The 46,499-nt window shown below is 27.7% G+C and carries 44 protein-coding genes, 1 riboswitch and 1 other annotated feature (1 of these 46 running past the window's edge); of the genes, 3 read left to right on the forward strand and 41 right to left on the reverse strand.

Annotated elements, in window-relative coordinates; genetic code table 11:
* The 3 genes from K5V21_RS12360 to K5V21_RS12370 form a co-directional block, all read right to left on the reverse strand.
* On the reverse strand, positions 1–128 hold the beginning of the coding sequence (locus K5V21_RS12360) for a sodium-dependent transporter (RefSeq protein ID WP_221861503.1). Its footprint begins 1,225 nt before the window's first position; only the first 128 of its 1,353 coding nucleotides appear in the window; it begins with the start codon at positions 126–128; its stop codon lies beyond the left edge, outside the window.
* Between the two features lie 570 nt (positions 129–698).
* On the reverse strand, positions 699–1,514 hold the full coding sequence (gene yidA / locus K5V21_RS12365) for a sugar-phosphatase (RefSeq protein ID WP_221861504.1): 816 nt from the start codon (positions 1,512–1,514) through the stop codon (positions 699–701).
* A 51-nt stretch (positions 1,515–1,565) separates the two neighbouring features.
* The gene (locus K5V21_RS12370; RefSeq protein WP_204593650.1) at positions 1,566–2,120 is read right to left on the reverse strand and encodes a TVP38/TMEM64 family protein; all 555 of its coding nucleotides are present in this window, start codon (positions 2,118–2,120) and stop codon (positions 1,566–1,568) included.
* Between the two features lie 154 nt (positions 2,121–2,274).
* On the opposite strand from K5V21_RS12370, the gene K5V21_RS12375 reads away from it, so the two are divergent.
* Both K5V21_RS12375 and ytaF read left to right on the forward strand, forming a co-directional pair.
* Positions 2,275–4,677: a hypothetical protein gene (locus tag K5V21_RS12375; RefSeq protein WP_221861505.1), complete on the forward strand. Its 2,403-nt coding sequence runs from the start codon at positions 2,275–2,277 to the stop codon at positions 4,675–4,677.
* 191 nt (positions 4,678–4,868) lie between these two features.
* Positions 4,869–5,489 carry a sporulation membrane protein YtaF gene (gene ytaF / locus K5V21_RS12380; protein WP_221861506.1) on the forward strand — a complete coding sequence of 207 codons (621 nt, stop codon included), beginning with the start codon at positions 4,869–4,871 and terminating at the stop codon, positions 5,487–5,489.
* A 42-nt stretch (positions 5,490–5,531) separates the two neighbouring features.
* On the opposite strand, the gene K5V21_RS12385 is transcribed toward ytaF, so the two are convergent.
* The 11 genes from K5V21_RS12385 to K5V21_RS12435 all read right to left on the reverse strand — a co-directional run bounded on the left by K5V21_RS12385 (position 5,532) and on the right by K5V21_RS12435 (position 16,555).
* Entirely contained in the window at positions 5,532–5,948 is a 417-nt protein-coding gene (locus tag K5V21_RS12385; RefSeq protein ID WP_221861507.1) for a DUF3785 family protein, read from the reverse strand.
* Between the two features lie 49 nt (positions 5,949–5,997).
* Positions 5,998–7,113, reverse strand: coding sequence for an iron-containing alcohol dehydrogenase family protein (locus K5V21_RS12390; protein ID WP_221861508.1), 1,116 nt, complete (start codon positions 7,111–7,113; stop codon positions 5,998–6,000).
* A gap of 208 nt (positions 7,114–7,321) precedes the next feature.
* A complete protein-coding gene (locus K5V21_RS12395) occupies positions 7,322–8,752 on the reverse strand; it encodes a DEAD/DEAH box helicase (protein ID WP_221861509.1) in 1,431 nt (476 codons plus the stop codon).
* A 114-nt stretch (positions 8,753–8,866) separates the two neighbouring features.
* Positions 8,867–9,469 carry an energy-coupled thiamine transporter ThiT gene (gene thiT, locus K5V21_RS12400; protein WP_221861510.1) on the reverse strand — a complete coding sequence of 201 codons (603 nt, stop codon included), beginning with the start codon at positions 9,467–9,469 and terminating at the stop codon, positions 8,867–8,869.
* A 2-nt stretch (positions 9,470–9,471) separates the two neighbouring features.
* On the reverse strand, positions 9,472–10,137 hold the full coding sequence (gene tenA / locus K5V21_RS12405) for a thiaminase II (RefSeq protein WP_221861511.1): 666 nt from the start codon (positions 10,135–10,137) through the stop codon (positions 9,472–9,474).
* A 145-nt stretch (positions 10,138–10,282) separates the two neighbouring features.
* A riboswitch (TPP riboswitch) is annotated at positions 10,283–10,392 on the reverse strand.
* A 54-nt stretch (positions 10,393–10,446) separates the two neighbouring features.
* The gene (gene hydF, locus K5V21_RS12410) at positions 10,447–11,634 is read right to left on the reverse strand and encodes a [FeFe] hydrogenase H-cluster maturation GTPase HydF (protein WP_221861512.1); all 1,188 of its coding nucleotides are present in this window, start codon (positions 11,632–11,634) and stop codon (positions 10,447–10,449) included.
* A 15-nt stretch (positions 11,635–11,649) separates the two neighbouring features.
* Positions 11,650–13,029, reverse strand: a complete 1,380-nt coding sequence (gene hydG / locus K5V21_RS12415; RefSeq protein ID WP_221861513.1) for a [FeFe] hydrogenase H-cluster radical SAM maturase HydG — start codon at positions 13,027–13,029, stop codon at positions 11,650–11,652.
* Positions 13,030–13,056: 27 nt separating this feature from the next.
* Positions 13,057–14,436: a [FeFe] hydrogenase H-cluster radical SAM maturase HydG gene (gene hydG / locus K5V21_RS12420; RefSeq protein ID WP_221861514.1), complete on the reverse strand. Its 1,380-nt coding sequence runs from the start codon at positions 14,434–14,436 to the stop codon at positions 13,057–13,059.
* Positions 14,437–14,463: 27 nt separating this feature from the next.
* Positions 14,464–15,522 (reverse strand): [FeFe] hydrogenase H-cluster radical SAM maturase HydE, encoded by a 1,059-nt coding sequence (hydE, locus tag K5V21_RS12425; protein ID WP_221861515.1) that lies wholly within the window; start codon positions 15,520–15,522, stop codon positions 14,464–14,466.
* A 17-nt stretch (positions 15,523–15,539) separates the two neighbouring features.
* Positions 15,540–15,788, reverse strand: coding sequence for a TM1266 family iron-only hydrogenase system putative regulator (locus K5V21_RS12430; RefSeq protein WP_221861516.1), 249 nt, complete (start codon positions 15,786–15,788; stop codon positions 15,540–15,542).
* A gap of 254 nt (positions 15,789–16,042) precedes the next feature.
* On the reverse strand, positions 16,043–16,555 hold the full coding sequence (locus K5V21_RS12435) for a hypothetical protein (RefSeq protein WP_221861517.1): 513 nt from the start codon (positions 16,553–16,555) through the stop codon (positions 16,043–16,045).
* Positions 16,556–16,772: 217 nt separating this feature from the next.
* On the opposite strand from K5V21_RS12435, the gene K5V21_RS12440 reads away from it, so the two are divergent.
* Entirely contained in the window at positions 16,773–17,675 is a 903-nt protein-coding gene (locus K5V21_RS12440) for a GGDEF domain-containing protein (RefSeq protein WP_221861518.1), read from the forward strand.
* Positions 17,676–18,001: 326 nt separating this feature from the next.
* Here the strand turns inward: K5V21_RS12440 and K5V21_RS12445 are convergent, their stop codons facing one another.
* The 27 genes from K5V21_RS12445 to K5V21_RS12575 form a co-directional block, all read right to left on the reverse strand.
* Positions 18,002–18,898, reverse strand: a complete 897-nt coding sequence (locus tag K5V21_RS12445; protein ID WP_221861519.1) for a DUF368 domain-containing protein — start codon at positions 18,896–18,898, stop codon at positions 18,002–18,004.
* A 163-nt stretch (positions 18,899–19,061) separates the two neighbouring features.
* Positions 19,062–20,066: an inorganic phosphate transporter gene (locus K5V21_RS12450; protein ID WP_221861520.1), complete on the reverse strand. Its 1,005-nt coding sequence runs from the start codon at positions 20,064–20,066 to the stop codon at positions 19,062–19,064.
* Positions 20,059–20,685, reverse strand: a complete 627-nt coding sequence (locus tag K5V21_RS12455; protein ID WP_204593627.1) for a DUF47 domain-containing protein — start codon at positions 20,683–20,685, stop codon at positions 20,059–20,061. Before K5V21_RS12455 ends, K5V21_RS12450 begins: the two co-directional genes overlap by 8 nt.
* Before the next feature lie 309 nt (positions 20,686–20,994).
* Positions 20,995–21,537 (reverse strand): NADH peroxidase, encoded by a 543-nt coding sequence (locus tag K5V21_RS12460; protein WP_204593626.1) that lies wholly within the window; start codon positions 21,535–21,537, stop codon positions 20,995–20,997.
* A gap of 214 nt (positions 21,538–21,751) precedes the next feature.
* Complete coding sequence (locus K5V21_RS12465; protein ID WP_204593625.1) at positions 21,752–23,254, reverse strand: DUF1846 domain-containing protein; 1,503 nt, start codon at positions 23,252–23,254, stop codon at positions 21,752–21,754.
* 163 nt (positions 23,255–23,417) lie between these two features.
* Complete coding sequence (locus K5V21_RS12470; protein WP_221861521.1) at positions 23,418–23,588, reverse strand: DUF3796 domain-containing protein; 171 nt, start codon at positions 23,586–23,588, stop codon at positions 23,418–23,420.
* A 73-nt stretch (positions 23,589–23,661) separates the two neighbouring features.
* Positions 23,662–24,339, reverse strand: a complete 678-nt coding sequence (locus tag K5V21_RS12475) for a response regulator (protein WP_221861522.1) — start codon at positions 24,337–24,339, stop codon at positions 23,662–23,664.
* 1 nt (position 24,340) lies between these two features.
* On the reverse strand, positions 24,341–25,879 hold the full coding sequence (locus tag K5V21_RS12480) for an ATP-binding protein (protein ID WP_221861523.1): 1,539 nt from the start codon (positions 25,877–25,879) through the stop codon (positions 24,341–24,343).
* A 125-nt stretch (positions 25,880–26,004) separates the two neighbouring features.
* The gene (locus K5V21_RS12485) at positions 26,005–27,003 is read right to left on the reverse strand and encodes a 2-hydroxyacid dehydrogenase (RefSeq protein WP_204593621.1); all 999 of its coding nucleotides are present in this window, start codon (positions 27,001–27,003) and stop codon (positions 26,005–26,007) included.
* A gap of 25 nt (positions 27,004–27,028) precedes the next feature.
* The gene (locus K5V21_RS12490) at positions 27,029–28,096 is read right to left on the reverse strand and encodes an AEC family transporter (RefSeq protein ID WP_207758137.1); all 1,068 of its coding nucleotides are present in this window, start codon (positions 28,094–28,096) and stop codon (positions 27,029–27,031) included.
* Between the two features lie 324 nt (positions 28,097–28,420).
* Complete coding sequence (locus K5V21_RS12495) at positions 28,421–29,134, reverse strand: hypothetical protein (protein ID WP_221861524.1); 714 nt, start codon at positions 29,132–29,134, stop codon at positions 28,421–28,423.
* A 116-nt stretch (positions 29,135–29,250) separates the two neighbouring features.
* Entirely contained in the window at positions 29,251–29,961 is a 711-nt protein-coding gene (locus K5V21_RS12500; protein WP_221861525.1) for a phosphatase, read from the reverse strand.
* Positions 29,962–30,231: 270 nt separating this feature from the next.
* Positions 30,232–31,602 (reverse strand): MATE family efflux transporter, encoded by a 1,371-nt coding sequence (locus tag K5V21_RS12505; RefSeq protein WP_221861526.1) that lies wholly within the window; start codon positions 31,600–31,602, stop codon positions 30,232–30,234.
* 168 nt (positions 31,603–31,770) lie between these two features.
* Entirely contained in the window at positions 31,771–32,940 is a 1,170-nt protein-coding gene (locus K5V21_RS12510) for a pyridoxal phosphate-dependent aminotransferase (RefSeq protein WP_221861527.1), read from the reverse strand.
* Entirely contained in the window at positions 32,937–33,419 is a 483-nt protein-coding gene (locus K5V21_RS12515) for an Lrp/AsnC family transcriptional regulator (RefSeq protein ID WP_204593616.1), read from the reverse strand. The genes K5V21_RS12510 and K5V21_RS12515 overlap by 4 nt, the downstream gene beginning before the upstream one ends.
* 66 nt (positions 33,420–33,485) lie before the next feature.
* Positions 33,486–33,750, reverse strand: a binding site (T-box leader).
* Positions 33,751–34,142: 392 nt separating this feature from the next.
* Positions 34,143–34,592, reverse strand: coding sequence for a hypothetical protein (locus K5V21_RS12520; protein ID WP_221861528.1), 450 nt, complete (start codon positions 34,590–34,592; stop codon positions 34,143–34,145).
* Positions 34,593–34,736: 144 nt separating this feature from the next.
* Complete coding sequence (locus K5V21_RS12525; RefSeq protein WP_221861529.1) at positions 34,737–36,152, reverse strand: aminotransferase class I/II-fold pyridoxal phosphate-dependent enzyme; 1,416 nt, start codon at positions 36,150–36,152, stop codon at positions 34,737–34,739.
* A 223-nt stretch (positions 36,153–36,375) separates the two neighbouring features.
* Positions 36,376–37,587, reverse strand: a complete 1,212-nt coding sequence (locus K5V21_RS12530; protein WP_221861530.1) for a M16 family metallopeptidase — start codon at positions 37,585–37,587, stop codon at positions 36,376–36,378.
* A gap of 28 nt (positions 37,588–37,615) precedes the next feature.
* On the reverse strand, positions 37,616–38,971 hold the full coding sequence (gene scfB, locus K5V21_RS12535) for a thioether cross-link-forming SCIFF peptide maturase (protein WP_221861531.1): 1,356 nt from the start codon (positions 38,969–38,971) through the stop codon (positions 37,616–37,618).
* Between the two features lie 68 nt (positions 38,972–39,039).
* Positions 39,040–39,177 (reverse strand): six-cysteine ranthipeptide SCIFF, encoded by a 138-nt coding sequence (gene scfA / locus K5V21_RS12540; protein WP_035279055.1) that lies wholly within the window; start codon positions 39,175–39,177, stop codon positions 39,040–39,042.
* 82 nt (positions 39,178–39,259) lie between these two features.
* Positions 39,260–40,303 (reverse strand): type 2 isopentenyl-diphosphate Delta-isomerase, encoded by a 1,044-nt coding sequence (gene fni, locus K5V21_RS12545; RefSeq protein WP_221861532.1) that lies wholly within the window; start codon positions 40,301–40,303, stop codon positions 39,260–39,262.
* On the reverse strand, positions 40,300–40,575 hold the full coding sequence (locus K5V21_RS12550) for an iron-sulfur cluster biosynthesis family protein (RefSeq protein ID WP_221861533.1): 276 nt from the start codon (positions 40,573–40,575) through the stop codon (positions 40,300–40,302). Before K5V21_RS12550 ends, fni begins: the two co-directional genes overlap by 4 nt.
* Positions 40,576–40,699: 124 nt before the next feature.
* Entirely contained in the window at positions 40,700–41,860 is a 1,161-nt protein-coding gene (locus K5V21_RS12555; RefSeq protein WP_221861534.1) for a DHHW family protein, read from the reverse strand.
* A 22-nt stretch (positions 41,861–41,882) separates the two neighbouring features.
* The gene (locus K5V21_RS12560; RefSeq protein WP_221861535.1) at positions 41,883–43,289 is read right to left on the reverse strand and encodes an MBOAT family O-acyltransferase; all 1,407 of its coding nucleotides are present in this window, start codon (positions 43,287–43,289) and stop codon (positions 41,883–41,885) included.
* Positions 43,290–43,304: 15 nt separating this feature from the next.
* Positions 43,305–43,787: a DUF4358 domain-containing protein gene (locus K5V21_RS12565; protein ID WP_221861536.1), complete on the reverse strand. Its 483-nt coding sequence runs from the start codon at positions 43,785–43,787 to the stop codon at positions 43,305–43,307.
* 13 nt (positions 43,788–43,800) lie between these two features.
* Positions 43,801–44,664, reverse strand: a complete 864-nt coding sequence (locus tag K5V21_RS12570; RefSeq protein ID WP_221861537.1) for a GDSL-type esterase/lipase family protein — start codon at positions 44,662–44,664, stop codon at positions 43,801–43,803.
* Between the two features lie 285 nt (positions 44,665–44,949).
* Positions 44,950–46,278 (reverse strand): FAD-dependent oxidoreductase, encoded by a 1,329-nt coding sequence (locus K5V21_RS12575; RefSeq protein ID WP_221861538.1) that lies wholly within the window; start codon positions 46,276–46,278, stop codon positions 44,950–44,952.
* Positions 46,279–46,499 lie beyond the last annotated feature (221 nt).

Consider the following 46,499-nt stretch of genomic DNA (forward strand, 5'->3'; position numbering starts at 1 on the left):
AATGTTGCTCCTCCATTTTCCCCTACAACATAAGGGAACATCCATATATTTCCTAAACCAACACATGAACTTAATGTAGCAAAAAAAACTGCTAATCCTGACGAGAATTTCTCTCTATTTTCTTCCACACTATCCTCTCCATTTTCACTAAATTTATCACTAGTAGATTATATACTTATCATTGTCATATTTTCAATCTTTTTATATTATATTTTAACTTTTGTTCATGTTATAGGAATATTTTAATAAATTTATAAGAAAAAGCAAGAAAAACTGCATACTATATTCTACAGTTTTTCCTTTAATATATTATTTTATTAATTTTATCTATTAATTTATTTTACTTACATCAAAGGGATTATTTTGATTGGATGAGAAGTTTAACAATTTGCCTCTCCTCTCCATTTTACAATTGGATATTTATCTCTATATTGTCTAAATAATTCTTTAAAATACTTTAGAGACTAGACATGAAGTATTTTATCCATCACTAAATATACTTTGTAATATAACTAAATTTAGTGATAAAGTTATTACAAAAAAAAGAATACTCTAACTGTTTTAAAAGGGATGGCTATTCATATTAACCCTTCAAATAAATATATTTATTTGTCAAAAAGAAAAAACGTAATCTACCCGTATCATACTAAATAAACAAGACTCCTAAACTTTAGGAGTCTTTTATTAAACGTATTAGATTATATTCTTTCTTTTACTATAAACTCTTCTATAACTTTAGCTACACCATCATTATTATTTGTATCAGTTATATAATTTGCAATTTCTTTTATCTTATCACAAGCATTACCCATTGCAACACCAAGTCCTGCATATTCAATCATTGAGAAATCATTCATTTCATCTCCAACTGCAATTACTTCTTCTTCCTTTATCCCTAAATGCTCAGCTAAAAGTTTAATTCCAATACCTTTACCTGATTCTTTATTTAAGAATTCTAAGAAAAATGGTGCACTCTTTGCAACAGTATACTTTTCATAAACTTCCTTAGGCAGCTTCTTTATTCCTTCATCTAAAACATCAGGCTCATCAATCATCATTACTTTTATTATTTCATCATCATCTTTTATATCTTTAAAGTCATCTATATGAAAGTCTATATTATTATGATGAGCTTCATATGAAGTATATTTATTTTCCTTAGGAGTTATAAGCCCCTTCTCTTTTGAGAAACCATGTATATTTAATCCCGCTTCATCTGCTAATCCCTTTAGGTATTTAAGATCACTACCTTTAATAGTTACATCGCAAACAACATCTCTACTCTTAGTTTTTTGTACTAAACATCCATTATAACTAAGAACATAATCATCTTCACCTAAAAGATCTAACTCTTCCAAATATTTTAATAATCCGTCTATTGGTCTACCTGAAGCTAGTACAACATAAACTCCAAGTTCTTTAGCTTTTCTTAAAGCTTCTTTAGTTTTTTCTGATACTTTTTTATCATCATTTAATAGAGTACCATCCATATCTAATGCTATTAACTTATACATATTTTTTGCTCTCTCCTAACTCTATATTGTAATTTAAACATTTTTATTATATCATACTTTACGTTTTCTAATAGTCTTATAAATAAAGTAAACTGCAACAATAGTAATAACAATTTCTATACCTTTAGCACCTTGCGAAATGACTTCATAACTAATAAGCACTTCTAATAAAATTGATGGTATCTTTCCAACTAATGTAGCTAAATTATATCTAAAATCATCTATATTAGATAGTGCCGCTGCAAGTGTTACGAATCCTGAAGGTATAAATGGAATTATTCTACCTTGAATTATTAAAAATGCTGCTCTATTTCCACTACTTTTTGCAATTTTTTTTAAAAGTTCATGCTTATCTGTAAAATTATTAAAACTCTTTTTAAATCCCTTTCTATATAACCTAAATGTAATCCAACCACCAATGACTTCTCCAAGTAGCGATATAAAAAAGCCCCATACAGGACCAAAAAATAATATATTTGCTCCTGTAACAAAGACAGAAGGTATTACCCCAGATATAGCTATAAGTATACTAATTACTATACTAATCAATATTGCTATTTCACTATAATTATTTAATAGGTTCAAAACTCCATCTACACTAAACATATAAAATCCCCTTCATTTTTATTTATTATAAGACAAATATTTAAGCATATCTACTATTAATTTATATTTTCTTTTGAATTCACATTAATATGTGCTAATTCATAGTATATAAAAGAATTTTATAATACCAATTAAATAACCAGGAGGTAATTGAATGTTTGCTATTAATCCAAACTCAATATCTAACATTAATCCCAAGAGCTTTGATATAGAATTAACTTCAAATTTCACAAATACAACTAAAGTATCTATTTCTTCAATAGAAGACCCTAATATGGAATTAAAGTTTTCAGTAGTTAAAAGCTCTCTTAATGATTCTGAAACAGTAAGAACTATACTCTTTGATGATTCTACTCTTCTAAAAGTTAATGAATCTTATACCGTTGTAATTTCAGATAATGGTATAGATTTATTTAATCAAACTATATTAGTTGAAGATTTTCCTGCTATTATAAATGCAGATGTAAGAACTTACGGTAATCGTATAATAGAAGTAGTATTTCCTTACCCAGTAAAAAATCTTGATAAAATAGAGCCAAGTGGAACTAAAAATTTAAATAACTTCTATGCAATATATTTTAATAGAGATGTTATAGGAGCAACTACCCAACCTAATGCTGGCGATTCAATTGACTGGAAAGGATACTTTACTATTGATGATGATGAAAAATTATTCACTGCAACAGTAAGCCCTGACCAAAAATCTATTGAAATACAATCAAATATAAAAAATCTTCCTATAGGCGATACTCACAGCTTAACTATAAACTATACTAGACTTCAAGGATCTAATATTACAGATAAGTCTTCTATATTAGTTGACTATTCTAAAGAAGAACGTGAAATACCTATAATGGAAAAACCATTCAGCTTAAGAAGTGATCAGTATCCTACAAAACCAGTTAATATTACACCTATTTCTTTAACTGAATTCATAGTAACTTTTGATAAAGAAGTTCTATTAAGAAAGGAAGATGTTATAGCTGCAGATGGTTCAAACATTGGATATGTAATGTGTAACGGAGTTTCTAAAGAAATAGATTCACGTGAAAGAGTTGGATCTGATAAAAAGAGCTTAAAATACACACTAAAATATACAACTCCACTTACAGCTGGTAATGTTGAACTTGTAGTAAGCCCTATAACTGACGCCTCAGGTTTTACAACAAAAATAGTTCCTTTAACTACAACTATTACTGCTGCTTCACCAACGCTTGATGCTGTATACCAAGATACTTCTAATCCTACTTCAACTACAACTAAAATAAACCTTAAGTATTCTTGGGATATGAATATTGCTTCAGCTAAAAATTTAAGCAACTATGTCCTAAATAGTAATACATCACCTACAGATCCTATTACAATAACTTCTATAACCAATTCAACTGATCCTACAAACGAATTTGTTATAGAAACAGCTAAACTACCTGCTGGAAATTATACTCTATGCGTTTCAAATGTAGCTGATATATTTGGAATTCCGATAGTTGATGTATGCAAAACATTTGATATAGTAGATTTAGCAGTTCCAACAGTTGAAAAAATATTAATGCCTGATCCTGATAAAGATGTGCTTTTAGTAATGTTTGATGGAGTAATGAACGTAAGTGATGAGCACGGAGCAAATTTAGCTACTAATTATAGATTAATTGAAACTCCAGGAACTACTGATCCAATTCCTCTAAGTGAATCTATTAAAGTTGATTCATTAAATTCAAACAAATGGATGAGGTTAAACCTATCTAGTAAATTTGATGCAACTGTAAATACAAGTGCAATTAATATAGGATATGCAAGACTTAGAGATATTATATATGTAACTAATCAATCAGGTAATATATTCCCTATAAGTAAAGAAAGTACTATTACAGCACTAGTTCCAGAACTTGATATTGCTGGAGGCTCCATGAGTATTTTATCAGATAGTTCACTAAAATTTACAGCTAGTACTTCTAATGAATTTATGTTTAATCCTTCAACACTTTCGGCTGCTGACTTTAAATTTACTAAAAACTCAAATGTTACAACTCCTATTAATGTTACTTTATCAGATGATTATAAAACTCTTACATTCACATTCCCAACTGGAACCTTTGAATCATCTATTACTACTTTAGATATGACAACAACAGATACAGTTACTACTACAGATATATTTGGAAAGAAAATAAAAGCTTCAGCTACTTGTAATACTATTACATCAAATATGTTATCAGCTAGACTCGTTAGAGCCTATAAGGAATCACAAACGACTGGAACACCTTTCGTTACACTTACTGTAGGACTATTATTTGATAATGAGATAAATAAAGATTCTGTTACACTTTCTGACTTTACAGTAAAAACAGCCAATGAAGAGGATAATAAATTTATGGTATTATCAAAGGCTGAACTTTCTACTAGTGACACTAAGACTATATTATTAACTGTAGAATCTAATACTTTAAATTTATCAAGTATACCACTTTCTGTTTCAACAACTAAAGAACAAGATCAACTTTTAACTAAAGATGCTAAAGGAAATCCTATTACTCCATTCAAAGCTGATATTCAATAGAAATAGCTGTACAATTATAAAAGATAACTATATTAAACTCAATATTTTATTATAGTTATTAAGCCTATAGGAGATACTTAACTCTTATAGGCTTAATTATTTTAAACTTTATCTATATAACTTTACTTCACTCACTTTTTGTCTGTATTTGTCATAAGATAGTATAACAAAGAGTTTTTTGAGGTGAATTTATGGAAGCTCTAATATTAGTTTTTTCTCTTGTAATAGATTCATTTGTTGCAAGTATTGCATATAGTGCAGATAAAATTAAGATTCCTAATCTTTATATAATTATTATAAATATAGTATCCTGTTTAATTTTAACTTTTTCTCTGACTCTAGGAAATTATCTAGAGAATATAATGCCTGCATATCTACCTAAATATATAAGTTTTGGAATATTTATAATCTTAGGTGTTTATAAATTATTCGAGGGATTCTTTAAAAAATACATGGGGAAATTCTCAAAAAGTAAAGAACCATTAACATTTAAATTATTCGACTTCAGCTTTGCACTTCAAGTGTATATAGATGAAACAAAAGCAGATTTTGATGAATCAAAAATTATATCATTAAAAGAATCTATTTATCTAGCTATTGCACTTTCTATAGATAGCTTAGCCGTTGGTTTTGGAGCTAGTTTTATTAATATAAATCCAATACTTATGATATTATTCTGTTTTATTTTTGGAATATGTTCGATAAAACTCGGTTCCTTTGTAGGTAAAAAGTTATTGCCTGAAAACTCCAATAAAAATCTATCATGGCTTTCAGGAATATGTTTATTATTAATTGCATTTTTAAAACTATAATCTCACTAAAAAAGAGGCTATCATATAAGATAACCTCATTTTTTATACTTCTAATTCTTCAATTTGAACTAAATACTTAGAACAATTTGTGCAAACAATAACTGTAACTATATAGCTATCATCTACTTTTCCTTCTAACTCTAATCTATTAAATGTTAGATTCTCATATTCTTTTGATATATCACTTATAACATACTTTCCATCCTTGGTATAAATGTAGAAGTAATATTCTAAATATTCACTTATACTTTTCTTTTCCTTAAAATTAGCATTACATTCTTCACATGGACTACTATAATATGCTTTATCAAAAGCTATCTCTTCACCTTCATTTAAAAGCTTTAATATTATATCTATGTCTATATCCTTTATAGGACTTTCTTCATCATTAATTATTTCTATAAGATTACTTTTATCTAAATCATATGTCTTATCTTCATATTTAAAACTGTATTTCATTTATATACCTCTTTTCTATTAGTATTTATAATATTATACCATATAATACTTACTGTATATTACCACTATTAACTAAACTCTTATAATAAATATTATATAACTCATCATAACTTATATCTTCTGGATGATTTTTAAGTTTCTCTTTATTATTCCATATCTCATCTGTATATTTTTTTGCTTCTTCTTCTGTAATTGATAAATTATTAGTCTGTGTTAATTTAATTATAGCTTTCTCTAAATCATTAAGTGATGAAAAACCTAATATATTAACTATATTATTAACCTTTTTCTTATTTTTAAAACTATTTAAATACTCATTATATAAACAACAATTTGCTACTCCATGTGGAACTCCCTTATGATATGTTAGAGCATATCCCATTCCATGTGGTATAGATGTACCATTTTTAGATATTATTGCACCTGCTAAAGTTGATGACATCATTAGATTATTTCTATCTTCTTTAGTTAAAGCCCCATTTAAAAGTCCATCTAATGCTTCTCCCCATATCTTTAAAGCCTCTTGTGATAACTTATCTGTATATTCTGTAGCATTTCTATTTAAATATCCCTCAACAATGTGCGAGAATGCATCCATAGCTGTATTTCTTGTCATAGGAATATTTAACTTCTCTGTATATCTTGAATCAATAAATGCCATCTTTGGATATATTGTTTGACCTAAATTTCTCTTAACTTTTCCTATATGATCTGTAACTATAGCATATTGCGTTACTTCACTACCAGTTCCTGCTGTAGTTGGAACTGCTACAACTGGAATTCCTTCAAGATTCTTTTGACTAAATATACTTTCCTTTGTTAACTTTGGATTATTAATCATTAATGATATAGCTTTAGCAGCATCTAAAGGAGATCCTCCTCCAATTCCAATTACAAAATCTGCTTTTATAGCTTTACCTAGTTTACTTCCAGCTTCAATTGTCTCAAGTGATGGATTTTCCTCAACCTTATCAAAAATATAATACTCTTTATCGCAACTATCAAGTGCTATTAATATATCACTTAAAGCTCCATTTAATTTAGCTGATTTTCCTCCCATTACTATTAAAGCTCTATTACCTATCTTATTAAACTTATCACAATTATTTTTTATTGTATTTTCTCCGAAAAATACTTGTGTTGGAACTTTTAAATTAAACCTCAAAATTACCCCTCCATATTAAAAGATCTTAACCTTATAATCTTTATTTTAGCACTTTTGTATAAAATACCCAATACTATATATTATTTTAATTGTACTATTAATATGATTAAATATAAAATATCCATAAATTGTATACTATTTAAATTAAGCAATTAATCTATAAAAAAACTGTAGAGCTTTTTAAACTCTACAGCACTAAATTTATTAATTATTTTTTAGCTATTTCAACTCTAAGTGTCTTTCCTTTAATAGTCTTTGTTCTTAAAGCATCTAACACTTTTCTTCCTTTATTATTTAATATTTCAACAGTTGATCCCATATCTTTTACATCAATTATTCCTATATCTTCTTTATCAATACCTTCAATACTCATTATAGTACCAACAATATCTATAACTCTAATTTTTTTCTTCTTACCACCGTTTAAATATATCTTTGTAATATTTTTTGTTATTTTTTTAGTACTCTTTTTTATAACAGGTTTGCTTCTTAATAAACTTTCTCTATCCTTTATATTAAAGCTATCTTCTACTTCATTATAATTATTTATCTTAAAACCTATATATTCTTCTATTCTATCTAGATATTTATTTTCATAAGGTGTTATAAACGTTATAGACTTACCTGAAGTTCCAGCTCTTCCTGTTCTACCTATTCTATGAACATAAGCTTCCTTTTCAACTGGGATATCTATATTAATTACATGAGTTATATTATCTACATCTATTCCTCTAGCTGCAATATCTGTGGCTATGAGTATTCTAAACTTTCCTTCTTTAAATTCATTCATTTTCTTTGTTCTATCTTTTTGAAGCATATCTCCATGAATTTTATCAACTGAATATCCTTTATCCTTAAAATACTTAAAGGCAGCCTCTACATTATCTTTAGTTCTACAAAACATTATTGCAGTTTCTGGCCCTTCTTTTAATAAGATTTCATTAGCTTTATTTAATTTATCTTTTCCCTCTACCTTTACTAATTCATGAGTTATTTTATCAGTTATTAAACTCTGTGCTTTTATTTTTATTTCTATAGGTCTATCCATGTGCTTATTACTTAACTCATTAATCTTTTCTGGCATAGTCGCTGAAAATAACATAGTAACTCTCTTTCTAGTTATCCTTCTACATACACCTTCTACTTGCCCTATAAATCCCATGTTAAACATTTCATCAGCTTCATCTATAACTAAATAATTAAATGCCTTTCCATTTAAATTACCATTATCTAGATGATCTAATATTCTACCTGGAGTCCCTACAACTACATGTACCTTTCCCTTTAAAGCTTTTTCTTGTTCTTTAAAAGATTCTTTTCCAACTAATGCTATAGCTTTAATTCTTTTATATCTTCCAATATTTATAATATCATCTTTAATCTGCATAGCAAGCTCTCTAGTTGGTGCAAGTATAAGTGCTTGTGGAGTATTTTCTTCCCAATCTATTTTTTCGCATAATGGTATACCAAAAGCAGCTGTTTTACCACTTCCTGTTTGAGCCTTAACTATTAAATCCTTATTTAAAAGTGCCTCTTTTATTACAAGGTCTTGAACCTCTGTTGGCTTTTTATATCCTAAATCACTTAATGAATTTATTATTTCTTTACTTAAATTAAACTTATCAAATTCGTTTTTCATATCTTTTCTCCATAACTTTTTATTTTACTTATTTACTATAACATAAAATTTTATTCATAAACAAAAAAAGTGGTCATCTGACCACTTTAATTTGAATTAAATAGCTTTTTTTCACTAACTTTGTTTAAGTGCTAATTTTTTTAATTTTATTAATGGAAGAAAGTTCATAAAGATAATACTAAGTATACCTTCAACTCCTGCACTACTTATATTATATATACATGAATATATCCAGATATTCATTCCACTCGGTGAATATTGACCAAAAAATACAACACCTGATACTATTGATACTAAAACACTTAATGATACAGCTATAAATGCACCTATATTTGTTCTAAGTCTAGTATTAGTTCCAAAAGCTCCAGCTAGCCCAAGCGCCATGTTTGAAAGTATGTAATCTAATAAGAACTGTACTGGATGTACTATAAAGACTCCATTTAATAGCTTAAGAAGCCCAAATACTAGTCCACCTGTAACTCCTGTAGTTGGTCCATAAAAGATTGATAGTAACATTATTGGAAGCATTGAAAATAATGTTATTCCTCCACCTTGAGGATAGCTTATAAAATGTATTAAATATAGTAAAAATCCTATTGCAGCATACATACCTATTGCAACTAATTTTTTTGTACTTAATGGATTCTTTTTTAAACTAATTCCATATAATATAAATATACAAACAGTGAAAAGAACTATTATTATATTAACTATCATATCTAATCTCTTTTCACTTTATATGCCATATCCCAAAATTTCATTTCATAAAGGCTTGACCTTATAAATATATCCTTTAACTTTTTCTTTTTATCATCGCTTAAATCTTGGCACATTCTGTTTGTATAATCTAACCATTCTTTTGTGAATTCATCATATCCATTATCAACATAAACTTCTATCCATGGCTTATAAAAATTATTTTCTAATTTGTTATTATACCTTTTATAAAGTTCATGCCCTATATAATTGTAGCTCCAAGTACAAGGAAGTACAGCTGCTATTATATCGTATATATCACCTGTTAAGGCTTGTCCTAGCATATAACTTGTATAACTTGAATTACTTAAATTTATTACGCTATTTTCTGCGTCCTTTGGACTTACTCCAAACTCTTCTAGATATTTTATATGTACAGCTGTTTCATCTTCCATAGTTCCTCTTATAGAATCATAAAAAAATTTCATCTCTTCCATAGTTTCAGCTTTTACAACTCCAACACAAAATACCTTTGCATATTCTTTAAGATATAGATAGTCTTGAATTAAGTAGTCTTTAAACTTCTCTTTATCTAAAGTACCCTCACCAAGCTCTTTTACAAATGGATGTTCTAAGTACCCCTTAAATATATCCTTTGTTTCTTCAAATAAATAATCTGTAAATTTCATTTTCTCACTCCTTTTAATAAAAAAAGAGCATTAACTTTCTAAAATGCTACCGCAGTTTTAGAAAATTAATACTCTTTATAATTTAATAAATTAAAAGGCTTTCTATGTGAAACACACAGAAAGCCATAAATTACAGTATATAAAAGTAACTATTTTCTTGCTTCCCTCCGTTGGCATTATCCATATCAGGTTAAAGGGTTAATAGTAATATCTAACTATCTCTCAGCTTTTTTTAAAGCACCCCTAGCTATTTAATTCTCTTTTATTATAAACTATTTCCTTTTAAATTTAAACTTATATTTTAAAAGTTTAAATTAAGTTATCTGTTGATCTATCTAATATACCAGTTAAAAATGCAAGTATAACACCATAATTAGTTATTGGTATCTGCTTATCATTGCAAGATTTTACTCTATTTAAAACAGTTTTTCTATTTATCATACAAGCACCACAATGAATGATTAAATCATACTTCTCTATATCCTCTGGGAAATCATGACCTACTCTAAATTCAAAATTAAGTTTTCCTCCAACATACTTTTCTAAAAGTTTTGGAATTTTAACTCTTCCTATATCTTCATGTGAAACATTATGTGTACAGCTTTCTGATATTAATATAGTATCATTAGGTCTTAAATTTCTAACCTTATTTACACCTTCAATAAAAGCATTTAAATCTCCCTTTTGTCTTGCAAAAAGTATTGAAAAACTTGTAAGTCTAATATTTTCTGGTAATATTTGACTAACCTTTTTAAAAGCTTGTGAGTCTGTTACTACTAAATCTACATTTTTTAAATCTTCTAAAGCTTCTTTAAGTTCTGTATCACGAACTACATAACTCTTAATTCCATTATCTAAGCAATCTCTTATTACTTGAACTTGTGGCAATATAAGTCTTCCTTTTGGAGCTTCTGAATCTATAGGAACTACTAAAACTACTTTCCCATTATAAGGCACTAAATCTCCAATTAAAGATTTTTCATCATCTTCTTTTTCTAATATTTTTATTAATTCCTCTTTAAGATCATCTATTCCTATATCTGTTACTGTGGATGTGCATATTACATTAGAATTTTTATCTTTTAATGTCTCAACAATTTCTTTATTTGCAACTTCTGACTTATTTGCAACAACAACAAATGGAATATTATATTTTAAGGCTTCTATCTTCCATCTATCAAAGGCTTCAAAATCAGGACTTGATGCATCAAGTACAAAAATTGCAACATCTGTCTTTTTAAGCACCTCCATTGTTTTTTCAATTCTAAGTTTCCCTAGTTCTGATTTATCTTCAAGTCCAGCTGTATCTATTAAAAGTACTGGTCCAACAGGTATAAGCTCCATAGCCTTTTGAACTGGATCTGTTGTAGTTCCCTCTACGTCAGATACTAGAGACATTTCTTGTCCTAATATCTTATTCATTAATGAGGACTTTCCACTGTTAGTGTTCCCAAAAATAGCAATATGTTTTCTGTTTGAGTTTGGTGTATTATTCATACAAATCATCTCCTATTATAGGAAAAGGTCTCTCTTTCCTTCTTTTAACTTTTTAATATTGTTTAAAACAATATTTTTTGTTTTTTCATTCTTTATTTCATTAGCTACTTTATTTGCATTCCTTAAGGCCTTTTCCTTAAATTCTTCATCACCATAATCTAATGCATATTCTACAAGAGTTGTTATAGCGTTAGGCTCACATACATTTTGTATTTCTCCTGACTTTGCAAGAGCCATAAATCTGTCACCTGTTCTCCCTTTTCTATAACATGCTGTACAATAACTTGGTATATAACCATCATCTAACAATTCCTTAATAACTTCAAGTGGTGTTCTCTCATCTGAAGTCTCAAATTGCTTATCATCATGGCCTTTTTCTTCTCTTTCCTTGTATCCTCCAACTCCTGTGCTTGATCCTGCTGAAACTTGAGATACTCCGTATCTTAATACTTCCTTTCTCATTTCTGCTGTTTCTCTTGTTGAAAGTATTATTCCCGTAAACGGTACTGCTATTCTAAGTACTGCAACTATTCTTTTAAACATTTCATCAGTTAAAAGATGTGGGAAGTTTTCCATTGTAACTCCATTTGCCTTTCTAAGTCTTGGCACTGAAATTGTATGGAATCCAACTCCAAACTTCTCTTCTAAATGAGCATTATGCATCATAAGTCCTAAAACTTCAAATTTAGGATCCGCAAGTCCAAATAAAGCACCACCACCAACATCATCTATTCCAGCTTCCATTGCTCTATCAAAAGCAGTTAAATGATATTCATAATCTCCTTTTAATGATTTTGGATGCATTCTTTCATATGTTGGCTTATGATAAGTTTCTTGGAATAAGATATATGTACCTATTCCAGCCTCATTTAACTTTTTATAGTTTTCTACTGTTGTTGCAGCAATATTTACATTTACTCTTCTTATTTCTCCGTTTTCATTTTGTGTATTATATATCGTTTTTAAACATTCTAATACATAATCAATTGGAGCATTTACTGGATCTTCTCCAAGTTCCAATGCTAATCTCTTATGTCCCATTTTTTCTAATATTCTAACTTCTTGTGCAACTTCTTCTTGAGTTAACTTTCTTCTAGCAAATTTATTGCATCTTTGATATCCACAGTAAACACAATTATTTACGCAATAATCACTTACATATAGAGGAGCAAACATTACTATTCTCTTACCATATATGCTTTCCTTTATTTCTCCAGCTAATTTATACATATCCAAAACAACATCATTATCGTCTGTTGATAAAAGTATAGCTATATCCTTGTAATCTAAATTTTCTTTTCTTTTTGCTTTTTCTATAACTTCTCTTGCTTCTTCTTTAGTTGGATTTTTTGTTTCTTCTAAAATTCTATTAATTAATTCGTGATCTATAAACATATTTACTCCTCCTATATGGTCACATCTTTATAAGAAAAGATCTCTCTCTCCATTTTTTAATCTTTTAATATTTTCTAAAGTTATCTCTTTAGTTTTTTCATTTTTTATTTCATTAGCTATTTTTTCTGCTGTATTTAACGCTTTTTCCTTAAAGTCTTCATCTCCATAGTCTAAAGCAAATTCTACAAGTGTAGATATAGCATTAGGTTCACACACATTTTGTATTTCTCCAGACTTTGCAAGAGACATAAATCTATCTCCTGTTCTTCCCTTTCTATAACATGCAGTACAATAGCTTGGTATATATCCATCTTCTAATAATTCTCTTATAACTTCTAAGGGTTTAACTTCATCAAAAAGTTTAAATTGTTCATCATGTTCTTGATTCATTTCTCTCTTTTTATATCCACCAACAACAGTACTTGATCCTGCTGATATTTGAGATACTCCATATTTAAGAGCTTCTCTTCTTATTTCTGCAGGTTCTCTTTCAGTAATCATCATTCCTGTAAATGGAACTGCGATTCTAATTACTGCAACTACTCTTTTAAACATTTCATCAGTTAGAAGATTTGGTAAATCCTCCATTGTAACTCCCTTTGCTTTTCTTATTCTTGGAACTGAAATAGTATGGAATCCAACTCCAAACTTTTCTTCTAAATGGGCATTATGCATCATAAGTCCTAAAACTTCAAATCTTGGATCTGCAAGTCCAAATAAAACTCCAGCTCCAACATCTTCAATTCCAGCTTCCATTGCTCTATCAAAAGCAGTTAAGTGGTACTCATAATCACTCTTTAATGATTTTGGATGCATTTTTTCATAGCTTGGCTTATGATAAGTTTCTTGGAATAATACATATGTTCCAATTTCTCTATCTTTAAGCTTTTTGAAGTTTTCAACTGATGTTGCAGCTATATTTACATTAATTCTTCTTATTTCTCCATTTGCATTTTGAGTTTTATACATTGTATCTAAACACTCTAAAACATATTCAATTGGAGCATTTACTGGATCTTCTCCAAGTTCTAATGTTAGTCTTTTATGACCCATCTTTTCTAACAGCTTAACTTCTTCAGCTATTTCTTCCTGAGTTAATTTTCTTCTTTCAAATGAGTTACATCTTTGATATCCGCAATAAACACAATTATTTACACAATAATCACTTACATAAAGTGGGGCAAATATAACTATTCTCTTACCATATATACTTTCTTTTATTTCTCCTGCAAGCTTAAAGATTTCTTTTTCAATTTCTTCATCTTTAGTTGCTAAAAGTATAGCTATATCCCTATAGTCTAAAGTTTCTCTTCTCTTTGCCTTCTCTATGACTTCTCTTGCTTCTTCTCTAGTTGGATTTTTTGTTTCTTCTAAAATACCGTTGATTAATTCGTGGTTTATAAACATTTTTACTCCTCCTAAATGATGCCCCTCTTAGTTGTTCTCCTTAAGCCACTTTACATTATCTCCTCTATTTACTTCCACTTCATATCCAAATCTTCTCATTCTTCCTTCTATGCACATTCTGCATTCTGCTGCTTCATCACCTGTACATATTTTACCATCATATAGAGCATATTTATCTCTAACTTCTGTTGGTGAAAGATTTGGCATAACAACATTTCCGCCTGCTTTTATTCCTTTTTCACGTCCTAATGGATCAACACTTCCTAAGGCTGTTGAGGCTGGAAGTAATACATCTGGAAGTAATAATCTAATTATAGCTAACATAACAACTGTCTTTTCTAAAGTTCCACCAGTTTCTTCTCCAAGTGGTGTATCCTTTTGTGGTATAAATGGTCCTATACCACACATTTCAGGCCTAAACTCTTTTACAAACAGTAAATCATTAACTAAATCTTCGTTTGTTTGTCCTGGAAGACCAACCATAAATCCAGCACCTGCTTGATAACCTATTTCTTTTAAATTTCTAAGACATTGCATTCTTTCTTCAAAAGATGCACCTGGATGAAGTTTATCATATAAATGTTTTGATGCTGTTTCATGTCTCAAAAGATATCTATCAGCACCTGCTTCATATAACTTCTTGTATGACTCATAGCTTCTTTCACCTAATGAAAGTGTTATTGCATTATTAGGATGTCTCTTTTTTATCTCCTTAATAATTTCAACCATTCTCTCATCAGTAAAATATGCATCCTCCCCACCTTGAAGTACATACGTTTTATATCCAAGCTTATCTCCAATATCAGCACATTGTATTATTTCATCGAAAGTTAATCTGTATCTATCAGCATTTTTGTTGCTCTTTCTTATTCCACAATACATACAGTCTCTTTTGCAATAATTAGTAAACTCTATAAGACCTCTCATATAGACTTTATTACCATAATTTTGCATTCTTATATCATTAGCTTTCTCTATTAAATACTCTTTGTCTTCATCTGTTATATTATCTAAAAGATATACAAGTTCTTCTCTGCTGGCATTGTGTTCTTTATATAACTTATTTATAATGTCTATTACTTTCATACATTTCCCTTTCTACTTTATATTTCTTTTTTAGCTATTGCCGTTTTAACTGTCACGCCTTTTATATTTCCAAGCTTTCCAGTTAAACTGTTAATTTCATTTAATTCTCCTGTCACTGTTAGAGAAATAACTGAAATTCCTTCTTCAAATGGTATTCCCATTCTACCCCTAATACTTCCTCTAAAGTTTGCTATAACAGTGTTAAACTCTTCTTGACGCTCCTTAGGAGTTTCAAGTATAGCACTAATTACCGCTATTTTTTTCATATTAAAAAACCTCCAAAAAAAAGGACTGATTTTCTTATAATAAAAAGAAAATCAGTCCAATATGTATCACTAGTAAAGATATTTTAACGCAAAAATACCTTTTTATTAATATACATTATTAAATTAATTTTCTTCCAGGTTAGATTACTCTTTTCTGTTAGATTATTTGTAAAGTAATTTAAAGGAACAAATATAAAAAGAACACTCTCTTAATATTTGAACACTAATATATTATAGTATAAATTTCCTAAAATTTATATACCTAACTTCATTAAAACACTATCTATTATTTGTTTTTTCTTTTCTGTTAAATATTTACCATAATAATTTTTATTTTCATCAATATTATCTATGTACATTAAGAAGAAATTATCAAATTCCCAATCATATCTCTCTTCTATTTCTTTTACTATATCTCTAAACTCTTCAATTGAATTGCTCTTTTTAAATTTTCTTATTTTACTTTCTAATAAAGTATTATATTCTTTTATCTTTGATACAATTCTTGCTATTACTTTTCTCTTATTTTTCAAGAAGTATTTTTCAAATTCAGTTTTAAGTTCAATAAGTTCTTTTACTGTATATCCTCTTCCCTCTATATATATAGTAGCTGAACCTTTATAGAACACACTCTTTATTATTCCTTCAATTAATTCTGATTCATTTTTAAATTCTTTTAAATAATCTATTCCACCAACTATTTCTATTGCTTTTTCTAATTGCTTAGCTGACTCTTCTATTTTTTTATCCTTTATTTCAATAACCATGTATTTCTCCTTTTCTCATATAAGTATATTAATATTATAGTAGCGTAGGAAAACATTGTCTATGATATAATAAAATATACTTTCTATTTGTTAATTAACAATTAACATTGTCGAATTTTTACTATATTATTCATATTTTGAAATATTTTATTGTTATTGGTTTTATTACTACTATATAATAAATACATATATTAAAATAATTTATACGAGGTTACATATGGATTTACTTAATGATATAAAAAACAGACTATGTATATTTAAAGATTTCTATGACACTATTAGATTAGTTGACCCAATTAATGATAAAGTTTTACACATGGATTCTAAAACAAATGTTAAGGAATACGAAGACCTTCCTTGTCACGCATTTTGGAATAAAAATATCAAATGTAAACATTGCATATCTTTAAAGGCTTACAATGAAAATAAAACTTTTGTTAAGATTGAACTAAAAGAAAATAAAATATTTTTAGTTACTGCAACTCCAATCATAAATAATGAGACTACATATGTTGTAGAATTAATAAAAGACGTATCAAAAAATAGTTTTCTTAAAGATAAATCAGATTGTATAACAATAGAAAATCTTCTTAGCTATTTATCTGAAACATTAAACAAAGATGAATTAACTAATATTTATAATAAAAGAGTTATTTATGAAAGACTTTCAAAATCTTTATCTTCAGATACTTCTACACTTCCACTTTCAATAATAATGCTTGATATAGACCATTTTAAAAATATAAATGATACTTATGGTCACTTAATAGGTGATAAAGTTTTAAAAGAATTTTCTTCTGTTGTTTCATCATGTCTTAGAAAAAAAGATGATTATTTTGGAAGGTTTGGTGGAGAGGAGTTTATGATAATTTTAGAAAACACTCCTTTAGATACTGCAAACCTTATTGCAGAAAGAATAAGAGAAAAAATAGAATCTAATCTATTTAGCTATAAAGACATTTCTATAAGATTAACTTGTAGTCTAGGTGGATATACTATTAATGATTTAAATATAGATATTGAAGATTTTATTCAATTAGCTGATGAAAATTTATATTTAGCTAAAAATAATGGACGTAACAACACAATATTTACATCAAATCCTGAAAAAGAGAATTAGAGCTGATTATATAAAATCAACTCTATCTTTCTTTTATCCTAAATTTATTCCTTTAGTAATATACCCTTACATAGAAATTATGTTTGAATTATTATTAGTTTTATACGTTTCATATGATAACACTATTAAAATCAACTATTCTTAGTTCTATTACTTTATAAATCTACTAGTCATTCATAAACTATCATTATAATTACTTTTGTTAAAATATAATTTTTCCTCAAAATATAAAAAAAGAGATTCATTAACTCTAATCTATTCATAGTACTGTTACACTGCAACTTCTAGAATTTAATAAATCTCTAAAATCTTCTATTAATAAAATATTATTTTATCTTTTTCTTTTCTAACTGAACTTTAAGTCTTTCAAGCCCAATAATTATTGCCCCACCTATTATAAAATACACTATACTAAATGTACTCATATCCATAGGTGCTTTTGGCACTTCAAGGGAAGTTGGACCCATAACTACTGCATATAGTGAACCTATCATTAATCCTAATATACAATATATTGTTTGTGATCTATAATTTGCTAGAGCATATTTTACTCCCTTTATAGTAACTGCTATACCAGTTAATACTCCAAGTCCAAAAATTATAACTATTGGTAAATAGTCAAAATTAAATTTAATTACTTGCTTTATAGCTCCAAGTATTGGTGCATAAAGACCAAATATTAAAAGTATAGTTGATCCTGATATTCCAGGAAGAACCATTGCAGATATTGCAATCATTGCAGAAATAAATATATAAACTACAAGACCTATAGTTAAATGGTCAGTTGATACAATAACGCCTTCTCCACCGGCTGATGCTGGATTAAGATATGAAATTCCTACAACAATGATTATTCCAAGTATTAAAAATAATATGTTCTTATACTTACCTATAATACTCTTTCTCTCTTCTTTAAATATTATAGGAATAGCTACTATAATAAATCCTATGAAAAGTGAACTTATTTCATAAATATGTTGTTCGAATATTGATGTTATAAATAATACAGATAGTACAAACCCAAATATCCATCCTATTCCAAGTTTAATTAAAAATTTTATTGCATCTATTCTTTCTTCTTTCTTTCCGACTACTACATTATTCAAAGAATTTATAAACTTATCATAAAATCCAAGGATAAATGCAATTGTTCCTCCAGATACTCCAGGAACACTATCAGCTAATGCCATACAAAAACCTCTTATGAAATTAATAATGTACATTCAATCTCTCCTCTTATTTAAGTTATTATGCTAAATAATAGTATATTTATGTTAGCACTAGAATATATTTTACATTTTTTCCTTTTAAAAATCTAGCTTTTCTTATTCTTCTTTATAAAAAATTAAGGAGATAAACTAAACTCAAAATTTATCTCCTTAAAAATTACCCTATAAATAATCTTAAAATTTCTACTGTTATGCCTGCAATTATTGCACTTAATGGAACTGTTAAAATCCAAGCCCATATAATATTCTTTGCAACTCCCCATTTAACAGACTTAACATTTTTTGATGCTCCAACTCCCATTATAGTTGTTGTAATAACTTGAGTTGTACTTACTGGTGCATCAAATATAGTTGCTCCAAGAATTGAAGTAGCTGCTCCCATTTGAGCTGCAAATCCACTTACGGGAGTAAGTTTTGCCATACCACTTCCCATTGTCTTTATTATTTTCTTACCACCAATTGATGTTCCAAGAGCCATTGCAAGTGCACATGCTCCTATTACCCAAGTTGGAACTTCAAATGTGCTTATAAGTCCACCACTTAAAAGTGCCATTGTAATTATACCCATTGACTTTTGAGCGTCATTCCCCCCATGGTTTAATGCCATAAATGCTGATGCTACTATTTGTAGCTTTTGGAATAATCTATTTACGAATCTTGGCTTTAAAGGTTTAAGTATCCAGTTTAATGCTACCATTATTATGTAACCTAAAACAAAGCCAATAGCAGGACCCAGTACTAACCATACTATTACATGATCAAATACATTTGCCCACTGAACTACACTAAAAGTTTTATTATAAGCTATACCTCCGCCTATTAATGAACCTATAAGTGCATGAGATGAACTACTAGGTATACCAAAATACCAAGTTAATAAGTTCCATATTATACACGCAACTAGTACTCCAATTAATACCCATTGTGGCATAAACTGATGACTTACTATGTCATCTCCAACAGTTTTAGCAACCGCTGTACCCATGAAGGCTCCTAAAAAATTAAATACAGCACAAAGAAGTATTGCTGTCTTTGGTTTTAATGCTCTTGTTGTAATTGTTGTTGCAACTGCTGTTGCAGTATCATGAAATCCATTTATAAAATCAAATGCTAATGATAAAACAACTATTACAATAGTAATTATAACAGCTGTACTAGGCATTCTTCATTACAACTCCTTCAACAATAGTTGCAATAGTTTCGCAATCATCTAATGTATTTTCTAATAACGAGAAGATTTCTCTCCACTTTATTATTTCTAAAACATCATCTCCACTTTTAAATAAATTTGTAATAGTTTCTCTATAGTATTTATCACCATTATGTTCAATTAAATTAATTTCTTTTATCTTTTCTACTATTCTATTATTTTTCTTCCCTATCTTCTTAAGCTCTTCCATTAAGTTTACAACTTCTTCTGTAGCATGAACTATCATATCACACATTTTAACAGCTTCTTCTCTAACTTCTTTTATATCATATATAATAAGTCTACTACCTGCTGAATCAATTGAATCTAAAATATTATCCATCTTCTTGATTAATCTATATACATCTTCTCTATCTAGAGGTGTTATAAATGCCTCTTCTAATTGAAGTATGCTATCATGAACTATTTTATCTCCTTTATGTTCAAGCTTTCCTATAGCTTTAGAATTTTCCTCCTTGTTTTGTAATTCAACAAATCCTTTCTTTAGTAATTTACCTGCTTCATGAATATTCTTTGCTTCTTCAACAAACAATACAAAAAATTTATCTTCTCTTGGATTTAAATTGAACATTTTTGTCACTCCTTATTAACAGCTAACGGTATTAATACCGTTCCTATCTTAGTATAATCGTTAGCTTTTTTTATTTAAATGCTTTATCTATTTTGTTTACTTATTATTTTATTATTTAACTTAAATTTAATATTATGAGTTATTTGTTTAAATTTTATAACGTTTACACAGTTTTTATATTAGATATGCCGAATTAAAAAAATAAAAAAGATACGTAAAATTGTTAATTTTACGTATCTTAAATGTATAATTAGGAAGATAATATTTAATATTTCACTTAAGAAATTTAAAATCAAATTTTAGGATTTATTAAGCAAAGTATCTGTCTAATAATCCTTTAAATGCTCTACCATGTCTAGCTTCATCTTTACACATTTCATGTACTGTATCATGGATCGCATCTAGGTTTAATTGTTTAGCTAAAGTTGCTAAATCTTTCTTTCCTTGGCAAGCTCCAAATTCTGCATCTACTCTTTTTTGTAAGTTTGTTTTTGTACAAGCATCAACAACTTCTCCTAAAAGTTCTGCAAATTTTGCAGCATGTTCTGCTTCTTCAAAAGCTATTCTTTGGTAAGCTTCTGCTACTTCTGGGAATCCTTCTCTATCTGCTTGTCTTGACATTGCAAGGTACATTCCAACTTCTGTACACTCTCCCATGAAGTTTGCTTGTAATCCTTCTACAACTCTTGGATCTACGTCTTTTCCAGCTCCAATTCTGTGTTCATCAGCCCAAGCCATTTCTCCTACTTGTTCCTTGAATTTATCAGCTCCAACTCCACATACTGGGCACTTTTCTGGTGCAGTTTCTCCTTCATGAATATATCCACATACTAAACATACAAATTTTTTCATATCTAATCTCTCCTCTATTCTCTTTATTTAATTCACACACTTTTTTTACTTTTATTATAGGTTTTTATAGGTGTTTTATTTGTTTTATTTTCTATAGTCATTATTATATAATAATTATTATCCATTGTAAACACCTTTTTTAAATTTTTTATTTCATAAGAAAAGAGAGGGTATAAACCCTCTCAAAAAAACTTTCTCTATAAATTTATTTTTATTAGTAGTATAAATTTTCTGTTGGATATTCTGCATCGCAAGTTATATCAACTCCAAGCTTCCTAAATGCTTGCTCATCATTATTACTAATTATTGTAGTTGAATGAGCTTGTGATCCTTTAAGCATAGGAAGCTTTTCAACAGCAACTTGAGCCATTGGATTAGTAGCAGCACAAATACTTAATGCCATAAGAACTTCTTCACAAGTAAGTGCTGGTCTTTTAGAAGCTAAAGTTTCCTTTTTTAATCTTATTATAGGATTTAATATAACTGGAGAAATTAAATGAATATCATCTGAAATATTTGCAAAATGCTTTATTGCATTTATAATAACGGCTGCTGTTCCATCCATTAATTCTGAAGTCTTACCAGTAAGTATTGTTCCATCTTCTAATTCAATTGCAACTGATGGACATATATCATTAGTATCTTGAAGTTTTCTAAGTCTTTCAGAATTTTCTCTAGCCTTTATAACAACTTTTCTATCTGATTCTTTTAAGTTTAGCTCGCTCATTATTAATGATACTCTTTGGAATGTTTCTTTATCAACATATCCCTTTTTGTATTCACAAGCCGTTTTAAAGTATCTTCTTATAATTTCTTGTCTTGAAGCTTCTTTAACAACTTCATCATCTATAATACCAAATCCAACTCTATTAACACCCATATCAGTTGGTGATTTATAAACAGATTCTTCTCCTGTTATCTTTTCAATTATTCTTTTAAGAACTGGAAAACTTTCAATATCTCTATTATAGTTTACTGCAACTTTATTGTAGGCATCAAAATGGAATGAATCTATCATATTAACATCCTTTAAATCTGCTGTAGCAGCTTCATATGCAATATTAAGAGGGTGCTTTAATGGTACATTCCATACTGGGAATGTTTCAAACTTTGAGTACCCAGCTACTCTTCCATTTTTATTTTCATGATAAAGTTGGCTTAAGCATGTTGCAAGCTTTCCACTTCCTGGACCTGGTGCAGTAACTACAACTATTGGTTTAGTTGTTTCTATATATGGGTTCTTTCCATATCCTTCATCACTTACTATTGTATCAACATCAGTTGGATATCCTTTAGTTGCTCTATGCTTATAAACTTTAATTCCTCTTCTTTCAAGTTTATTTATAAATATATTTGTAGCAGGTTGATCATCATATCTTGTTATAACAACACTGTTAACATCTAAATCATATGCTCTAAGCTCATCTATTAATCTTAAAACATCAGCATCATATGTTATACCAAAGTCGCCTCTTATTTTATTTCTTTCAATATCCCCTGAATATACACAAATTATTATCTCTGCATTTGCTCTTAATTTATGTAATAATTTAATTTTAGCATTTTCATCAAAACCAGGTAATACCCTCTTAGCATGTAGATCTTGAAGTAACTTTCCACCAAATTCTAAATATAACTTATCGTAATTATTTACTCTTTCTAATATGTACTTAGATTGTTCTTCTAAATATTTTTTGTGATCAAATCCTACTTTCATAATATCTCCTTTATATACTTTATTCTTTAATTTTTTATAACAACCATTATTATTGCACAAATTAATTCTAATGTAAATTTGTATAATACTTAAAATATTCGTTAAATTAATATAAATTAAAAAAAGAAGTAAAATAACTTCATTTTACTTCTTTTTTTATTTATTACTTTGCTTTACATTTATTATATATAGGACTATTTTCATAAAAATAAGTAAACCATAAAATATTAACAAAGAATATGTAATATAATGGTTCTCCTGCTGTAAATCCTTTTAATCCTATAAGTGATAGTAGTCCTAAAAGACCTATATATTTGTGTTTATTATACTCCATAGAACTCCCTCCAAAATTGTATTCTTCTTTTATTATATACAAATTTAGGATATTTTTCTATGAATTATTAATTTTACTTAAATGTATATTTATATTCTGGTCTTCCGATATTTCCATAATCTATTGTAACTATAGCTTTATCTATACTTTCTAAATAATCTATATACTTTTTAATAGTTACATTACTTACACCTGTCTCTTTAGATATTTGTCTTATAGTCCAATATTCTTTTTTATTATTTTCTATAACCTCATATATCTTATTTAGTGTGGTCTTATTTATTCCTTTTGGTAGATCTCTATATTCATTATTTGATATATTATCATCACTATATAACTTATCAACTGCTGTTTGATCTAATTTAGATGTACCTATCAGAAGGCTTCTTTTCTTGTTATATTTCTCTATAGCTTTTTTGAATCTGTCAAATTCAAATGGCTTTATAAGATAATCAATAACTCCATATGCAAAAGCTGTCTTAATTTCTTCTGTATTATCTGCTGCTGTCATCATTATAACTTCGGTTATAATTCCACGCTCCCTTATATGCTTTAATATCTGTATACCATTTTCCTTTGGTAAATATATATCCATTAATATTAATGCTACATCATTTTTTTCTAATAACTTGATAAGATCTTCTTTATTCGAAACAGTTCCCACTACCTGAAAGTCCTCAATCATTTCAACATATTTTTTGTTTATAAGTGCTACCATTGGATCATCTTCAACAATAACAACATTTCTCATTTTATCCCATCCTTTGTATTACAACTTTAAATTTTTTATGTTTTCTATATTCTTTTATCTCTATACTTCCTTCGTACAGGTCTACTCTACCTTTAACAGTAGATAGTCCTATACCACGTCCTTCCCCTTTAGAACTTACCCCGTTTTCAAATAATTTATCTTTAATTGATTTATTTATTTTCTTTCCATTATCACTTACTTCTATTTCTATCTCTTTATCATTTTCATCTATAAATACTTTAACAAAGCTTTCATCTTCATCCTCAACACATGCATCAAATGCATTTTCTATAAGGTTTCCAAGAATAGTTATTAAATCTATAGATGTTATATTTCCATGATTTTCTTTCATATAAGAGCTTTCATCTATTATAAACTCTATATTTCTCTCTTTTGCAATTAATTTCTTGCTAAGTAACATAGCACTTATTAAATTATCATTTATATTTGCTACATTAGTTGAATTTTCTAATACTTCTTTCTGACAATCATAAATATATTTTTTAGCTTCTTCATACTCCTCTACATTTATTAATCCAAGTATTACGTGCAATTTATTTTTAAATTCATGAACATTTGCCCTAACACTCTTTAACAGTCCATCTATACCTGTTATTTCTCTTGCAAGTCTATTAATATTCTCACCTTTTAATAGAGTAATTACAGCTCCTAAGTATTTTCCTTGTTCTTTTATAAAGCTGAGATTAATAAATACCTTTTCTCCAGATAAATTAATTTCCTTCATTCGTACACTTTCATGCTTCTTTATGTATTTATCTAATTTATCTATAAGTTCATCAATGTTTAAATTATCAAATATCTTAAGGCAATTATCATTTATTTCTAAAATTTTGTTATTATTATCTATGGCAATAACACCTTCATCTATAGAGTCTAATATTATTTTCTTTTCATTATATAATCTTGCAATTTCATCTGGTTCCATTCCAAGCATTTCTTTCTTTATTTTTCTAGCAAAACTTTCTGAAAGAAATATTGTGATTGTAATTATTATTATAAAAAGTAATAGTGCTCCACCAATAACTTTATTAGTAAGGGTTTGAACATCTTTTAAATACTTACCAACCATAACAAATCCAACTTGATGTCCATTATAATAAACAGGCTCAAAATATCTAAGTGTCACTCCCATAGACCCCTTCATAGTCGAATAATAACTAGTACCATACTTTATTACATCTGTGTTGTCAGGATTTACATACTTTTTACCTATTTGATTACTATCTAAATGAGAGTATTTTTCACCACTCATATCTCCAGTAACTATAATATCTACATTATCGAACTTTTCAATATAGCCTTGGACATACTTTTGAATTGAAAAATCATTTTCTTTATGTGCTAATTTTTCTTGGACTAAAGGGGTGTTTGACACCACATAAGCTATTTCCTTTAAGTCTTTCTTTATTCCATCTTTTATATCATCTACCCTAATATTCATAAAGAAAGCAAAAGTAAGAACAAGCGGTATTGCAGCTATTATTATACTTCGTTTTCTAATTCTTCTCTTAAAGCTCATTTTCCCCTCCTAATTATAGTTTGTATATTAGATTATACATATTCATTGTTCTTTTAACAATTAATTTTACTATAAAATAGTCCCACTAGATTATATTACTAATCAAAGTGGGACTATATAAAATATTATGCTATTGCATTTTTACATTCATTTTCAGTTAAATACTCATTCATATTGTCATATGAAATACTTATCATATTTGTTAAAGCTTCATCTGTATATGAACCCATATGAGGAGTTATTAATACTTTAGGGAACATTCCTATAAGTTTTTCTATATTTTTATCTTTTATATCTTGTCCATTTAAATTCTTAAAGAATATTTCACTTTCTCCTTCAAATGTATCTACTCCAAATCCAGCAAGCTTTCCACTTTCAAGACCTCTAATTATTGCATCTAAATCTTGAAGTTCTCCTCTTGCTGTATTTATAAGTATTGAATTATCTTTCATTTTTGAAATAAATTCATCATTTATAAAGTGATGATTAACATCTTTGATAAACGGCATGTGTATTGATACTACATCTGATCTATTCAATAATTCATCTTGACTCACAAATTCTACAACTTCTTTTGCAGCATCACTTTGGAATACATCATAAGCTAAAACTTTAGCACCTAAGCCTTTGAAAAGTTTTGCTGTCGTAAGACCTATTCTTCCGGCTCCAATTACACCTACTGTACAATTTCTAATTTCTTTACTAAACATAGTTGCATCAATAGTAAAATCCTTATCCTTAGTTCTATTAACTGTATATGCTGTATGTCTAAGTAACATCATTGCTAATGTTACTGCAAGTTCTGATATTGCATTTGGTGAATATCCAGGTACTCTTGCAGATTTAAGACCAAGTTCTTTAACTGCCTCTAAATCAACATGGTTAAATCCAACTGTTCTTGTAAGAACGTATTTTAATCCATGCTTGCTTAATAATTCTAAGTTTTGCCTATCTGCCATACAGTTACCTCTAACCATTATAGCTTCAGCACCTATTGCTTCTTTAACATTTTCATGATTTAATCCCTTTTCTACAAGTTTTAAATCATATCCGTATTTATTTAATTTATGGAAGAACTCAACTTCTGTTTCTCTTACTCCAAAACAAACTAATTTAATTGACATACAAGTCATCTCCTTCTTATGCTATCTAAACAAATAATCCTAAGTTTTTAATTACTTCTAATACAACTATCCAACATGGCATAGCTACTACTGCAACTATTGTTGATAATAATGAACAGTTAGATGATAAAAGTGATTCTTTATCAAAACTTATAGCATATGCAGCTGCAACTGTAGCAGTTGGTGTTGCCATCATTATTACTACTGTAGCTAGTCCAACATATGATACTGGTAATATACCTGTAACATTTAATACATATAGTAATACAATGTTTATAAGTGGTACTATAATAACTTTTTGTATACTATACATCCATGATTCCTTTGAAGCCATAGCTTCTTTAAATGGTATTGTCGCAAGTTTTGCTCCAATTGCAAGCCATGCAAGTGGTGAACATAATGAACTTAAATATGTTAATGGTTTATAAAGCCATGGTAATGTTTGATCTATTCTTAAGAATGCATAATTCTTTACACCTTCTTTAGTTGTAACCGCAACTTGTGGTAATGAATCTTGGAATAACCATATAAATAATCCTAAGAATGTAGCTATAATTATTGGATTTAAGAACATATCTTTTAAGTTCTTCTTCATGTTACTCTTATCCATTTTTACGCCTGACATTTTTATGTAACCGTATGAGTAAAGGAATACTCTATAAGCTATATTAAATATTGATGAGTACATAACTCCGATTGGTCCATAAACAGCTTGTACTATCGGAGTACCAAAGAAAGTAGTTGAACCAAATATAGTTAATACTCTTAAAGTGTCTTGCTTGTCCCCTTGATATTTTGAGTAAATTAATTTACTTATAAATATAAGAAGTATGTATATTACAAATCCCCATATTAAAAGGTTTATCCCTTCTTGCATGCTCTTCTTATCTATATCTACTAAGAATGCTTTTAATGCAAGTGCTGGAATTGCTACTGATAGAACAACCTTAGTTAGTATTTTTGATGCTCCATCATTGATTATGTTTTTCTTTCTTAAATAAAATCCTAAGAAAATAATTGCTATTGATGAAAAAATTGCTCCGATAATTGCATTATCTGTTAATGTTTTTCCTAAAATGCTTAAGATGTCCATTAATTAAATCCTCCTCTATTTATCTTTTTTAATTTATGATTGCTTTTGTTATTTCTTTCACATTTATGTTATAACATTAACAATTAACTTTAAATTATATTTAAATTTCTAAATAATTATTTAACTTATTTAAGTATAATTGCAATTCCAAATCACTTAATTAACTTAATTAACTTATTTTTTGTTAATTTATTGACAATATTTGATATTAATTTAGATTCTTGTCTTATTTTTATATAAGTACAATATCTAGTATTATCTATATTTTTATTATTTTAAACTTTAATTCTTATATTAATTTTAAAAAAGTTCAATAACTTCTTGTTATTGAACTCCCAATATATTAACTATAAAATTTTCATTAAGTTCTTTTGAAACTATATTCTTGACCTTTACTTTTGCATTCTCATTTATATATTCTAAAATAGGATCTGTAATATATGCAAGAGTATCTAAATATAATTTTTCTCCACTAATTATATTTAGAGCTACTTCTTTTTGAGAATATAACTCTTTACATTCACTTAATACATTATAAACCCCAATACCACACCTTTTAATTGGAGTTTCCTGAGAGATATACACTCTTCCTTCAAAGATTTCATCTCTATTTAGTAATTTATTTATATAAAATTCTATCATTTCTTTAGATATTATTTTCTTATTTGCTATATTACTTCTTTTTATTGTTTCCTCATTTATAATTATATTTATAAATTTTATATTTTTATAAGATAGCGACTTATTTATACCTTCTGTAAAATCATTATCATCTCCAAGAATAATTATATTATCATATTCATTTATTTCATCTTTGAAAATATCAACTACTGCATACTTATTCGTCCTTGTTAAATCTATAAAAGTTACTTTATATCTATTAATATTTATTTTAAAAGTATCATAAAAACTTATTATATTATCTTTTAATTTTATTTTCCTTTCAAAATTTGAAGTCTTAAATTTATCTATATTTTTAACTATAGCGGATTCCCCTATACCATAGTATAGTATTTTTATATTATTCTCTTCTCTCACAGCAAACTCCCCTTTAATGTCCTTAAATATATTGTACCATGAATTAGCTTATTTTTTAACAAAGTAACCTATGATAAAAAAGAGCTAGCAATTTTTCAGTTGCTAACTCTCCTGCATTATACTTTAAATATTTCTTTTATATCATCTTCATTATAATTTACAATTAATTCTTCTGGGAAATCTAGTTCTTTTACTAACTTAATACAATTATCAAATTTTCCAATATCATAACATATATGTGCATCACTACCAAATATAATTTTAACTTTTTCCTTTTTACATATATTTAGCATCTTTGTATCATTTTCTAATGCACCTTTTCTAAACCCATTTGGCTTTAATGATGAATTATTAAGTTCTAATAAAACGCCTTTTTCTTTAGCTGCTTTAACTATTTTTTCATAATTTACTGGATATCTTGCATCATCTAAATGACCTATTATCTTTATATTTGGCCTATCCATAGCATTTATTACAGCTATCGTATTCTCTTCTTCAGTACCTGATGCTATACATGTAGCATGTAAACTAGCAATTGCATAATCTAGCATCTCTAAATCTTTATCTATTAAATCCAAATTCCCTTCATAATCTAAAATATTCACCTCTGCACCAACTAACGTTCTGACATTGTTTATTTCCTTTGGTATAACTCTTAAATTATGAAAATGAAATATATGTGCACTTCCTGGCATTTGAGGCGCATGATCTGATATTCCTAAGTATCTCAACCCTTTATTACTTGCACTATCTATATTTTCTTTTACAGTACTATAAGCATGCCCACTAGATACTGTGTGTGTATGTAAATCTATTAACTCTCTCATTTAAATTCCTCCTTAAGTAACTATTAATACATTTTACCATAAAAAATTATTATAACAAAAATAACTAAATATATTTATATAAATTATTATTGACTATATGCATTTATAAGAAAAGCAGAAATCTTAAAGACTCCTGCTTTATTGGAACTTATAGGCATAAATATTAAACTTTTATGATTAATACTTATATAATTCCTTAACCATTTTTATTATAGATCTTACATATTATTTTTAAATATTTTAAAGAATAGTAAATACCTTATATTCAAATTAACGCTCTATTTCTTTATCAATATTTAATAATTGTTTCTTATAAAATATAGCAAAAGCTATTATCGTAATGGTCGCCGCTATAATATCTGCTGATGGTTCTGCCATTAATACACCTGCAAGCTTATTCTCAAAAATCATTGGTAATAACAATGCTAATGGTACTAGCAGTATTATTTTTCTAAGTAAAGCTAAAACTAAAGATATTTTTGCTTGTCCAAGCGCAAGGAATGTTTGTTGGCATCCAACTTGTGCTCCATAAATTAGAATTCCTGCAAAGAATATTTTTATACTCCATGATGTTATTTCAAGAAGCTGAGGATCATTATTAAATATTCTTACAAACATACCAGGAGACATCATAAGTAACAACCACATAACAGTTGAATAAACTAAGCAGCTTATTATAAGCAATTTAAAAGTCTTCTTTACTCTATCTAATTTCTCTGCACCAAAATTATAACTAATTATTGGTTGTGCCCCTTGTGAAAGACCTATAAGAGGCAAAATAATTATCTGCATTATACTACTCATTATAGTCATTGCACCAACTGCAAGGTCTCCTCCAAACTTTAATAATTGATTATTCATTATTATTATAACTAAGCTTTCAGTAGCTTGCATTATAAAAGGTGATACCCCAAGTGCTACTATAGGTAATAATATTTTTAATTTTGGCATTATATGCTCTTTTCTTATTTTTAAAGTACTTTTTTTACCAAATAAAAACTTTAATACCCATATAGCTGAAACTAACTGCCCTATAACAGTTGCAAGCGCAGCACCTTTTACTCCTAACCCAAATCCAAAAATTAATATTGGATCTAATATAATATTTATAACAGCTCCAATGACAACTGTAGCCATTCCTATTTTGGCAAATCCTTGTGTATTAACAAAAGGATTCATTCCTAAGGCAATTTGAACAAATACTGTTCCTATTAAATAAATTCCTAAATATTCTGATGCATAACTTATAGTAGCTTCACTTGCTCCAAAAGCCCAAAGTAAGGGCTCTTTAAATATTAAAAATCCTATGGTCATAAGTAAACCAATAATAACTAATGCTCCAAAGCTATTACTCATTATTTTTTCTGCTTCATCATTCTTTTTCTCACCCATCTTTATAGCTGCAATAGGTGCACCTCCAGATCCAATAAGAGCACTAAATGCAGCAACTATCATTATAATTGGAAAAGCAACTCCAACCCCTGCCATAGCAAGTCCTCCATTAGGAATTCTTCCAATAAAGATTCTATCTACTATGTTATATAATACATTTACTAGTTGTGCTATAATCGCTGGAAGTGCTAATTTAAATAATAAACTCTTAATATTTCCATCGCCTAAATTTATAACCTTTTCTCTCATACTCTTCCCTCATTCTTCTTTTATTAATTTTATACATATAATATTAATCTTTTTGCAATACTTTTTCAACATTAAATGAACTAAAATTCATAAAGTTTTTTATTTATATTATTTAATAAAACAAGTGATAATAGCACTACTATTATCACTTGTTAATAATTCTATATATTATATTTTATGTTTTTCTATAAATCTTCTTATTCTTTTAACAGCTTCCATTATATCATTCATTGATGCTGCATAGCATGCTCGTATAAAACCTTCTCCACAATCTCCAAATGCATTTCCTGGTACTGCTAAAACTTTTTCTTCCATTAAAAGTTTTTCACAAAATTCATCCGATGTCATTCCTGTTGATTTAATACAAGGAAATACATAAAGAGCTCCTAATGGCTCAAAACACTCTAGTCCCATTTTTCTAAATCCGTCAACTAATACTCTTCTTCTTCTATTATACTCTCCTGCCATTTCTTTTACACTATCATCGCCGTTTTTAAGTGCTTCTATAGCAGCATATTGAGCAGTAGTTGGAGAACACATAATTGCATATTGATGTATCTTTTTCATAGCATCTATTAACACTTCATTTCCACATGCATATCCAAGTCTCCAACCTGTCATTGCATAAGCCTTTGAAAATCCATTTATTATCAGCGTTTTATCTTTAACTTCAGGAAAACTTGCAATTGATACATGCTTCTTATCATAGGATAATTCGCTATATATCTCATCTGATAAGATTACTATATCTTTATCTTTTAATACATCAACAATCTTTTCAAGCTCTTCTCTTGTCATTATAGCTCCTGTTGGATTATTAGGAAACGGTAGTATTACTACTTTTGTCCTAGGAGTTATCGCTTCTCTAAGCATATCTGGCGTAAGTTTAAAATCATCCTCTGCTCTTAAATTAATTATTTTTGCTGTAGCTCCAGTAAATGCAGTACATCCTCTATAAGCTACAAAGCTTGGTTCTGGTATTATAACTTCATCACCAGGTCCAACTAAAGCCCTAAGTGCTAAGTCAATACCCTCACTGCCTCCAACAGTTACTAATATTTCGCTCTCCGCTTTATAAGAAAGATCGTATCTTCTGTTCATATAGTTTGATATCTCTTCTCTTAATTCAATAAAACCTGCATTTGAAGAATAATGAGTATGACCTTTCTCCAATGAATATATTCCAGCTTCTACAACATTCCAAGGTGTAACAAAATCTGGCTCTCCGACACCAAGTGATATAACATCTTCCATCTCATTTATCATATCAAAATATTTTCTTATCCCTGATGGAGGCATGTCCTTTACTTTGCTTAAAATCATTTTTTCCATCATCATATAAATATTGCCTCCCTATCATTAATCTTTTTATCTTTAAATATTGTTCCATGATCTTTATATTTCTTAAGTACAAAATGAGTTGCTGTTCCTTGAACATATTCTTGTACTGAAAGTTTTTCAGATACAAACATAGCAACTTCTTTCATTGTTTTCCCTTCAACTATAACAGTTAGGTCAAAGCCGCCTGAACTCATTAAATAGCATGCTTTTACATTTGAAAATTTATATATTCTCTCAGCTACTTTATCAAATCCTTCTCCTCTTTGTGGAGTTATTTTGACTTCAATTAAAGCTGTTACTGTCTCTCTTCCTGTATTCTCCCAATTAATTAAAGTCGTATAACCTGCAATTATATTCTTTTCTTCATAATCTCTTATAGCATCTCTGACTTCTTCTACTGTTTTCCCCGTCATTATAGCAATTTCTTCATCAGTATATCTACTGTTTTTCTCTAATACTTCAAGAATTTCTTCCATTTTTTATTCCTCCCTATAGATCTCAATAATCTTTTTCTTTTAAAATAAAAAAATCCCTCATCCCCAAAAAGGGACGAAGGTTACTAACTCTTTCGCGGTACCACCCTAATAAGTAAAAATATTACTATAATTACTCACTCAGTAGGAATACATATTATATTCCTTCCTCTTTAACGGTAGGACTCCGGTACTATTTTATTAAGCAATAAGCTTATTTCTCAATAGACAACTCCAAGGCTGCTTCCATAAGATTAACTTACTAAATTCACACCACTCTTTAGCTCTCTTAAAAGTTATATCTAAATGTACTCTTCCTCTTCAAAACTTTTTACATTTATTTATTTTCTATATTATATGATTATATTTTAATAAATTCAATACCTTTTTTTATTTTTTTTTACAGTTTAATATATTTTTTTATATATGTGACAACATTTATAATTAATCTCTTCTTAAATGTTGTCTAATTAATATTAAGTTTAGTCTACATATATAGATCTAATTTTGATGATTTAATATAGTTTTCAAATCATCTTCTGGTACTTTTTGTGCCATTTCTGTATAGTAGTTTCTTCATGAAAATGCTCCATCACAACTTCCAATTAAAAAAGTGTTTAATCTTTCCTTCTCTAACTGCATTAATATATACTTCTTTTATTATGCTTTTTTATGTAAAAAAGAGACTATAAAAAATTTTCTTTTTATAGCCTCTCTATAAATTAATTATCTACAACGCCAGCAATCATGAAAATCGCATTCGCATTCTTCTTCTTCTTCTTCTTCGCATTTCTCTTTAAAACATTTTATAGCTTTCTCACAACAGCAATCCCTTTTTTCTTCCATTTCTTTAAGTTTTCTAACTAAACATTCAACTTCCTTTGTTCTTTCTTCAGCTTGTTCAAATAAACGTTCAGCTCTTTCAAGACTCTTTTCGCCTTCTTCTTGTAAGCAAATTATTTCTTTTAACTTTCTATTTATGCATTCGATTAACTTTTGATTTCTTTCTGACATTTCTTTTGCACATTTTTCAAATTTTTCACATTTATCATCTTTATCTTTGCATTTATCTTTGCATTTATCTTTGCATTTATCTTTGCACCAATCATGTTTATCGCAATCCCAATCATTGCGTCTTCTTCTATTTTCCATACAGTCTCTATTACAATTACCCATAATTTCCTACCTCTCTTTTGTATACTTAGTTTTTATCCTTATAATATACTATATGAATTATGTCTCTTATTGTTACCAGTATTTCCTTCTATAAATATACAAAAAAAATAAAACATAAGACTTAAATCCTATGTTCTATTTAAACTATTTTTTCTCTATAACCTTAAAACTATCTTTATATAGACCAATTACATCCTTTTTATTTTTTATATAACTCATAACCATATCTACAACTTCTTGTGTAATTCTTTCCCCTTGACAAACTAATGGTATACCAGGTGGATATGGTATTATAGCTTCCTTAGCTGTACGTCCAATTGCCTCTTCAATTTTACAAAGCCTTCCTGTCCTTTCAAAGACTTCATAAGGCTCTAAGACCTTCTCTGGTGTAATCTCGAAAAATTTACAACTCCCTTCTTCTTTAATATCATCAATTTTTAGTTTATCTATGGCAGCATATATCTTTTTAAAATCATCATCTTTATTAAATGGTGATAGTATTAAAACTACCCCTCTTGAAAAACTCATTTCTGCTTGAATTTTTTCTCTTCTTAGATAATCATGAATCTTATGTCCACTATACCCTTTAGGAAGTAATACTAGATACCTACTTAAATCAAATTCATATCCTTCTTTTAAATCTTCTTTTGAGAATATATGAACTTTTTTAAGACTATTTATCCTTTGTCTCCAAATCTCTGCTCTATCTATAAGTTCCTCATAATCTAAATTTCCGTATTCATCTAAATAGTATCTTGCATAATCTAAAGATGCCATTAAAAGATATGATGGAGATGTTGTAAGTAATGCATTTTTATAAAATTCTACATTCCCATCTTCATCGTTTACAATTAAATATCCTCCTTGTGTCAATGCAGGTATTGTCTTGTGAGCACTTAAAATTGTATAATCTGCAATTTGTGTAATACTTTTAGGTAATCTTTCATTTATCCCAAAATGAGCTCCATGTGCTGCATCAATTATAACCTTTAGTCCTTTATTTTTTAAATCTTTAATTATATCCTCTAGTAAATAACTTATACCAAAATAATTTGGATGAGTTAATATTATCCCCTTAGGATTATTACTTTTGCTTAATGCCTCATAAATTTTATTTTTATCTGGTGGTAAGAATATATCTCTTTCCTTATCTATTACTGGCTCTATATAAGTAACTTTTAGTTTTCTTAATATTAATCCATTATATATAGATTTGTGACAATTTCTCTCAACAATTACCTCATCACCTTCATTAAAAGCACTAAATATAGAAATTATATTTCCACCTGAACTTCCATTAACCATAAAATAACCTTTTTTTCCGTTATAAGTTCTTGCTAGAAGTTCTTCTGCCTCTTTTATTATTCCCTCTGGGTGTTGAAGATTATCTAAAGGATCATTTTCAGTTATATCTAGAAATCCAAGTCTATTTGCAAATTCCTTTCCTATATCATCTTTTAAAAATCCTATACCACACTTATTACCAGGCATTGATAAAATCAAATTATTTTCGTTGTGATAATCTAATAGTGTTTCTAATATTGGTATTTTTCTACTCATAGTACTTCTCCTTATTTTCTTAATAACAAGTTATTCCATTTAGTTTATAATATTCTAATTAAACTCTTTATTTTCCATTAAACTCTCTATTTAAAATAAATTAATTTATATTAATATTCAAAACATAATATGGCTTTAACTATATAAATTATACAAGGTTATAATCTAGTTTTAAATATTTATATAAATAAGAAAGTTGCCTTAAGTTAATAAGGCAACTTTCTTATTTAATAATTTGAACTAACTTATTTTTAAATACCTTATCTAAAGTATCTATTATAAAATCTATATCAATATAATCTATATCATCAGTTTCATTAATATAAACTTTATAGTCATTAAACATAGTCTCATAAGTAGATAACTCTTTAGCTAAAACAATACTTTGCTCTTCTCTAAATAATCTTTTGAGTTTAAAACTTTTTTTCCACTTTAAAAGTTCAAACTCACTAATTGTATTTTTAAGATTTTTAATTTCATAAACACACTCATCTATTAGAGATAATGATTTATTCACATTTTCTTTTGCCGTACTAAATGTAATTTTATAAAATTTTATCCCATTTTCATGACAAACTCTTGTTAACACATCATATACTAATCCATTTTTAGTTCTTAATGTATCAAAAAGTTTAGAGTTTATACCCTCTCCAAAATATTCATTAAATATTCTAAGAGCTCTTACTTCTTTTTCTGAAAGTTTATCAATAGGATAATTTATTTGTATTTTATTAGTTTTTATATCACCTTTTATATCTTCAAAGACTTTTGAAGAAGGATTTTCATAAGTTATTTCATCTATTGTATCTATTGTACTGTTCCACTCTTCAAAATATTTTTTAACTATGTCTAAGACTATATCAAAATCTAATGAAGTAACAACTGCAATTTTAGTATTCCTTGGGAAATATGTTCTTTTATAAAATCCCTTAATATCTTCTAAGCATATATTTTTCAAACTATCAAATGTACCTATTATAGGATATTTTATTCTTCTACTTTTAAATGCATTTAAAAATAGTTTGTCTTCTAAATATTGCTCTAAATCTTCATCCCACTCTTTTAACTCTTCAACTATTACACTCATTTCTTCTTTAAAGCCATCATTTTTAAAGGAAGGATTTATAATAATATCTGAGAAAAGTTCTATTCCTCTTTCTAAATCTTCTCCTAAAAGAGTTCCGTAATATATTACATATGGATAATTTGTCATAGCGTTTTGGAACCCAAAAATTTCACTAAGTTCTTTATTTATATCTTCTTCGCTTCTATTTTTTGTTCCTTTATACACCATGTGCTCTGTAGCATGTGCTACTCCATACTTTTCTTCATCTCTTAAAGCTCCAGCATCTAAAGATATACATATTGAAGTAAGATCTGATATATTTTTTTTATATATTAACTTTACTCCATTTTCAAGGATATACTCTTTCAAACTTTATCACTCCAAAATATTTTAAAATTTATTCTGCTGCCTTTAATGCAATTGCACATTCAATTCTCTTCTTTTGCATTTTACATCCTATTTCATAAGGAACATGTATATCACCATTAAAGTTTACGTTGTTAGCTTGGCATCCACCACTACAGTAGAATCTTGCCCAGCAATCCTTACACTTTGGTTTGTTATATATATGGGCTTTCTTAAATTCTCTTCCAAGTTCCTTATCATAGCTATCATCAAATATTGTTCCTAATTTATATTCTTCCTTACCAACAAATTGATGACATGGATATACATCTCCTTGAGGAGTTATTGCTACATATTCAAATCCAGCTCCACAACCTGAAATTCTTTTATATACACATGGTCCTCCATTAAGATCTACATTGAAGTGATAGAATCTAAATTCATCCCCTTCTCTTTTTCTTCTAACCATTTCATCATATAGCTTATCATAGTTTTCAAAGATAGTATCTAAATCTTCTTCTCTTAATGAAAGAGGATGTTCCCCTGGTAATACAACTGGTTCTATTGATATTTCTCTAAACCCTTCTTTAGCCATTTCCATAACATCTTCATAGAAATCAGTGTTTGCTCTTGTAAATGTTCCTCTTACGTAGAACATCTTATCTTTATTTCTTTTTTCAACCATCTTTTTAATGTTTGGAAGTATATCGTCATATGAACCTGATCCATCAACTTTAATTCTTACATTATCATTTACTTCTTTTCTTCCATCTAATGAAAGTATGATATTCCCCATTTCTTTATCCATGAATTCCATCATTTCATCATTTAAAAGAGTTGCATTAGTTGTCATAGTAAATCTTATATTTTTCTTCCACGCTTTTTCATTGTCTCTTGCATACTTTATTATTTCTTTAATAGTATCCATTATAAGAGTTGGTTCTCCACCAAAAAGATCTATTTCTATATTTTTTCTAGGACCACTTCTCTTTACAACATAATCTATTGCTTTCTTTGCAGTTTCTATATCCATAACACCTTTGTGTCCATGATATTCTCCTTCATCAGCAAAACAATATTTACATCTTAAATTGCATCCATGGATAATATTTAAGCATACAGCTTTTATATAGTCTCTATCGTCCATTGAACTATGAGCTATATCTTCATACATATCTTTTGTATAAAGCATGTCTTCATCTACTAATTGTTTTATTTCATCATAAGCTTCGCTAAGGTCTTTTTCATCATATTTTGATTTTAATTCATTTATAACTGTATTCTTATCTCTTAATCCATTGTCATCTACTAAGTCATAAACTAGTTCGTCAACAACGTGAACTGCTCCTGTATTAACATCTAAGACAAAATAATTGTCTCCTTGTTTAAATTTATGTATTAATGCCATTTTAAAAACTCCTCCTAAATTACATTAATAATTAAGCAGTAACTTAAGTTTAAGTTACTGCTTATTTATTAGTTTTCGCACTCTAAGTTTGCAACTGTGCATGAAGTTTTACATGCTGATTGGCATGAGTTTGCACATTCCTTGCATCCTGGTTTCTTTAAACTGTTCTTGATGTTTGTTTTATTAATTGTTTTTATGTGTTTCATATACTTACTCCTCCATTATTAAAGAATAACATGAAAATTATAACACAAACAGCTTGTATCTTCTACACTTATTGGATAGTTACTAGATATTTATTTTAGATTTAACAAAGTTTTTAATAATATCTTCCTCTTTATAGTAATATTTTACTTTTTTAATATCTTCAATAGTTTCACAACCTAAACATCCCATAAGTATTTTTGTATTTTCCCTTAATAAATTTAAATATTCTATAGCCTCATTCATTCCACCATTTAAATATTTATATAGTATAGGTCCTGATATACCACTTATATTTGCACCAAGCATTATGGACTTTATTATATGACTTCCTTTACTTATTCCTCCAGATGATATTATATTTAAATCTGGTTTTGCAAGCTTGCAAAAAAGAATTGATTGAGGTGTTGGTATTTCAATTTCTTCTATTTCTTCGAATATATCACTAGTTTTTCTTAATGCTTCAATCTTAATAAAGCTTGTTCCACCTTTTCCGCCAACATCTACATACTCTACACCAGCATTTATTAATTCTTTACAAGCATCAAAGCTAATTCCACTTCCAACTTCCTTTATAATAACCGGAATACCTATGTTTTTTATTATATTTTCTATATTTTTTAGCATTCCCTTAAAATTTCTATCCCCTTCTGTCATAACCAATTCCTGTGCTGGATTTAAATGAAGCTGAATTCCATCTGCTTCTATTAATTCTATAGCTCTTTTTACATTTTCTAAAGAACTAAGTGCACTTAAATTAGAGAGAATAATACCATTTTTATTATTCTCTCTAGTCACCTTAAATGTTCTTTCTAATTCTTTATCCTTAAAGATTATAGCTTGAGACCCAACTGCCATAGGAATATTAAACTCTTTTGCTATAATACTTAAATCTCTATTTATTTTGAAGCTTAAATCTGTTCCACCAGTCATAGCATTTATCATAACTGGCATATCTATTTTTTTCTCTAAAAAATTACATTTAAGATTTATTTCATCATAATTTATTTCTGGTACAGAATTATTAAAAATTTTTATATCCTTAAAATAATCTTCTTTAGAATAAGCCTCCAAAGCATATTTTATATGCTCTAACTTTCTACTCTTACTCTTTTCTAAATCTTTCATTTATTCTCCTTTATATAAAATCCATTAATATACTTATCTTTATCATAAAAGATTGTAGTATTATCACATGCTTTCTCAGAATACTCATCTAGCACAAACTTTATTCCATCTATATTAAATACTTTATCATCTTCCCTCTTAAAATCAGTAAATAATTCATAATAAGAAGCTCCACAAGAAAGTGTTGCTTTTATTCTAACATATTCATCCTGTGAATTTGCACCTAATTTTATTAATGCTTCCTTTGCTTTTTCATCTATATTTATATTCATAAAATCATCTCCTTAATTTTTATATATTTAGGATTATCATTTTATTAAAATAAAATTCTATTTTTAATATATAAAAAACCATCATAATCTATGATGGTCCTTTTTACATATTAAATTTATTTTCTTATTCGTTATTTAAAACTGGTGCTAAGGAATTATCTTGGAAAAATGTATTTGCATTATAAAGATATAATATATCTGTTGTTCCTTCATTTTTAATTAAACTTTCAATATCATCATAATAGTATCTAGGATCAACCATTACGATTTCACTATAATGAGTAGTTAAAAATTGTACAAAACTATTTGCATAAGAATCTTTTATTAGTAATAACTTTTTATCACTCTTAGAAGTTGTATTTATTTTTACAATAGGATGATTTCCTTCTAAAAATACTGTATATTTATCCTTCTTTTTAAGACTATCACTATCATATAAAGTCCCTTCTTTTTTCTTTTCTTTAAGATAGTTTGCTATTACTTCATCATCACTACTTTTAGGAATATATACATCTATGCTATCGGGCTCATCAACATGAAATGCACTCTTTGAAGATAATGTTCCATAAAAATCATTAGTAACTCGCTTTATAGAATAATTATCTTTAGTCTTTGCTTTTAGATTCATAGTCTTACATGCTTCTAAGTATGAGTAATACGCTCCTAAAGTTGTCCAATGATGATCCGTCCTATAATATAAATACTCATTCTTATGATTATTTAATGTATCAAAAGTATCAATAAATTTAATATCTGAACTTAATTTGCTTTTAAGATTATTTATGTAATCTCTTTGATTTAATACTGGTGCAAATTTAGGTAACTTATCTTTAACTATACTTACAGCATTAGGTGCAATCATTACATAACTCTTAATATTCTTATGTATTTTTGAAAACTTATTTATAGCATTTATATTTTGATTTGTATAATCATCATTAGGTTCTTTAAAATTCTCTATAAGATAATCATTATCTGATAAATAAATTCCGTTATTCTCTTTTTTACCACTTATTTTATCAATTGTTGATTTAATATTTATCCAAGAACCTCTAAATGCAAATTGATCACTTTTGTATTTTTCATATTTTTTTATAAATCTACCTTCAAATAATTTATCTATTGAAAATTTTGGAGCTTGAGCTAGAATTCTATTTTCTGACTCTGAAAACTTTTTTGGTTTAATTATAAAGTTTAAACTTACTAAGATTATTAGAAAAAGTAGAAAACTAACTGCTAATAATCTCTGATATCTAAACTTATTTATATTAGATTTTTTATACATAATTATTCATCTACTTTCTTTTCTAAAATCTAAAGTATAAAAATGGATTATAGGTCGCATTAACTAAATAAGCAACACTCAGTAATAATATTGTCATCTGTATTAATAATGCTACTATCACCCCTTTAGAATTATATACCTCTTTTATTCTATTAAATATTTTCGCTATAATTGGAGTTGAGCATAATATTAAAATTATAAATATTAATATATTAGTATATAGATAATATATTGATGTTCCGTCTATGAACTTATTTCCAGACAGTCCAAACATTACTTTTATATATTTTATTGACTCATCTAATGTATTCATAGAAAATAAGACCCAACCTACCATAACTATTATCATTGTATAAATACGTCTTATCGCCACTGGAAGTTTTTCTAATAAATTCTTCATAAATATCTTCTCTATAAGAACAAAGAACCCATAGTATAATCCCCAGGCTATAAAGTTCCAGCTTGCACCATGCCATAATCCAGTTAGAAGCCATACAACAAAAATATTTCTACATTGTTTGCTTATACCTATCCGATTTCCTCCAAGAGGTATGTATATGTAGTCTCTAAACCATGATCCAAGTGATATATGCCATCTTCTCCAAAATTCAGTTACACTCTTTGATATATATGGGTAATTAAAATTTTCTATAAAATCAAAGCCAAACATCTTTCCAAGTCCAATTGCCATATCTGAATATCCACTGAAATCAAAATATATTTGAAATGTATATGCGGCAATTCCTATCCATGAAGAAATTACAGAAACATTTGCTATATCCATACTTGATATAGCAGTCCATACCATTCCTATATTATTAGCAAGTAATACTTTTTTACCTAATCCTTCTATAAATCTCTCTACACCTTCACCAAATTTGTCCAAATTTTCACTTCTATCTTCTAACTGTTTGTTTATATCAGAATATTGAACAATTGGTCCTGCAACTAACTGTGGAAACATTGATATATAAAGGGAAAAATTTATAAAGTTTTTCTGTACCTTAACTTTTCTTATGTAAACATCTACTATGTATGATAATGTTTGAAATGTATAAAATGATATCCCTACTGGTAATGGAAGAGACTCATATTCAATATGTGTAGAAAATAAACTATTTATATTCTCTACAATAAATCCAAAATATTTAAAAAATCCAAGTATTGCTATATTCATTATTATAGTAAATATAAAAATCTGTCTTGCTTTTCTTCTATTCTTTGAATTTTTATTTATTAATAAGGCTGCAAAGTAATCAAAAATTATAGTAAGTACCATCAAAAATATGTATTTAGGTTCACCCCATGCATAAAAAATTATGCTAGCTATTAATAATGTTATATTTTTTATTTTCCTTGGAGATATGTAATATAAAATTAATGTAATAGGTAAAAATGTAAAGATAAAAATTATACTGCTAAATACCACGTCTATTACCTCTTTCTATTTTATTGCTTCTTTAAATTTGTCCTTTATTGCTTCAGCATCTTTTGATATTACAAAAATTACATAGTTACCTCTTACAGCAATTTCATTATTTTCTATTAAATTTGCCTGTTCTGGTGCATAATCTTTAAAGCTCTCTAATTGTTTATTAGCCCTATCCTCCATACTATCTTCTATTGATTCAATTTGTTTTTTATTCTTCACCTTTACTATAAGTATTTCATCTACATCCATTGTTGATGAAGGTAAGTATAAACAAAATTCTTCTAAATCATTTGAATTTAATCCATAATATCTTTTTAATACTTTGCTGTCTCCCTTTCTCATCGATGATAAATCATGTGCTACTTCTATTTCTTTTACTATATTATTAACTGATATATTTTTTGTATCTGAAAAAGTTGTACACCCTTTAAATATTATTACTAAAAATATTACTAATAGTAATTTTACACATGACCTTTTATTGATATCTTTCATAATAGCCCCCTTTTTATTTATTAATTTTTTTATTTATCTGCTCTAACCATTTAGGATAAAAGTTTGCTATTAAATGAATTCCATCAGGTTCATATAACTTACTATTACTTTGAACTAAATAACTTACATCTATATAATTAATTTTTAGTTCATCACACATATCTTTTAATGCATTGTTAAATTCAGTTATTCTCTCTGGCCTAAGATTCTTATCCTTTAGCCAAACTTTTTCTTGAGTTTTAAAAATATTATTTATGTATATTTGTGTTCCAGGTAATTGCTTTCTTATATTTGCTATTAATTTTTTGTATTTATTTATAAAATCATTTTTATATTTAAACATGCCAAGATCATTCATCCCATATAACATTACAATTTTTCTAGGTTTTAAACTTATTACTGAACTTATGTCTTTTTCATTGGCCGTTATAACATTTCTTCCTTTAGTTGCAACTACTGATGAAGATGATAGAAAATTATATTCATCTAAAGGTTCAATTAAAGAGTCCCCCATAAAAACCGTATCTTCAAATATCGCTTTATAACTTCTATTCTTCTGTTCATTTGTATTACTTTTCTCATTCTTTTTTATACTTTCTTGCCTCATCTTATTTTGTTTATCTTGTTTTATTTTTTCTATTTTACTTTGAATATCTGATACATTCTTATTTTCTAAGTTTCTAACAGCTAGTAAACCCTCTTCAACCATATCAACTTTCTCTGACTTTTCTTTAATATGTGCACTTAATCTATAAGTCCCAGAAAATATAAATATTATAACTGTTAACGATAAAACTCCTAATACAATTTTTTTTCGTTTCCTTCTTTTTCTTCTTAATATTTCTTTTTTATAAATACTATTATCTATTTTAAACATATGTGATCTCACCCTCATCACTCTTCTCTCTTCCAAACTATGTTTTAATGGTATCACTCATCTTTTTTAATATAGTTAAAATTCGATTAAAATTTTATTACATTAACATGTTTTATACATTAATTAATATATTTTTTAAAACTTTTTATTCTTGCTTTAGTTTTTATTAGCTATTTATGAACTATTTGTTAATTATTTGTTTTAGATAATAATAGATATTAACTTAACAAAAAAGAACCTATCACATTCATGATAGGTTCTTAAATATATTATTCTACTGCAATATTATAGAGCTTTAAGTGCTACTGCATTTAATAAACTCCATGGTTTATTAAAGTGTGGTTGGAAGAAGAAGTCAGTCATTGCAAGTTCTTCTACAGTCATATCATTTTGAATAACTACTGATAAAGTATTCATAAATTGAGTTAAATCAGCTTTTGAAATAATTTGACCACCTAAAATTCTTCTTGAATTTTTATCAAATACAATTTTAACCATTGCCTTTTCGTATGTTGGCATGAATTCTGGTCTATAATTTTCTTCAATTGTTGCAGTTTCAACTTCTAATCCAGCAAGTTTAGCACCTTCTTCTGTTAAGCCTGTTGATGCTATACATTCTTCGTAGATTTTAATACCTGATGTACCTTGAGTACCCATGTATTTAATTGTAGGACCATTTATATTTCTAGCAACTAAAGTTCCCATTCTTACTGCATTTGTAGCTAGTGGAATATATCTTTCTTCTTTAGTTGGATTAAATTTAACAACACAACAGTCTCCTGCTGCAAATACATCCTCTCTGCTTGTTCTCATATATTCATCAATCATTATTGCACCATTTGGAAGAGTATCAAGCTTTCCATTTACTAATGCTGTATTTGGTCTAAATCCAATACATAATACTACTAAGTCTCCAGCATAAGTACCATTGTCAGTTACTACAGTTTGTACCTTTCCATTTTCTCCTTCAAAGTGCTTAACTTTTTCACCAAGAACTAAGTTAACTCCATGTTCTCTAAATGATTCTTCCGCTATATCTGTAAATTCTTTATCTAAATACTTAGGCATTATTCTTTCTTCTGCATCAATTAATGTTACGTTCTTACCTAACATTTCAAATGCTTCTGCAAGTTCAACACCAATGTATCCTGCTCCAATAATAACTACATTCTTAGCTTTCTTACCCTTTTCAGTAATAGCCTTTGCTTGATTATAGTTTTTACATAAAACTATATTTTCTAAGTCTCCACCAACAAAATTTGGAACTATTGGCCATGAACCAACTGTTAAGACTAATTTATCATAATTATCTTCAAATATTTCTTCTGTTACTAAATTTTTAACTCTAACTTTTTTATTATCAAAATCTATATCTAATACATCATGTTTCATATTTGTTTTAACACCAAGCTCAGCTAATGCTTCTGGTGAACTATAAAACATATCATTTAAATCCTTAACAACATCTCCAACATGAAGTGCTATACCACATGATAAGAATGATATATTATCATTTCTTTCGTATATAGTTACTTCACTATCTGGGTATAGTGCCTTTAAATTTACTACTGTTGCTGTACCTGCATGCGTACATCCTATAACAAGAATTTTCATGATTAATTCCTCCTAATTTACACTAATTCTTAATTAATAATCTTTATTTTTTAATTTTCATAATTAAATCATACTTCTTTATGATTTATTTGTAAATAGTTTTTTTGTTAAAATTTATACAAGTTTATTAAAATGCTATAAAGTAAAGTAATTAACTAAAAAAACTAATAATTTTTTATAAAGAAAAGAGGTTATCTTATTTTAAGATAACCTCTTTTTAC

Origin of the sequence: Clostridium sardiniense (assembly GCF_019753795.1) — a bacterium.
GTDB classification, from domain to species: domain Bacteria; phylum Bacillota; class Clostridia; order Clostridiales; family Clostridiaceae; genus Clostridium; species Clostridium sardiniense.

Coding starts and splice junctions, on each gene's coding strand:
- K5V21_RS12575 (WP_221861538.1), bottom strand. CDS start 46,278: ATGAAAATTCTTGTTATAGGATGTACGCATGCAGGTACAGCAACAGTA.
- fni (WP_221861532.1), bottom strand. CDS start 40,303: ATGAAAGATTTAGAAAAGAGTAAGAGTAGAAAGTTAGAGCATATAAAA.
- K5V21_RS12510 (WP_221861527.1), bottom strand. CDS start 32,940: ATGATGATGGAAAAAATGATTTTAAGCAAAGTAAAGGACATGCCTCCA.
- K5V21_RS12430 (WP_221861516.1), bottom strand. CDS start 15,788: ATGAAAAAAATAGCGGTAATTAGTGCTATACTTGAAACTCCTAAGGAG.
- K5V21_RS12435 (WP_221861517.1), bottom strand. CDS start 16,555: ATGGTTATTGAAATAAAGGATAAAAAAATAGAAGAGTCAGCTAAGCAA.
- hydG (WP_221861513.1), bottom strand. CDS start 13,029: ATGTTTATAGATCACGAATTAATTAATAGAATTTTAGAAGAAACAAAA.
- K5V21_RS12480 (WP_221861523.1), bottom strand. CDS start 25,879: ATGAGCTTTAAGAGAAGAATTAGAAAACGAAGTATAATAATAGCTGCA.
- K5V21_RS12505 (WP_221861526.1), bottom strand. CDS start 31,602: ATGAGAGAAAAGGTTATAAATTTAGGCGATGGAAATATTAAGAGTTTA.
- thiT (WP_221861510.1), bottom strand. CDS start 9,469: ATGATAGTTAATATAATAATAGTTCTTTTCACTGTTTGTATATTTATA.
- K5V21_RS12385 (WP_221861507.1), bottom strand. CDS start 5,948: ATGAAATACAGTTTTAAATATGAAGATAAGACATATGATTTAGATAAA.
- K5V21_RS12555 (WP_221861534.1), bottom strand. CDS start 41,860: ATGTATAAAAAATCTAATATAAATAAGTTTAGATATCAGAGATTATTA.
- K5V21_RS12475 (WP_221861522.1), bottom strand. CDS start 24,339: ATGAGAAATGTTGTTATTGTTGAAGATGATCCAATGGTAGCACTTATA.
- ytaF (WP_221861506.1), top strand. CDS start 4,869: ATGGAAGCTCTAATATTAGTTTTTTCTCTTGTAATAGATTCATTTGTT.
- K5V21_RS12525 (WP_221861529.1), bottom strand. CDS start 36,152: ATGAGTAGAAAAATACCAATATTAGAAACACTATTAGATTATCACAAC.
- K5V21_RS12465 (WP_204593625.1), bottom strand. CDS start 23,254: ATGAAAGTAGGATTTGATCACAAAAAATATTTAGAAGAACAATCTAAG.
- K5V21_RS12490 (WP_207758137.1), bottom strand. CDS start 28,096: ATGGACATCTTAAGCATTTTAGGAAAAACATTAACAGATAATGCAATT.
- K5V21_RS12515 (WP_204593616.1), bottom strand. CDS start 33,419: ATGGAAGAAATTCTTGAAGTATTAGAGAAAAACAGTAGATATACTGAT.
- hydE (WP_221861515.1), bottom strand. CDS start 15,522: ATGAAAGTAATAGACATTATAAATAAGTTATATAAAGAACACAATGCC.
- yidA (WP_221861504.1), bottom strand. CDS start 1,514: ATGTATAAGTTAATAGCATTAGATATGGATGGTACTCTATTAAATGAT.
- hydG (WP_221861514.1), bottom strand. CDS start 14,436: ATGTTTATAAACCACGAATTAATCAACGGTATTTTAGAAGAAACAAAA.
- K5V21_RS12440 (WP_221861518.1), top strand. CDS start 16,773: ATGGATTTACTTAATGATATAAAAAACAGACTATGTATATTTAAAGAT.
- K5V21_RS12570 (WP_221861537.1), bottom strand. CDS start 44,664: ATGTTTAAAATAGATAATAGTATTTATAAAAAAGAAATATTAAGAAGA.
- K5V21_RS12370 (WP_204593650.1), bottom strand. CDS start 2,120: ATGTTTAGTGTAGATGGAGTTTTGAACCTATTAAATAATTATAGTGAA.
- K5V21_RS12500 (WP_221861525.1), bottom strand. CDS start 29,961: ATGAGAGAGTTAATAGATTTACATACACACACAGTATCTAGTGGGCAT.
- K5V21_RS12395 (WP_221861509.1), bottom strand. CDS start 8,752: ATGAAAAACGAATTTGATAAGTTTAATTTAAGTAAAGAAATAATAAAT.
- K5V21_RS12470 (WP_221861521.1), bottom strand. CDS start 23,588: ATGGAGTATAATAAACACAAATATATAGGTCTTTTAGGACTACTATCA.
- K5V21_RS12520 (WP_221861528.1), bottom strand. CDS start 34,592: ATGGGTAATTGTAATAGAGACTGTATGGAAAATAGAAGAAGACGCAAT.
- K5V21_RS12485 (WP_204593621.1), bottom strand. CDS start 27,003: ATGTCAATTAAATTAGTTTGTTTTGGAGTAAGAGAAACAGAAGTTGAG.
- tenA (WP_221861511.1), bottom strand. CDS start 10,137: ATGAAATTTACAGATTATTTATTTGAAGAAACAAAGGATATATTTAAG.
- scfA (WP_035279055.1), bottom strand. CDS start 39,177: ATGAAACACATAAAAACAATTAATAAAACAAACATCAAGAACAGTTTA.
- K5V21_RS12550 (WP_221861533.1), bottom strand. CDS start 40,575: ATGAATATAAATATAGATGAAAAAGCAAAGGAAGCATTAATAAAATTA.
- hydF (WP_221861512.1), bottom strand. CDS start 11,634: ATGAATAATACACCAAACTCAAACAGAAAACATATTGCTATTTTTGGG.
- K5V21_RS12455 (WP_204593627.1), bottom strand. CDS start 20,685: ATGTTCAATTTAAATCCAAGAGAAGATAAATTTTTTGTATTGTTTGTT.
- K5V21_RS12375 (WP_221861505.1), top strand. CDS start 2,275: ATGTTTGCTATTAATCCAAACTCAATATCTAACATTAATCCCAAGAGC.
- scfB (WP_221861531.1), bottom strand. CDS start 38,971: ATGGCATTAATACATAAATTTAAACAAGGAGACAATTATTTTGTCTTA.
- K5V21_RS12445 (WP_221861519.1), bottom strand. CDS start 18,898: ATGTACATTATTAATTTCATAAGAGGTTTTTGTATGGCATTAGCTGAT.
- K5V21_RS12450 (WP_221861520.1), bottom strand. CDS start 20,066: ATGCCTAGTACAGCTGTTATAATTACTATTGTAATAGTTGTTTTATCA.
- K5V21_RS12565 (WP_221861536.1), bottom strand. CDS start 43,787: ATGAAAGATATCAATAAAAGGTCATGTGTAAAATTACTATTAGTAATA.
- K5V21_RS12460 (WP_204593626.1), bottom strand. CDS start 21,537: ATGAAAAAATTTGTATGTTTAGTATGTGGATATATTCATGAAGGAGAA.